48 protein-coding genes (1 of these 48 only partly in view) are annotated in these 57,671 nt (G+C 72.7%); 27 read left to right on the forward strand and 21 right to left on the reverse strand.

From position 1 onward, the window contains the following. A protein-coding gene (locus ACZ4Z2_RS20585; RefSeq protein ID WP_468077973.1) for a peroxidase family protein crosses the window boundary here: on the forward strand, positions 1–624 show its final stretch. 1,071 nt of this gene lie to the left of the window's left edge; 624 of the gene's 1,695 nt are visible here — the last part of the coding sequence; its start codon lies beyond the left edge, outside the window; its stop codon occupies positions 622–624. A 79-nt stretch (positions 625–703) separates the two neighbouring features. On the opposite strand, the gene ACZ4Z2_RS20590 is transcribed toward ACZ4Z2_RS20585, so the two are convergent. The 5 genes from ACZ4Z2_RS20590 to ACZ4Z2_RS20610 form a co-directional block, all read right to left on the reverse strand. Then, positions 704–1,126 (reverse strand): acyl-CoA thioesterase, encoded by a 423-nt coding sequence (locus ACZ4Z2_RS20590; protein ID WP_468077975.1) that lies wholly within the window; start codon positions 1,124–1,126, stop codon positions 704–706. 72 nt (positions 1,127–1,198) lie between these two features. Further along, positions 1,199–1,864 (reverse strand): hypothetical protein, encoded by a 666-nt coding sequence (locus ACZ4Z2_RS20595; RefSeq protein ID WP_468077976.1) that lies wholly within the window; start codon positions 1,862–1,864, stop codon positions 1,199–1,201. Positions 1,865–1,937: 73 nt separating this feature from the next. After that, positions 1,938–2,537, reverse strand: coding sequence for a histidine phosphatase family protein (locus tag ACZ4Z2_RS20600; protein ID WP_468077978.1), 600 nt, complete (start codon positions 2,535–2,537; stop codon positions 1,938–1,940). A 3-nt stretch (positions 2,538–2,540) separates the two neighbouring features. Beyond that, the gene (locus ACZ4Z2_RS20605) at positions 2,541–3,074 is read right to left on the reverse strand and encodes an HAD domain-containing protein (RefSeq protein WP_468077980.1); all 534 of its coding nucleotides are present in this window, start codon (positions 3,072–3,074) and stop codon (positions 2,541–2,543) included. A 21-nt stretch (positions 3,075–3,095) separates the two neighbouring features. Beyond that, entirely contained in the window at positions 3,096–4,304 is a 1,209-nt protein-coding gene (locus ACZ4Z2_RS20610) for a pyridoxal phosphate-dependent aminotransferase (protein ID WP_468077981.1), read from the reverse strand. Positions 4,305–4,390: 86 nt separating this feature from the next. On the opposite strand from ACZ4Z2_RS20610, the gene ACZ4Z2_RS20615 reads away from it, so the two are divergent. Continuing rightward, positions 4,391–5,023 carry a winged helix-turn-helix transcriptional regulator gene (locus ACZ4Z2_RS20615; RefSeq protein WP_468077983.1) on the forward strand — a complete coding sequence of 211 codons (633 nt, stop codon included), beginning with the start codon at positions 4,391–4,393 and terminating at the stop codon, positions 5,021–5,023. Positions 5,024–5,088: 65 nt separating this feature from the next. Here the strand turns inward: ACZ4Z2_RS20615 and ACZ4Z2_RS20620 are convergent, their stop codons facing one another. The 3 genes from ACZ4Z2_RS20620 to ACZ4Z2_RS20630 form a co-directional block, all read right to left on the reverse strand. Beyond that, positions 5,089–5,898, reverse strand: a complete 810-nt coding sequence (locus ACZ4Z2_RS20620) for a hypothetical protein (protein ID WP_468077985.1) — start codon at positions 5,896–5,898, stop codon at positions 5,089–5,091. Then, positions 5,898–7,166 carry a VWA domain-containing protein gene (locus tag ACZ4Z2_RS20625; protein WP_468077987.1) on the reverse strand — a complete coding sequence of 423 codons (1,269 nt, stop codon included), beginning with the start codon at positions 7,164–7,166 and terminating at the stop codon, positions 5,898–5,900. The genes ACZ4Z2_RS20620 and ACZ4Z2_RS20625 overlap by 1 nt, the downstream gene beginning before the upstream one ends. Before the next feature lie 126 nt (positions 7,167–7,292). Next, a complete protein-coding gene (locus ACZ4Z2_RS20630; RefSeq protein WP_468077989.1) occupies positions 7,293–8,780 on the reverse strand; it encodes an IucA/IucC family protein in 1,488 nt (495 codons plus the stop codon). Positions 8,781–8,969: 189 nt separating this feature from the next. Here ACZ4Z2_RS20630 and ACZ4Z2_RS20635 point away from each other — a divergent pair, with 189 nt between their 5' ends. Together ACZ4Z2_RS20635 and ACZ4Z2_RS20640 are read left to right on the forward strand one after the other, a co-directional pair. Next, entirely contained in the window at positions 8,970–10,508 is a 1,539-nt protein-coding gene (locus tag ACZ4Z2_RS20635) for an IucA/IucC family protein (protein WP_468077991.1), read from the forward strand. Positions 10,509–10,623: 115 nt separating this feature from the next. Then, positions 10,624–12,744, forward strand: coding sequence for a SpoIIE family protein phosphatase (locus ACZ4Z2_RS20640; protein ID WP_468077993.1), 2,121 nt, complete (start codon positions 10,624–10,626; stop codon positions 12,742–12,744). 76 nt (positions 12,745–12,820) lie between these two features. Here ACZ4Z2_RS20640 and ACZ4Z2_RS20645 read toward each other — a convergent pair whose 3' ends face one another. The 7 genes from ACZ4Z2_RS20645 to ACZ4Z2_RS20675 all read right to left on the reverse strand — a co-directional run bounded on the left by ACZ4Z2_RS20645 (position 12,821) and on the right by ACZ4Z2_RS20675 (position 21,895). Continuing rightward, positions 12,821–13,102 (reverse strand): hypothetical protein, encoded by a 282-nt coding sequence (locus tag ACZ4Z2_RS20645; RefSeq protein WP_468077995.1) that lies wholly within the window; start codon positions 13,100–13,102, stop codon positions 12,821–12,823. A 121-nt stretch (positions 13,103–13,223) separates the two neighbouring features. Continuing rightward, a complete protein-coding gene (locus ACZ4Z2_RS20650; protein ID WP_468077997.1) occupies positions 13,224–15,587 on the reverse strand; it encodes a S9 family peptidase in 2,364 nt (787 codons plus the stop codon). Next, entirely contained in the window at positions 15,560–17,344 is a 1,785-nt protein-coding gene (locus ACZ4Z2_RS20655) for an N-acetylglutaminylglutamine amidotransferase (RefSeq protein WP_468077999.1), read from the reverse strand. Before ACZ4Z2_RS20655 ends, ACZ4Z2_RS20650 begins: the two co-directional genes overlap by 28 nt. Before the next feature lie 226 nt (positions 17,345–17,570). Continuing rightward, positions 17,571–18,761, reverse strand: coding sequence for a carboxylate-amine ligase (locus tag ACZ4Z2_RS20660; protein ID WP_468078001.1), 1,191 nt, complete (start codon positions 18,759–18,761; stop codon positions 17,571–17,573). 199 nt (positions 18,762–18,960) lie between these two features. Continuing rightward, entirely contained in the window at positions 18,961–19,374 is a 414-nt protein-coding gene (locus ACZ4Z2_RS20665) for a hypothetical protein (protein ID WP_468078003.1), read from the reverse strand. Then, positions 19,371–21,086: an aa3-type cytochrome oxidase subunit I gene (ctaD, locus tag ACZ4Z2_RS20670; protein ID WP_468078005.1), complete on the reverse strand. Its 1,716-nt coding sequence runs from the start codon at positions 21,084–21,086 to the stop codon at positions 19,371–19,373. Before ctaD ends, ACZ4Z2_RS20665 begins: the two co-directional genes overlap by 4 nt. Before the next feature lie 335 nt (positions 21,087–21,421). Continuing rightward, a complete protein-coding gene (locus ACZ4Z2_RS20675) occupies positions 21,422–21,895 on the reverse strand; it encodes an SPW repeat domain-containing protein (RefSeq protein ID WP_468078007.1) in 474 nt (157 codons plus the stop codon). Between the two features lie 135 nt (positions 21,896–22,030). On the opposite strand from ACZ4Z2_RS20675, the gene ACZ4Z2_RS20680 reads away from it, so the two are divergent. Continuing rightward, the gene (locus ACZ4Z2_RS20680) at positions 22,031–22,678 is read left to right on the forward strand and encodes a hypothetical protein (RefSeq protein ID WP_468078009.1); all 648 of its coding nucleotides are present in this window, start codon (positions 22,031–22,033) and stop codon (positions 22,676–22,678) included. A 131-nt stretch (positions 22,679–22,809) separates the two neighbouring features. Then, positions 22,810–23,412 carry a helix-turn-helix domain-containing protein gene (locus ACZ4Z2_RS20685; protein WP_468078011.1) on the forward strand — a complete coding sequence of 201 codons (603 nt, stop codon included), beginning with the start codon at positions 22,810–22,812 and terminating at the stop codon, positions 23,410–23,412. 15 nt (positions 23,413–23,427) lie between these two features. Here the strand turns inward: ACZ4Z2_RS20685 and ACZ4Z2_RS20690 are convergent, their stop codons facing one another. Next, positions 23,428–24,264: an IclR family transcriptional regulator gene (locus ACZ4Z2_RS20690; RefSeq protein WP_468078013.1), complete on the reverse strand. Its 837-nt coding sequence runs from the start codon at positions 24,262–24,264 to the stop codon at positions 23,428–23,430. Positions 24,265–24,668: 404 nt separating this feature from the next. On the opposite strand from ACZ4Z2_RS20690, the gene ACZ4Z2_RS20695 reads away from it, so the two are divergent. The 16 genes from ACZ4Z2_RS20695 (at position 24,669) to ACZ4Z2_RS20770 (ending at position 40,414) form a co-directional block, all read left to right on the forward strand. Beyond that, on the forward strand, positions 24,669–26,060 hold the full coding sequence (locus ACZ4Z2_RS20695; protein WP_468078015.1) for an aromatic ring-hydroxylating dioxygenase subunit alpha: 1,392 nt from the start codon (positions 24,669–24,671) through the stop codon (positions 26,058–26,060). After that, positions 26,057–26,404, forward strand: a complete 348-nt coding sequence (locus tag ACZ4Z2_RS20700) for a bifunctional 3-phenylpropionate/cinnamic acid dioxygenase ferredoxin subunit (protein ID WP_468078017.1) — start codon at positions 26,057–26,059, stop codon at positions 26,402–26,404. The genes ACZ4Z2_RS20695 and ACZ4Z2_RS20700 overlap by 4 nt, the downstream gene beginning before the upstream one ends. Continuing rightward, the gene (locus ACZ4Z2_RS20705; RefSeq protein ID WP_468078019.1) at positions 26,401–27,615 is read left to right on the forward strand and encodes an NAD(P)/FAD-dependent oxidoreductase; all 1,215 of its coding nucleotides are present in this window, start codon (positions 26,401–26,403) and stop codon (positions 27,613–27,615) included. Before ACZ4Z2_RS20700 ends, ACZ4Z2_RS20705 begins: the two co-directional genes overlap by 4 nt. 185 nt (positions 27,616–27,800) lie before the next feature. Further along, complete coding sequence (locus tag ACZ4Z2_RS20710; protein ID WP_468078021.1) at positions 27,801–28,361, forward strand: 3-phenylpropionate/cinnamic acid dioxygenase subunit beta; 561 nt, start codon at positions 27,801–27,803, stop codon at positions 28,359–28,361. Between the two features lie 14 nt (positions 28,362–28,375). Continuing rightward, positions 28,376–29,242: an alpha/beta fold hydrolase gene (locus tag ACZ4Z2_RS20715; protein WP_468078023.1), complete on the forward strand. Its 867-nt coding sequence runs from the start codon at positions 28,376–28,378 to the stop codon at positions 29,240–29,242. Between the two features lie 2 nt (positions 29,243–29,244). Next, positions 29,245–30,102: an SDR family NAD(P)-dependent oxidoreductase gene (locus tag ACZ4Z2_RS20720; RefSeq protein WP_468078024.1), complete on the forward strand. Its 858-nt coding sequence runs from the start codon at positions 29,245–29,247 to the stop codon at positions 30,100–30,102. A gap of 49 nt (positions 30,103–30,151) precedes the next feature. Further along, positions 30,152–31,729 carry an acyl-CoA synthetase gene (locus ACZ4Z2_RS20725; protein ID WP_468078026.1) on the forward strand — a complete coding sequence of 526 codons (1,578 nt, stop codon included), beginning with the start codon at positions 30,152–30,154 and terminating at the stop codon, positions 31,727–31,729. 63 nt (positions 31,730–31,792) lie between these two features. Then, positions 31,793–32,284 carry a GNAT family N-acetyltransferase gene (locus ACZ4Z2_RS20730; RefSeq protein ID WP_468078028.1) on the forward strand — a complete coding sequence of 164 codons (492 nt, stop codon included), beginning with the start codon at positions 31,793–31,795 and terminating at the stop codon, positions 32,282–32,284. 141 nt (positions 32,285–32,425) lie between these two features. Continuing rightward, on the forward strand, positions 32,426–33,427 hold the full coding sequence (locus ACZ4Z2_RS20735) for a zinc-binding dehydrogenase (RefSeq protein WP_468078030.1): 1,002 nt from the start codon (positions 32,426–32,428) through the stop codon (positions 33,425–33,427). 9 nt (positions 33,428–33,436) lie between these two features. Then, positions 33,437–34,375, forward strand: coding sequence for a 3-carboxyethylcatechol 2,3-dioxygenase (locus ACZ4Z2_RS20740; protein ID WP_468078032.1), 939 nt, complete (start codon positions 33,437–33,439; stop codon positions 34,373–34,375). A gap of 4 nt (positions 34,376–34,379) precedes the next feature. Then, entirely contained in the window at positions 34,380–35,192 is an 813-nt protein-coding gene (locus ACZ4Z2_RS20745) for a 2-keto-4-pentenoate hydratase (protein ID WP_468078034.1), read from the forward strand. Beyond that, positions 35,189–36,139, forward strand: a complete 951-nt coding sequence (locus tag ACZ4Z2_RS20750) for an acetaldehyde dehydrogenase (acetylating) (RefSeq protein WP_468078036.1) — start codon at positions 35,189–35,191, stop codon at positions 36,137–36,139. Before ACZ4Z2_RS20745 ends, ACZ4Z2_RS20750 begins: the two co-directional genes overlap by 4 nt. Then, a complete protein-coding gene (gene dmpG, locus ACZ4Z2_RS20755) occupies positions 36,136–37,152 on the forward strand; it encodes a 4-hydroxy-2-oxovalerate aldolase (protein ID WP_468078038.1) in 1,017 nt (338 codons plus the stop codon). Before ACZ4Z2_RS20750 ends, dmpG begins: the two co-directional genes overlap by 4 nt. 233 nt (positions 37,153–37,385) lie before the next feature. Further along, entirely contained in the window at positions 37,386–38,726 is a 1,341-nt protein-coding gene (locus ACZ4Z2_RS20760) for an MFS transporter (protein ID WP_468078040.1), read from the forward strand. A 489-nt stretch (positions 38,727–39,215) separates the two neighbouring features. Next, the gene (locus tag ACZ4Z2_RS20765) at positions 39,216–39,356 is read left to right on the forward strand and encodes a hypothetical protein (RefSeq protein ID WP_468078042.1); all 141 of its coding nucleotides are present in this window, start codon (positions 39,216–39,218) and stop codon (positions 39,354–39,356) included. Next, complete coding sequence (locus ACZ4Z2_RS20770) at positions 39,356–40,414, forward strand: pyridoxal phosphate-dependent aminotransferase (RefSeq protein WP_468078043.1); 1,059 nt, start codon at positions 39,356–39,358, stop codon at positions 40,412–40,414. The genes ACZ4Z2_RS20765 and ACZ4Z2_RS20770 overlap by 1 nt, the downstream gene beginning before the upstream one ends. A gap of 1,353 nt (positions 40,415–41,767) precedes the next feature. Here the strand turns inward: ACZ4Z2_RS20770 and ACZ4Z2_RS20775 are convergent. Continuing rightward, the gene (locus ACZ4Z2_RS20775) at positions 41,768–42,427 is read right to left on the reverse strand and encodes an O-methyltransferase (RefSeq protein WP_468078044.1); all 660 of its coding nucleotides are present in this window, start codon (positions 42,425–42,427) and stop codon (positions 41,768–41,770) included. 534 nt (positions 42,428–42,961) lie between these two features. Between ACZ4Z2_RS20775 and ACZ4Z2_RS20780 the strand changes: the two genes are divergently transcribed. The 4 genes from ACZ4Z2_RS20780 to ACZ4Z2_RS20795 all read left to right on the forward strand — a co-directional run bounded on the left by ACZ4Z2_RS20780 (position 42,962) and on the right by ACZ4Z2_RS20795 (position 52,551). Next, the gene (locus tag ACZ4Z2_RS20780; protein ID WP_468078046.1) at positions 42,962–50,311 is read left to right on the forward strand and encodes an SDR family NAD(P)-dependent oxidoreductase; all 7,350 of its coding nucleotides are present in this window, start codon (positions 42,962–42,964) and stop codon (positions 50,309–50,311) included. A 108-nt stretch (positions 50,312–50,419) separates the two neighbouring features. Beyond that, positions 50,420–51,229, forward strand: coding sequence for an SDR family oxidoreductase (locus tag ACZ4Z2_RS20785; RefSeq protein WP_468078048.1), 810 nt, complete (start codon positions 50,420–50,422; stop codon positions 51,227–51,229). 66 nt (positions 51,230–51,295) lie between these two features. Continuing rightward, positions 51,296–52,261 (forward strand): HipA family kinase, encoded by a 966-nt coding sequence (locus ACZ4Z2_RS20790; RefSeq protein ID WP_468078050.1) that lies wholly within the window; start codon positions 51,296–51,298, stop codon positions 52,259–52,261. Further along, positions 52,258–52,551 carry an Rdx family protein gene (locus ACZ4Z2_RS20795; protein WP_468078052.1) on the forward strand — a complete coding sequence of 98 codons (294 nt, stop codon included), beginning with the start codon at positions 52,258–52,260 and terminating at the stop codon, positions 52,549–52,551. The genes ACZ4Z2_RS20790 and ACZ4Z2_RS20795 overlap by 4 nt, the downstream gene beginning before the upstream one ends. Here ACZ4Z2_RS20795 and aceB read toward each other — a convergent pair. Both aceB and ACZ4Z2_RS20805 read right to left on the reverse strand, forming a co-directional pair. Further along, a complete protein-coding gene (gene aceB, locus ACZ4Z2_RS20800) occupies positions 52,541–54,175 on the reverse strand; it encodes a malate synthase A (RefSeq protein ID WP_468078054.1) in 1,635 nt (544 codons plus the stop codon). The genes ACZ4Z2_RS20795 and aceB overlap by 11 nt on opposite strands. Before the next feature lie 200 nt (positions 54,176–54,375). Continuing rightward, positions 54,376–55,020, reverse strand: coding sequence for a nucleotidyltransferase family protein (locus ACZ4Z2_RS20805; RefSeq protein WP_468078055.1), 645 nt, complete (start codon positions 55,018–55,020; stop codon positions 54,376–54,378). A gap of 265 nt (positions 55,021–55,285) precedes the next feature. On the opposite strand from ACZ4Z2_RS20805, the gene ACZ4Z2_RS20810 reads away from it, so the two are divergent. Further along, complete coding sequence (locus ACZ4Z2_RS20810) at positions 55,286–55,573, forward strand: DUF5955 family protein (RefSeq protein WP_468078143.1); 288 nt, start codon at positions 55,286–55,288, stop codon at positions 55,571–55,573. Between the two features lie 49 nt (positions 55,574–55,622). On the opposite strand, the gene ACZ4Z2_RS20815 is transcribed toward ACZ4Z2_RS20810, so the two are convergent. Together ACZ4Z2_RS20815 and ACZ4Z2_RS20820 are read right to left on the reverse strand one after the other, a co-directional pair. Beyond that, positions 55,623–56,405 carry a maleylpyruvate isomerase family mycothiol-dependent enzyme gene (locus ACZ4Z2_RS20815; RefSeq protein ID WP_468078144.1) on the reverse strand — a complete coding sequence of 261 codons (783 nt, stop codon included), beginning with the start codon at positions 56,403–56,405 and terminating at the stop codon, positions 55,623–55,625. A gap of 215 nt (positions 56,406–56,620) precedes the next feature. Continuing rightward, positions 56,621–57,436 (reverse strand): IclR family transcriptional regulator, encoded by an 816-nt coding sequence (locus ACZ4Z2_RS20820; protein ID WP_468078057.1) that lies wholly within the window; start codon positions 57,434–57,436, stop codon positions 56,621–56,623. Positions 57,437–57,671 lie beyond the last annotated feature (235 nt).

The following is a 57,671-nucleotide window of genomic DNA, read 5'->3' on the forward strand; positions in this document are numbered from 1 at the left end:
CGGCTGCCGAGCAACTGGATCGTCGACTTCCGCAGGCTCTTCGACTTCGGTGAGGCCGGCCGGGACGATCTGGTGGTGCCCAAGGGCGAGTTCAACGTCGCCAAGCGTCTGGACACCCTGCTCGTCGACCCGTTGGCCACCCTGCCCACCGGCACCTTCGACGGCCGGGGCCGCCCGGCGCCGCCGTCGATCCAGCGCAACCTCGCGTTCCGCAACCTCACGCGGGCCGCGATGGTCGAGCTGGCCACCGGGCCGCAGCTGGCCGCGCAGATGGGCATCAAGGGGCTGACCGAGGACCAGATCCTGCGGGGCGCCGGCGGAGCCGTCCTGGACGGCCTCACCGACGCCGAGCGCGCCCGGGTCGTGGAGCACACCCCGCTGTGGTTCTACGTGCTGCGCGAGGCCGAGGTGAACGAACGCCACCCCGGCCGTCTCACCGGAGTCGGCGGCACACTCGTCGCCGAGGTCTTCCACCGGGCGATGGAGGGCAGCCGTGTCTCGATCGTGAAGCACCCGGGCTGGCGCCCGAGCCTCCCGTCCCACCGCAAGGGCCGCTTCACGATGACGGACCTGCTGCTGTTCGCCTTCGAGAACGACCCCAAGCTGCTCAACCCGCTGGGCTGAGCGGCGGGACGACCGCCAACCGCTGTTCGGGCCGTGGGCCGCGCTGACGGCCCGAACAGCTTCGGGCCGTCGGCCGCGCTCACAGCCCGAACAGCTTCGGGTCGTCCGCCAGGTCCCTGAAGTACGCGCGGGGGTCCGCGACGAGCCGGCGTGCCTTGAGATCCATCAGCCCGCCCACACCGGTGATCTCGGCGGCCACCGTGCCGTCCGTCCGGCGGATCGTCTGCTCGATCCGGAAGGTCTTGCCCTCGCCCCAGACGAACCCGCACGTCACCTCGACCTCGTCGCCGGCGAGCAGTTCGCGCCGGTAACTGATCGTCGTCTCCAGGGCGACGGGGCCGACCCCCCGCGCCATCAGGTCGGCCTGGCGGATCCCGGCCGCCTGGAGCAGCGACCAGCGCGCGTGCTCCCCGTACTGGAGGTACACGCTCTGGTTGAGGTGTCCCTGTACGTCGGTCTCGTACCCCCGGACGGTCACCGGGACGGAAAACGGCTCGGACACGACTACCCCTCGACTACCTCGGCGGCGAACAGGACGGACGCAAGCTTACTGAGCGCTTGCTCACGTGGCCCGTCACGCCCTCCGGGGCGACGCCAGCAGATACCGTTCCCGCGAACGCGGGTCGGTGTGCTCGCTCGTGTGCCAGCCGGCCTGCGCCAGGGTCCCGGCGCAGGCGCGCAGCGCCTCCGTCTCCGGCTCGTGCACGGCGACGGCCTCCGGCTGCGGGGTGGCCCGCACCCGGTAGCCGCCGGCTTCCGCCTCCGCGCCCGCCGGTCGGTGCCCCGCCGCTTCGAGGGCGAGGGCGGCGGCCCGTACGAGATGTGCGCGCTCCCAGGCGCAGGGGCGGTCGACGACGCCGCCCGGGTTGGTCATCCGCCGCAGTTCGAGCAGCCCCTGCCAGGCGCTGTGGACCTCACGGGCGCGCGCGGGACCGTCCCCGGCGGGCTCCTCGCCGCCCACCCGGGCCGCGAACACGCCCGACTCGGTCGGGCCGGACGAAGCCGCGGGCGCGGCCGACGAGGGTCCGCCGGGACCGGCGGCCTCGTGAGGCGGCCTCTCCTCGCGTAGCCGGTGGCCGGCCGGAGTGAGGAAGTGGTCGTGCGGCGGGCGCGGGTGGCGGAACGCCAGGCCCCGCCGCACGAGCGCCGCCAGCTGGGCCTCGGTGCCCGTGAGCCGTCCGGTCACGGGCTCGGCGGCGTCGATGATCCGGCGCTGGACGGCGGTCGGCGGTCGGGTCACGAGGATCTCCTTTCGCCACGGAGCGCTGTCGGACGGGGACGGCGTCGACCCACTCGAAGACTGTGAGGGCAGACTACGAGGAGGGTCTGACATTCCACGCCGCGAGCACCGGACGGCCGTGTTCCGTACCGAGCCGGCAGACCGTGCCCGTGGCGAGCTGGAACAGTGCCCCGGCTGACGGGGGCAGCCCGAGGTAGCGCGCGGTGAGGACGCGCAGGAAATGGCCGTGCGCCACCAGCACCACGCAGCCCTCCGTGTTCCCCAGCGCCGCGTGGGCCTTCGCCAGTACCCGGTCGGCACGCGCCCCGACGTCCTCGGGGCCCTCTCCGGGGTGCTCGGGCGGCCCGGGCGCCACCCCGTCGGTGAACAGGAACCAGTCGGGCCGTGTCCGGTGGATCTCCTGGGTCGTCACCCCCTCGTACGCCCCGTAGTCCCACTCGGACAGATCCGCGTCCACCCGCGCCCCGGCCAGTCCGGCCAGCTCGGCGGTCTGGCGGGCCCGCTTCATGGGACTGACGAACACCGCCCCGATCCGGTGGGAGTTCAGCAACGGCGCGAGCCCGCGCGCCTGTTCCCGCCCCCGGTCGGTCAGCGGGAGGTCCGTCCAGCTGGTGTGCTGCCCGGACAGCGACCACTCGGTCTCCCCGTGCCGCACAAGAAAAAGATCACCCATGCCTCACAGGCTACGAGCCCACCGCTCCAGTTCCTCGAACTCCGGCTCGCGCAGCCCCCGGCGGGGGTCGATCCGCAGGAGCAGGGCCGGGGTGTCGTGGTGCCGGGCGACGTGGCGGACGTCGAGGTCGGTGATCATGTCGTCCACCCAGACGAAGGGCCGGCCGGACGCCCACTCCAGAACCCGTCGGGTCTTCCAGTAGAGGCCGTCGGGGTCGCGCGCGAACAGGTCGGTGAACTCGATGACCGGCAGATCGGCGGGGAGGCCGATCGCGGGGCCGATCATCTCGTTCGCGTCGTGCATCCAGGTCGTGGCCCAGGCCAGGTCGTACGGCAGGGCGAGCAGGCGCTGCCCGTGCGTGGGGTCGAGGCGGATCCGCAGGCCCCGGCGGAGCCTGCGGGAGCCGGGTTTCTGGCGGGCGGACCAGACGGTGGGGCGTACCCGGTGGGTGACATAGCCGCGCGGTCGCCACAGGCGGGCGCCGAAGGGGTTGAGGGGGCCGTCGACATCCAGCAGGAGCAGCGGTCGGTCAGTCATGGGGAGGGTCTACCCATGCGGCTACTGCCGGTAGCCGCTCAGGAACCGTCCGATCCGGCTGATCGCCGCGTCGAGGTCGTCCGCGTGCGGCAGCGTGAGGATGCGGAAGTGGTCGGGGGCGGGCCAGTTGAAGCCCGTGCCCTGGACGACCTGGATCTTCTCGCGCAGCAGCAGGTCGAGGACGAACTTCTCGTCGTCGTGGATCTTGTGGACCTTGGGGTCGAGGCGAGGGAAGGCGTACAGCGCGCCCTTGGGCTTCACGCACGACACGCCGGGGATCTCGTTGAGCTTCTCCCAGGCCACGTTCCGCTGCTCGTGCAGACGTCCGCCCGGCGTGGTCAGGTCCCGGATGGACTGGCGCCCGCCGAGCGCGGCCTGGATGGCGTACTGGGCGGGGGCGTTGGCGCACAGCCGCATGGAGGCCAGCATCGTCAGGCCCTCCAGGTAGTCGCGGGCGTGCTGCTTGGGGCCGGTGACGACCAGCCAGCCGGAGCGGAAGCCCGCCACGCGGTACGTCTTGGACAGGCCGCAGAAGGTCAGGACGACCAGGTCGGGGGCGAGCGCGGCGGCCGAGTGGTGCACGGCGTCGTCGTACAGGATCTGGTCGTAGATCTCGTCGGCGAAGACCATCAGGCCGTGCCGGCGGGCGAGGTCGAGGATGCCCTCGACGACCTCCTTGGGGTAGACCGCGCCGGTGGGGTTGTTGGGGTTGATGATGACGACGGCCCTGGTGCGGTCGGTGATCTTCGACGCCATGTCGTCGAGGTCCGGGTACCAGTCGGCCTGCTCGTCGCACAGGTAGTGGACCGCCTTGCCGCCGGCGAGGGTCGTCACGGCGGTCCAGAGCGGGAAGTCGGGCGCGGGGATGAGGATCTCGTCGCCGTCCTCGATCAGTGCCTGCACGGCCATCGAGACCAGCTCGGAGACGCCGTTGCCGAGGAAGACGTCGTCGACGTCGACCTCCAGGCCGAGGGTCTGGTAGCGCTGGGCGACCGCGCGGCGGGCGGAGAGGACGCCGCGCGAGTCCGTGTAGCCGTGGGCCCGCGGGAGCATCCGGATCATGTCCTGGAGGATCTCCTCGGGCGCCTCGAAACCGAAGAGCGCGGGGTTGCCGGTGTTCAGGCGCAGCACGCTGTGGCCCGCCTCCTCCAGCGCGTTCGCGTGCTCGATCACGGGGCCGCGGATCTCGTAACAGACCTCGCTGAGCTTGCTCGACTGCCGGAACTCCATGCGCTCTCGCCCTCCGGTTCGGTGTGGTGCTTGGTTTTACCAAGTAGACGCTTGGAAAGTCCAACGACTTGTCTAGACTGCGTCGCATGTCACCTCGCCGAAGCTACGACCAGTACTGCTCCGCCGCCCGGGCACTCGACCTCGTCGGTGACCGCTGGACCCTGCTGATCGTGCGCGAACTGCTCGCCGGGCCGCGCCGCTACACGGATCTGCACGCGGACCTGCCGGGCGTCAGCACGGACGTCCTCGCCTCACGGCTGAAGGACATGGAGCGTGACGGTCTGTCGACCCGGCGTCGGCTGCCGCCGCCGGGCGCCGCGTACGTGTACGAACTCACCGGCCGCGGACGGGAGCTGCTCCCGGTGCTCCAGGCGCTGGGGGAGTGGGGCGAGGCCGCGCTGGGCGAGCGCCGGCCGACGGACGCCGTACGGGCGCACTGGTCCGCCCTGCCGCTGCTCCGCGACCTCGACGGCCGCGCCGCCGGGCTCGTCGAAGTGCGGCTGGAGGAAGGGACGTTCCACCTCTGGGCGGGCGCAGACGAGGGCCCGGTGTACGGCGACGGCCCCGCCCCGGTCGAGCCGGACGCCCGGCTGACCCTCGACGAGGAGACCTGGGAGGCGGTGCGCAGGGGCGAACTGACCCTGGAGGACGCCGTACGGGCGGGCCGGGTCGAGGTGAAGGGGGAGGGCGCCCTGGCGAAGGAGCTGCGCGAGGGATGAGTCCGAGTTCCGCTATGGCGAAGGCCCGCCGACCCGGGCCGGGTCGGCGGGCCTTCGACGGGGTGTCAGGCGCCCGGTGGCGGTACCCGTGCCGGGCGGCCCGCGCCGCGGGTGAGGCAGTAGCCGCCGATGCCCGCGAGGGCTGCCAGCACCGCGCCGAGCGCGGTCCAGACCCAGCGGTCGCTCCACCAGCCCGAGGCCCAGCCGTCGTCGGGTTCGAGGGAGGACAGGACGGCCTCGGTCGAGGAGTCCTCCTCGTCCTGCCCCGTGGTCACCGCGATGCCCGGCACGAGCGGCCGCGCCAGCGAGCCGTCGACCGCCGCCGCACCGCCGATGTCCTTGGACTCGGCCCGGACCTCGACACCCACCGGCGAACCGAGGTCGCCCGTGGCCAGCCGGGTCGTCGTCAGCCGGACGTAGTAGGTGCCCGGCAGCGGGTCGTCGGACCACTGCTCCGACCAGGCGCGGACCGTGCGCAGCGTGCAGGACAGCTCCACGGAGGCGGCCCCCGCGTCGGCCGTGCGCGTCTGCGCCCCGTACTGGCACGCCTGGCGGCGCCGCAGCCCGTCGTACACGTCGAGCTGCCACGTCGAGGAGGACTCGGCCGCCTCCGGCAGCTTCACCGTCGCCTTGACAGTGGGGCGTTGAGCGGCGTCCGCCGGGAACGACCAGTACAGGTAGTCGCCGGTCGAGGCGCTCGCCGTCGCGGTCTCCCCCTGCTCGAACTCCGCCGCCGTACGGAAGGAGGTGCCCGCCTCGGTGGGCGCGTCACCGTCGGCCGACGGGCGCGCGGAGGGGGTGGAGTCCGCGGCCGCCGGGGAGACGGCCAGGGTCAGCATCAGCAGGGCGGCGCCCCACACACGTGTGATCCGCATCAGTTGGTCCTCCAGACCGCGACCCGCCAGCGCGACAGCCAGCCCCACAGCACACCCGCCAGGAACCCGACGAGCACCAGCACACCGAGCAGCCACCAGCCGCGGCCGAGACCGAAGGAGGCCACGTCCTTCGCCTGGTCGGGTCCCTCCACGACATCCACGGTGATCTCCAGCGGCAGACCGGGCGTGGTCTTCACCCCGCCGGCCGGCGCGTACGAGTGGGTCACCTGGAGGCACACGGTCTCGGCGACGTCCTCGTCCTCCTCGTCCTCGGCCTCCGCCTTCGCATAGCGCAGCCCCGTCGAGATGACGTCCGTACGGCCGTTGCCGGCCGCCTCGCCGCGTACGATCTCGCGGTTCCTGACGGTGACCGCGCGCAGCAGCACCCCGTAGTTCGGGTTGACGTCGCGGTCCGCCGCGACGCTCACCGAGGCCCGTAGCTCCTGGCCCGGCTTCACGTCCACCCGGTACCAGCGCTGCTGGTTGAACTCCTCGCGGTCCGTGAACAGTCCCGAGGTGAGCGCGGGCGCCCCGGCGCACGCGTCGGTGCCCTCGACGGCCTTCGGCACGACCACCGGGTCGGCCGCGCGGTCCACCAACTGGTTGACGCGGTCGGTGAGTTCGTCGCGGTGCTCGATCGAGGTGTAGGTACCGCCCGTCGCCTCGGCGATACAGCTGAGCTGGACGCGCAGCTTGGCGTTCGGCACCAGGCCGAGCGTGTCGATCGTCAGGCCGATGCCCTTGGCGGCGATCTCGCGGGCCACCTCGCACGGGTCGAGGGGGGCGCAGGTGTCCTCGCCGTCGCTGATCAGGACGATCCGCTTGGTGCCCTCGCCGCCCTCCAGGTCGTCGGCCGCCTTCAGCAGCGCGGGGCCGATCGGGGTCCAGCCGGTCGGGGTGAGCGTGGCGACGGCCGTCTTCGCCTCGGTGCGGTCCAGCGGGCCCACCGGGTACAGCTGCGCGGTGTCCTTGCAGCCCGTCTTGCGGTCGTCTCCGGGGTAGTTGGCGCCCAGTGTGCGGATGCCGAGCCGGACCTCCTCGGGCGTGGCGTCCAGGACCTCGTTGAACGCCTGCTTCGCCGCGGCCATCCGGGACTGCCCGTCGATGTCCTTCGCCCGCATCGAACCGCTGACGTCCAGCAGGAGGTTGACCTTGGGCGCGGTGGCCGTGGTCTCGTCGGCGACGGCCGTCGACGGGACGGCGATCCCGGCCGTCAGGGCGGCGAGCAGGACGAACACCCCTGCTGCCAGCCGTTGTCTTGTGATCATCGGCGGATCCTATTGATCAGGAGGCCCGCGCTTCAAAACGAGACCGCCCGTTCACCGGCCGGACAACGGCACCCGCCGCGCGCCCGAAGGGCAGGGCGCGCGGCGGACGTTCACCCCGGCCGTGCCTCACCGCAGCGGAGTCGGCAGCTCCGCCCAGATGTCGCCCGGCCGCTCCGGCGAAAGACGCATCAGCGTCAACGCCTTCGTCGGTACGGGCCCCTCCAGCAACGTGGCCAGATCGGCGGTCCGCGGCACGTCCCGCACGGCGGCGGAGAGCGCCTCGCGCAGCACGGGCGTGGAACCGGCTGTCGCCCCGAGCGTGCCCGTGATCAGCGCGCCGAACAGCTTGCGGCGCAGGGTGGTCTCGTCGTCGGTGATGACGCGACCGGTCATCGCGGGCGCCGTGACGCCGTGCCGGGCCAGCCGGGCCGGGCTCACCCTGATGTCCGCGAGGTCGCGGTAGACGAGCCGCAGGGGGGCACCCGACGGCGAGAGCACCACCAGGAGGTTCTGGCCGTGCGCCTCCAGGGCCACCCCCAGGTCGAGCAGCCGGAGGCAGACCGTCAGCGCGAGTCGGCTGAAATCCGCCAGCCACGACGGCGAGCCGGGCAGACCCGTCGCCGCCAGCGCGCCCACCGGGACGACCCGCTCACCGGCGGCCGTGTCCGCGTACCTGTCCGGCGACTCCCGCAGCACCGCCGCCAGATCCGGGGAGCCGGCGGTGACCGCGCCGAGCGTACGGGTCACGTGCAGCAGACCGTCCGTGCGGGAGGCGACCTCGGTCATGAAGTCCGACACGATCGCCGAGGTCTCGATCGAGTAGACCGAGATGTCCCGCACCGAGGACGTCAGCCGGGCACTCAGCGCGGTCTTCACATGCGCTCCGCCGTCCGCGAGGGCCAGGGTGCGCAACGACATCAGCGGATGCGCCTCCACCACCTCGCCGGGCGAGGACTTGAGCACATGCGCCGCCTGCCACGGATGGACCGGCACCAGCACCCGTCCGCCGTCCCGGAACCGCTCCGGCCACTCCCCGACGACCAGCGCCTCGTCCACCGGGGCCAGCCCCAGCGGGACGACCTGCCGGTGCTCGGGCCCGTAGGCGAGCTGGTCGGCGGCGGAGAGTCCGGGGCGCGAGCGGCAGTTGGGGTGGAACGGGTGCCCGTCCACGACCGACTGCTCCCACTCCCAGCCGGCCACCGGAGCCCCCGCCTCCGTCGGCTGCCCGGCCCGCGACAGGGCCAACGAGGCCGCGCTGTGGTCGAGTTCGGCGGCGAAGCCGGCGCTGTGCGGGACCGCCAGGGCGCTCATCAGCCGCGCCGGACGGTCGTACGGCCGCCCGTCCAGCCATACCTGCTCGACCGGCGCGTCCGTGGCGTACGCGTCCACCGGCGGGCCGTGCAGCCGCCGGCCGTCCGCCAGGAGCAGCGTCACACCGTCGCCCCCGGCCGCCTCCCGGCGTACCACCCAGGGCAGCGGTTCGTGCACGAGGCCCCGCCACAGCCGCGCCAGCACGGCCGCCCGGGCGCCGGGGAGCGCGGACGTGTAGGGCAGCGTCAGATCGGGGCGTACGGCGCCCAGCTCGGCGCCGAGCGCCGCCTCGGCATCGGACATCGGATGACGGTCCACGGGCGGGCTCCTGTTCGGGGACGGGCTGCGGCAACGGCGACGGGCGGACACGGGCACCGCGTCGACAACGGCGTACCACCACTGCCCGCCCGCCTCCACCGCGACCCCTCACAGCGTCGGGACGGGCCACGACGGGCAGACATACTGATCACACATGCACCGTATGTGGAACGAATGGACTCCGTGGACGCCAACCCGCCCCGCGACGACGCCGGCACCGCCGCCGACGCCCACGCCGCCGCCCCCCTGCTGAACTGCCTTCTGAGGGAGGTGGGGGAGCCCGTCGGACCCGGGGTGCACCGCCTCCCGGCCGGCGGCCGCCTCCTGCGGGTCCGCGGCACCCGGCGCCCCACCCACCCCGAGGTGCTCACGGACGGCACCTGGCGCCGGCTGACCCACGCCGAACTGGTGGCGATCACCGCCGACGAACTGCGCCTGCGCACCGGCCTGACCAACCCCGACCTGCCCGCCGAGATGCTCGACAGCCGGGCGGCCGTGGCCGCCGTCCTCACGGCACGCGCCCACGCGACGGTGCCCGGGGATCCGTACCGGCGCTCCGAACAGTCGCTGATCACCGGGCACCCGTACCACCCCGCCCCCAAGGCGCGCGGCGGTGGCCCGGTCGCCGCCTGGCTGCCCTACGCGCCGGAGGCGTACGCCGGTTTCCCGCTGACGCTGCTCGGGATCCGCGAGGACGCGCTCGTCGAGGAGGGCGACACCACCGCCCTCGACACCCTGGGCACGGCCCCGCCCGGCTACCGGCTGCTGCCCGCCCACCCCTGGCAACTGGACCTGGTGGGCGAGGAATTGGCCGAAGCCTTCGCCGACGGCCGGCTGATACGCCTGGGACACACGGCGGGGGAGGTGTGGCCGACGGCCGCGATCCGCACGGTGCACGTCCCCGGGGAGCTGCGGGGCGGCCCCGGCGCCGACCTCTTCCTCAAGTTCAGTCTGGACGTGCGCATCACCAACGACGTGCGCCGCCTGTGGCGCCACGACCTGGCCAAGCTGCGCCGCACCGACGCGGCGGCCGTCGCGGCCTTCGCCGCGCTGCCGGACGGCGCCTGGCTGAGCGACCGCGGCCACCGCACCGCCGCCTTCGCGTTCGAGGAACTCGCGGTGGTGGTCCGCGACGGACTGGCCGGGCACCTGGCCCCCGGCACCACCGCCGTCCTCGGCGCCGCCCTCACCGAGGACACCACGGCGTTCCCGGACAACCCGCTGGTCCGCACCCCCGACCCCGAGGCATGGTGGGCGGCGTACCTGCGCGCGGTCGTGCCCCCGGCCCTCGGCGCGTTCCACCACCACGGCGTCGTCCTGGAGGCCCACCTCCAGAACACCCTCGTCGCCTGCGACGCCTCCGGCACCCCCGTGCAGGCCCTCTACCGCGACGCCGAGGGCGTGAAGCTCCTGCCGGACGTGACCCGCGACGCGGGCTGGGAGCGGCTGGTGTACTGCCTGCTCGTCAACAACGTCCTGGAGGTCGCGGCGGCCGTCGCCGAACACCATCCTCAGGTCGACGTCCGGGCGGCCGTACGCGGGGAACTGGCACGCCACCGCGAGGTGCCCGGCGTCGAGGACCTCCTTCGCTCGCCGACGCTGCCGGGCAAGACGAACCTGCTGCTGCGCTGGACGAAGGCCGACGGCGCGGACGCCCGCTACCTCCCGCTGCCCAACCCGTTCCGGCATGCCGACGCCTCCGGGGCGGCGTAACGTCTCGCGTGCGGGCAACTCGGGTACGTCCGGCCTGCCCGTACCGCACCCGAGGGGAGCCGGCGGCCGTCCACGGCCGTCGGGCCGTGGCTCCCCGCGACGCTGGAGGTGCCTCGTGACCGGCACGAGTGATCCGGCCACCGACGCCGACGCGCTGGACGTCGCGTTCGCGGAGACCGTGCGGGGAATCGGCGCGTCCATCGGCGCCCTCTATCTGCTCACGCCGGACGAGGACGTGCTGCGCCTGCATCTGCTGTGCGGATCACCGGCCGAGTTCGCCGCCCCCTGGGCGCGTGTTCCGCTCGCCGCCCCGGCCCCCGTGGCCGTCGCCGCCCGTGAGGGCCGCCTGGTGTGGGTGGGCAGCCAGGAGGAGATGGCCCGCTCCTTCCCGCGCACCGCGATGGTGCTCCCCTACCCGCTGGCCCTGGCGGCCGCCCCGGTCACCGGCGGCCGACGCTGGGGGACGCTGCTGCTGATGTGGCCGACCGGCCGCCCCCCGTACATGACGGCTCGCGAGCGGGGCCACATCGAGTCCCGGTGCCGGCGCCTGGCCCGGCTGCTGGACGAGGCGGAGGAGCACGACGCCGTGCCGGTGCCCGCCGACCTGCCCCGGGTCGTCCCCGCCGGGACCGGCCGCCCGTCGATGAGCGAGGAGATGGCCCTCGCGGACTTCGTGGAGCGGCTGCCCGGCGGCAGCTGCGCCCTGGACCTGGAGGGACGCTTCACCTATGTCAGCCGGGGCGCCGGGGAGCTGTTCGGCCGGGAGCCCGGACAGCTGCTGGGCACTCTGCCGTGGCAGTCCCTGCGCTGGCTCGACGAACCCCTCCACGAGGATCGCTACCGCGCCGCGGTGATCAGCCGGGAGCCCGTCTCCTTCACCGCGTGCCGACCGCCCGGGCAGTGGCTCGACATCCACCTCTACCCCGACACCAGCGGCATCAGCGTCCGCATCGTGCCCAGCGGCACCGCACCGCCGCCCGCACCGGCGCGGCCCCGGCCGACGAGCACCGCCACCTCGTCCCGCGCGGGCCGGCTGTACCAGCTCACCCATCTGGCCGCCGCCCTCACCGAGGTCGTCAGTGTGCAGGACGTCGTCGACGTCGTCGCCGACCAGATCATGCCGGCCTTCGGCGCCCACGGGCTCGTCCTGTCCTCCGCAGAGGCGGGGAAGCTGCGCATCACCGGCTACCGGGGCTATCCCCCCGACGTCATCGCCCGTCTCGACGGCCTGCCCCTCGACACCGCGTTCACCCCGGCCGGGCGTGCCCTGAGCAGCGGGGTCCCCTCGTTCTTCAGCGAACCCGAGGAAATGAGCCGCCTCCACCCCGAGGCGCCCGTGGTGAGCGGAAAGCAGGCATGGGCCTTCCTGCCGCTGAACATCACCGGCCGGGTGGTCGGCATCTGCGTGCTGTCCTACGACCGCCCCCATGAGTTCCAGGCCGAGGAGCGGGCCGTCATGACATCGCTCGCCGGGCTCATCGCCCAGGCCCTCGACCGTGCCCGTCTCTACGACACCAAGCACGCGCTCGCCCACGGCCTCCAGCAGGCGCTGCTCCCGCGCACCCTGCCCACGGTCCCCGGACTGCGCAACGCCGCCCGCTATCTGCCCGCCACCCGGGGCATGGAGATCGGAGGGGACTTCTACGACCTGATCCGGCTCGGCGACACCGCCGTCGCGGCCGTCATCGGCGACGTCCAGGGCCACAACGTCGCCGCCGCCGCCCTCATGGGCCAGGTCCGCACCGGGGTCTACGCCCACGCCACACTCGGCACACCCCCGGGCGAGGTGCTCGCCCGGACCAACCGGCTCCTCACCGACCTCGGCCCCGACCTGTTCACCAGCTGCCTCTACGCGCATCTCGACCTGGACGGCGGCAGGTTGACCCTCGCCAGTGCCGGACACCCGCCGCCCCTCCTGCGCCTGCCCGACGGCGGCACCGGGCCCCTCGCGGTCCCGCCCGGACCCCTGCTGGGCATCGACCCGGACGCCGTCTACCCCGTGACCGAGGTCCCGTTCACCCCGGGGATGATGCTTGCCCTCTACACCGACGGTCTCGTGGAGGCACCCGGCGTCGACCTGGACGACTCCATCGCCGACCTGGCACGGCACCTGGCGCGCGCCGACGACCGGGACCTCGACGTGCTCATCGACGAGTTGGTGCGCCAGGCCGGTTCCGCCGGCCGGCGCACCGACGACGTCGCGCTGCTGCTGCTCCACCACGGAACCGGCGGATGACACCACGGCAGCGCCGACACCACGACAGCGGTTGCCGCCCGGGTCCCGTCGGGAGGCCCCCGCCGGCCCCGCGCGGTCAGCCGACCTTCTGCGCGCGCTGGTCCCGCAGTTCGTGGACGGTGGCGGTCAGCGTGCCGTCCTGCTGCTCGTAGTGCGACAGGGCCAGACCGAGGCCGAAGAAGGTGGGCGCCCACTCACCGACGAACAGGCCCCAGCGGTCGGCCCGGGCCAGCCCGGTGCCGGGCTCCATCTTGAGGGACCCGACCCAGGCGGCGACGGTCAGACCGATGGAGGCCATGGCGGCCATGTAGGCGTGCTCGCTGCGGATGCCCATCTCGTGCATCTTCTTGATGACCATGATCGACTCCTCGGTTCGGGTGATGTCCGCTCGGCGGGCGAGTGCCCAGCGGGCCGCACACCCATGCGTCGATTCGTCCGAAATGCCCGTTTTGGGAGGTGTCTGGCGGGGCGGCTCCGGGTCACCGCGCGATGTGGCGCTCGATCCAGTCGGCCGCGGTACGGCGGAAGATCCGCCTGCTGTCGGCGCGCAGGAAGTCATGGCCCTCGTTGCGCAGCAACAGCAGCTCGGCCTCCAGACCCCGCTCGCGGGCCGCGCGCACGAACTGCTCGGACTCGCCGACCGGCACGTTCGTGTCGTGCTCGCCGTGGACGGCGAGGAGCGGCACCCGCAGCGCGTCGATCCGGGTCATCGGGGACAGCGCGTGCAGCAGCTCCCGGTCGTGTTCCGGATGGCCGTACTTGTGCGCGGCCGACTCCGCGATCCACGGCTCGGTACCGGCGTAGAACGTCGCGAAGTCCGACATGCCGCACGCCGCGACACCCGTGCGGAACAGCTCCGGATGCCACACGAGCGAGGCCATCACCAGATAGCCGCCGTACGAGCGGCCCATGACGGCCAGCCGCCGCGGATCGGCGAGCCCGGCCTCCACGATGTGCGCCGCGCAGTCGGCGACGTCCTCGATCGCGGCGAACCGTCCCGTGCCGAGGTCGGCGTCGACGTACGACCGGCCGTGCCCGGAGGAGCCGCGCACGTCCGGGGCGAAGATGTCGAGCCCCCGGCCCGACAGCTCGTGGTACAGCGGGTTGAACACGGGCCGTTCCTGCTCCTCGGGACCGCCGTGCAGATGGATCACACAGGGCGCCGGCTGCCCGGGCGCCCGGCCCGGCGCCCGGTAGTACCAGCCGCTCAGCGGCAGCCCGTCGCGCGCGACCGGCCGCAGCGGCACGGGACGCACCGGCGCACGGCCGGGCGGCACCGCGTCCTCGTCGCGCGACGACCACTCGGTGCGCCGCGCGGCGCCCTCGGAGAGCCACCACACACCGGGCCGCCGCTGCGACCCGGACAGCGCCAGCACCAGTTCCGAGCCCCCGCCGGCCCGCGCCATCCGGGTCACGACCTCGTGCGGCAGCGACACCGAGCGGCGCACCCCCACCGCCGCGTCGCCCCCGGCCGCCGTGACGGCGGTGACCTCCAGCTCGGTGGCCCCCCGCACGTTCCAGGCCAGGGCCGCGGTGGACCCGTCGTGGCCGAACGTCAGCAGTTCCAGGCCGCATCCCTCGCGCTCCGCGGTGACGGTGATCCCCTCCTGCTCGCCGCCGGGCGCCAGCCGCACGGCGAGCAGCGCGGCGAACTCCCGGGCCGCGTCGCTGCGCAGCCACAGCGTCGTGGCGTCGGGGGAGAAACGGCCGATCCACGGATCTCCGTCCGCGACCGGCAGCGCGAACGTGGTCCGCAGGTCGGAGGTGCGCACGACGAGGGCTTCGCGGCGGCCGCGCGGACCCCGGCGCACCAGGGCCAGCCGGCCGTCCTGGCTGAGGTCGCACACCCGCAGCGTGGCGGCACCGCGTTCCACCGCCAGCAGCACGGGCGCCGCCGCGCCCGTGGGGTCGACGAGGTAGGCGGCGAGACCGCCGGGGGCCGCCCCGTCCTGGTCGGTCCCCCGGTCGTGCTCACGGGCGGTCCCGCCCTCGCGCTCGGCGAGATGGGCGGCGGGCCCGGCGCCGCCGTAGTGCGGGCCGCCCAGCAGCACGGCCCGGCCGTCCCGCACGGCCCAGCCGGGCGGACGGGCCTGCGTGTACGAGAGTGGATCGGCGAGGCCCGGTTCCGCGCGGGCGGCCGACTCCTCCGTGTCGGCCCCGCCCGGCAGGAGGACCGGCTCTGCGACGGTGACGGCCACCGCCGACCCGTCGTGCTGCCAGCAGCCCAGGTACGCGGAGCTGCCGGGTTCGGCGCCGGCGAGGACGCGCCGCCCGGTGCCGTCGGGTCGTACACACAGCACCCGGGTGTGTTCCCCGCCGCCGGGGGCGGTGGTGTAGGCGATCCAGCGGCCGTCCGGGGACCAGGCCACCTCCTTGACCGGGTGGGGGTCGGAGTCCAGCAGGTGGACCTCGTGTCCGTCGACCGGACCGGTCCACAGCTGCGGCACCCCGCCCCGGTCGCAGATGAACGCGACGTGTTGGCCGGTGGGGTCCACCGAGGGGTACCAGCAGCCGTGGGACCGCAGCGGCTGCGGGGTGTCCCGCGTCCCGGCGGTCTCCGGCAGCGGCACCGGCACGGGGGCCGTCGACGCCGGGGGCGCGAGGGCGAACGCCCCGGCCCGCCCGGCGGCGGCCGGGGTCACCGCGGCGACGGCCGGCGTCACGGTGGCGGGGGGCGCGGCACCGTGGTCCAGGGGCAGCCACGGCACCCCGTCGAGGACGTCCTCACCGGCGCGGACGCCGAAGGGGGGCGCCGCGGGCGGGTCCGACGGGGCTGCCGTGGTCGGGCGCGGGGGTGTGCTCCCCGACGCCCCGGTCAGCTGATTCCGTGCGTTTGCAGCCATATCTCCAGCAAAGCTACCTGCCACAGGGCGTTCGCCCCACGCCTGGTGCGGTGCTCGTCGGGCGCCGACAGCAGCTTGGCCACGTACGCCTCCTCGAAAACACCGCGCGAGGTGGCCTCGGGGGCCGACAGGGCCTCGGTCACCCGGTCGAGTACCGGACCCGCCATGTGCATGATCGCCGGGACGGGGAAGTAGCCCTTGGGCCGGTCGACGACCTCCCTGGGCAGTACCTTCCGGCCCGCGGCCTTGAGGACTCCCTTGCCCCCGTCCGCGAGCTTCAGCTCCGGCGGGCACAGGGCGGCCAGCTCCACGAGCTCGTGGTCGAGGAACGGCACCCGGGCCTCCAGACCCCAGTCCATGGTCATGTTGTCGACCCGCTTGACCGGGTCGTCGACCAGCATCACCTCGGCGTCGAGCCGCAGCGCCGCGTCCAGGGCCGTCTCGGCGCCCGGCCGCGCCATGTGCTCCCGCACGAAGCGGCCGGACACATCGTGGTCGGGCAGCATGTGCGGCTGGACGATCCCGGTGAGATCGCCGTGCGAGCGGTCGAAGTACGTGTCGACGTACGCTTCGTGGGCCCGCTCTCTGGGGACGGCGGCCATGTCCGGGTACCAGTGGTAGCCGGCGAAGACCTCGTCGGCGCCCTGCCCGCTCTGGACGACCTTGACCTCCTTGGCCACCTGCTCGGACAGCAGATGGAAGGCGACCACGTCATGGCTGATCATCGGCTCGCTCATCGCCTCGACCGCCGCGTCCAGCGCCGTCGACACCCGGTCCGAGGGCACCATCAGCTGATGGTGGTCCGTGCCGAAGCGCCGGGCGACCAGATCGGAGTAGTGGAACTCGTCGCCCTCGACCCCGCCCTCGGACTCGAACCCCACGCTGAACGTGGAGAGGTCCGTCTGCCCCTCGTCCGCCAGCAGCGCCACGATCAGGCTGGAGTCCAGGCCGCCCGACAGCAGGACGCCCACGGGCACGTCGGCGACCATGCGGCGGCGGACGGCGGTGCGCAGCGCGTCGAGCACCGCGTCGCGCCAGTCGTCCGCGCCGAGCCGCGCGTGCTCGGGGTCACGGCTGTACGACGGCTGCCAGTACCGGATGTCCCGCTCGCTGCCGTCGGGCTCGACGACCCGCACGGTGGCCGCGGGCAACTTCCGCACCCCGTTGAGGACGGTGCGGGGCGCGGCCACCGTGGCGTGCCAGCTCATGTACTGGTGCAGCGCCACGGGGTCGAGGGAGGTGTCGACGCCGCCGCCCGCCAGCAGGGCCGGCAGCGAGGAGGCGAAGCGCAGCCGCCCCGCCGACCGGGCCAGGTACAGCGGCTTGATGCCGAGGCGGTCCCGGCCGAGGACGACCCGCCCGGTGTCCTGGTCGACGATGACGAAGGCGAACATGCCGTAGAAGCGGTCGACGCAGTCGGTGCCCCACTGCTGGTACGCCTTGAGCACGACCTCGGTGTCGGAGTCGGAGAAGAAGCGGTGGCCGAGTCCGCGCAGTTCCTCGCGGAGTTCCTTGTAGTTGTAGACACAGCCGTTGAAGACACCGGTGATCCGGCCGGCGGAGTCGGCCATCGGCTGGGCCCCGCACTCGGACAGGTCGATGATCTTCAGTCGGCGGTGCCCCAGGGCGACGGCGCCCTGCGACCAGACGCCCCTGCCGTCCGGTCCACGGGCGGCCAGCCGGTCGGTCATGCGCTCCACGGCCGCCAGGTCCGGCCGTCCGCCGTCGAAACGGATCTCTCCGCTGAGACCGCACATCAGGCCGCACCCCCTCGCGGAGTGACGCCGGTCGTGCCCGGCGACGAGTGCGCGCCGGTACAGCGCCACCCGGTCTGATCGGTATCGGTCTTGCTGGTGGGCATGTCGAACTCTCCTTGATCGCAGGCGGCCCCGGCGCCCGGGAGCGGACCACGACCGCTCCGGGGGGAGGCGCCCCCGTGACGGGGCGCGGGCCGGGGACTGCCTTTCCGCATGGCTGCGCGGTTCAGCCCCCGATGGCTTCCACTGGGCCCGGCGCCAGGGGCTCCCGCACCGTCGTCGTACCGGCCGCCGCGACGGGCCGCCCCACCGGGGCGGGCGCGGGGCGCGCGCCCCGGTCGCCGCGGGTCTCCGCGACCACCGTCTCCACGGCGGCGCGCAGACCGTGGACCTCCGCGACCCGGCGCAGCCGGTGGGCGGCGCTGCCCCGGGCGAGGGTCTCCGTCATGAGCAGGCGCACGGTCTCCCAGTCGCCGCCGGCCTCCAGGGCCGGGCGCAGCCGACGGAGCATGCCGCGCAGGACGACGGGGGCGGGCGCGGCGAGCCGGGTGTCCGGATCGACCAGAGGGCCTTCCAGCCCCGTCCGGGCCGCCCGCCAGACCGCCGCCCGGAGCCATTCGTGCCGGCCGTCGCAGACCTGGTCGCCCCGTTCCAGGCGGGCCCGCGCGTCCTCGACGAGCGCCCGGAACAGGCCGGCGATGAGCACGACCGTCTCGGTACGCGGACAGGCGTCGCAGATCCGCAGCTCCAGGGTCCGCTGGTGGTCCGAGGGCCGCAGGTCGTAGTAGACCATCCCCGGGTCGCTGATCACCCCGCCCCGCATCAGGTCCGCGACGGCGGCGTCGTAGTCGGCGGCCGACGCGAAGCAGCCGACCGGCCCGGCGGTGGGCCAGCGCTGCCACAGCATGGTGCGCCAGCTGGCGTACCCGGTGTCGGCGCCCAGCCAGAAGGGTGAGCTGGCGGAGAGCGCCAGCAGCGGGGGCAGCCAGGGCGAGACGGCGCACATGATCCGGACGGCCGTGTCGCGGTCGGGCACGTCGACGTGCACCTGCGCGCTGCACACGAGGTGCTCGTCGGAGACCCGCCGGTACGCGTCGGCCATGGTCCGGTACCGCGGATCCGGGGTGGCGTCACCCGGCGTCATCCGCGCGAACGGCACGGTCCCGGCGGCGGCGACGGCCAGCCCGAGGGGGCCGGCCACCGCGTCGAGCTGCCGCCTGGCCCCGGCCAGGTCGGCGCCCAGAGCCTCCAGCGAGGTGTGCACTCCGCTGTTCCACTCGACGGCCGACCGCTGGAGCTCCGGCTTGAAGCCCGGTCTGCGCAGACGACCGAGGAGCGCGTCCGCGCCCGGGACGAGCCGTCCGCTCTCCAGGTCCAGGACATGGAACTCTTCCTCAACGCCAACCCGAACGGCCACGATCTCTCCCTTTTCCGTTCCCGAGATCGCCCGCCGGGCAGGAGACCCGCGGCGACCGTTGCGCCACACGGGTTCCCGGCAAATGTGCTAATAAGCCTCAAGATCTTGCACGTCTGTTGTGCATGCGGCGCATATGAGCGGGTACGGCCGGGCTTCGTGGCGCCCGAAACCGGCTCCGTCGGCGAAGGAGTACCGCCTTTCAGCGGAAGAAAGCCGGCGCGAGCGCCCCCAGTCCGGCGGCGCAGGCGAGGAGGGCGCAGGCGCAGGCGGCGTGGCGTCTCAGCAGGGAGCGCCTGAGCACGGCGTACCGGGCCTCGTACTCCTCCCGGAGCTGCCCGGCGCGCTCCACGGTGGTCAGCAGCATCTGGCAGGTGAGGTCCATACGGCGGCTGAGGTAGTGGGCGGTGACGTCCTCCGCCTGGGCGGTGGTCAGCCACGGCATCCGGGCGCACAGGTCCTCCGCCTCGCGCCGGGCCTGCTCACGGTGCGTATGGGCGAGGAGGTACCCCTCGACCGTCGAGGCCGACCCGCTGTCGTACCCCCTGGCGTACCCCCCGTCGTGCCGCCCGCTCCCGGATCCGCCGTGCGGCGGCGTCCGCCGGTCGTGTCTCACCGCGGCTCGCCCTTGTGGCTCTCGGCGTCCACGGCGTCCCGCCGCCCCTCGTTCGCCTGCTGTTCGATCTGCGCGAGCCTCGGGTGGTGGAGGTCGAAGGCGGGGGACTCGGAGCGGATCCGGGGCAGGGTGACGAAGTTGTGCCGCGGGGGCGGGCAGGAGGTCGCCCATTCCAGGGAGCGGCCGTAGCCCCAGGGGTCGTCGACCTCGATCCTCTTGCCGATCTTGGCGGTCTTCCAGACGTTGTAGAGGAACGGCAGGGTCGACAGGCCCAGCAGGAAGGAGCCGATGGAGGAGACGGTGTTGAGGGCGGTGAAGCCGTCGGCGGCGAGGTAGTCGGCGTACCGGCGGGGCATGCCCTCGGCGCCCAGCCAGTGCTGGACGAGGAAGGTGGTGTGGAAGCCGACGAAGAGCGTCCAGAAGTGGATCTTCTCCAGCCGGTGGTCGAGCATGGTGCCGGTCATCTTCGGCCACCAGAAACTGAAGCCGCCGAACATCGCGAAGACGATCGTGCCGAAGAGCACGTAGTGGAAGTGCGCCACGACGAAGTAGCTGTCGGTGACGTGGAAGTCCAGCGGGGGCGAGCCGAGGATCACGCCGGTCAGACCGCCGAAGAGGAACGTGACCAGGAATCCCGCCGCCCACAGCATCGGTGGTTCGAACGACAGCGAGCCCTTCCACATGGTGCCGATCCAGTTGAAGAACTTCACTCCCGTGGGAACCGCGATCAGATACGTCATGAAGGCGAAGAACGGCAGCAGCACCGCCCCCGTCGCGAACATGTGGTGCGCCCACACGGTCACGGACAGGCCGGTGATCGCGATGGTGGCGCCGACCAGGCCCATGTACCCGAAAATCGGCTTGCGGGCGAAGACCGGGATGATCTCGGTGATCACGCCGAAGAACGGCAGCGCCAGGATGTAGACCTCCGGATGGCCGAAGAACCAGAACAGGTGCTGCCAGAGGAGCGCCCCGCCGTTCTCCGGGTCGAACACCTGGGCGCCGAACTTGCGGTCCGCCTCCAGTACCAGCAGGGCGGCGGCCAGCACCGGGAAGGCCAGCAGCACCAGGACCGACGTCAGCAGGACGTTCCAGGTGAAGACCGGCATCCGGAACATCGTCATGCCGGGGGCGCGCATGCAGATGATGGTGGTGATGAAGTTGACCGCGCCCAGGATGGTGCCGAAGCCGCCCAGCGCCAGCCCCATGACCCACATGTCCCCGCCGACGTACGGGGTGCGCTCGCCGCCGCTGAGCGGGGTGTAGGCGGTCCAGCCGAAGTCGGCGGCGCCGTTGGTCGTGAAGACACTGCTGACCACGATCAGGCCGCCGAGGAGGAACAGCCAGTACGAGAGCATGTTCAGTCGGGGGAACGCCACGTCGGGCGCGCCGATCTGGAGCGGCATCACCGCGTTGGCGAACCCGGCGAACGTCGGCGTCGCGAACAGCAGCAGCATCACCGTGCCGTGCAGGGTGAACGCCTGGTTGTACTGCTCCTGTGAGAGGACCTGCATCCCCGGCCGGGCCAGTTCCGCGCGGATGGCCATCGCGAGCAGCCCGCCGATCAGGAAGAACCCGAACGACGTGATCAGGTACAGGTGCCCGATCTTCTTGTGGTCGGTCGTGGTCAGCCAGGAGACGACCACCTGTCCCTTGGTGCGGCGCTCCACCGCGGGGACCGGCGATACCGGTTCGGTGGTGTGTGTGGCCATCGGAACCCTCAATCGGCAGACGGGAGTGCGGGCGGTTGCGGCGGCGCGGCCCGACCGGGACGGGCCCCTCGCGGAGCCGGTCGTGTCGTCACGCCGCGTGTGACCAGCCCAGCGGAAAGTAGTCGTGCCGTTCCACACGCGCGCCCCGAAAGCCCCGGTTTCCGAGCCGAATGGCCGAATGATCCATCTCTTCGGGCGGATCCCGCCCCACGGGGTTCATGCCTGGCGACCGGCGTGCCTGGCGACCGTGGGGCCCGCGCCCGCCCACCGGATGCGCGTCGGGGAAGACCCCGGCACAGCCGGGTCCCCGGGCGGGAACGCCGGCCGTCGTCCGCTCATCGCCGAGGGGGCGTCCCGGGAGCGGACCGGTCCCGCTCCCGGCCGTCCAGCCGCCGCGACAGCGCCAGCAGCAGCAACGACACGGCCGCCGAGCCCACCAGCACGACACCCACGACGACATCGGTCACCTGCGTGCCGTCGAACACCTCGGTCTGCTGGGTGTCGAGCACCCAGGGCGAGGCGATCATCCAGGCGCCCGCCGCGAGCACGGCCAGATCGGGCCACTTGCCGGGGTACTTGAGGAACCGGGTCATCGCGATGAGCAGCACGATGATCCCGACCGCCAGCTCGTTGCGGTGCGCGTCCTTGGCCGTCTCGGGATAGCCGGAGATCCACGGGGCGACGAAGAGCACCAGCGCGCTGAGGACCAGCAGAAGTCCGATGATCTGTTGCCGCTGTGCCCGTATGAGCCTCAGCCGTGGACTGTCCTGCCTCGTCCGGGCGGTGTCGGGTGCGTGTGTGGTTGCCATCGGGGGCCTCCCTCCACCGGACTGCGCGAGTACCCCGATCGAGGCCGACGACGACTCCGTCCTGGCCGGTCGCGGAGCGGCCGGGCCGTGAGAGCCTGGTCCCGATCAAGATCGGTTCGACCCCGGGGGCACGCCATGACCATCAACCGGCCGGGACTGCCCGGCGACCTCCCGCCGGCCGAGGTGCTGTGGGCGCGCTGGTCGCTCGTGGCCGTGCTGGAGGCCACCACGGCGGACGAGCGGGAGGGCCATCACCGCACCGGGACCTGGGTGGACGACGAGGGACTCCACCTGGACGACTCCGGCTGCACCTGGTGGACCTTCGCACAGCGCGGCGCGGGGCGGTACGTGCTCTACGGCGAGGACGAGTCGAGCGGGACCAAGTGGCACGAACCGCCGGTCGACATGCTCGCCGGCGCCCCCGACTGGCTCCCGCACGAGTCGCTGCAGGACCTGCTGAAGGGCTGGCAGCTGGGCTGCGTCTACTGGTATGAGAACGGCGCCTGGGCACGGGCCCCGTACCCGGCGACCCTCCATGACGACGGACTCGACTGCGGCATGAGCCGTTTCGTGGACCGGAAGGACGTGCTGAGGACGATCGGCGACGAGGACCACGGCGCCCTGCCGGCCGATGACGCCGAGACCCTGCTGACGCACGCCGAGAACCACCGGCTCCCGCCCGACCTGCTGATGTCCCTCGTCAACGAACCCGACTGGCGTGAGCTGGATCGGCCCGCCATGACCAGGGCACTGGAACGCGCGGGCCTGGACCGGACACCGTAGCCGGCCGCGCCGGCGCCTTCCTTCCGCTGCTCGGGCCGCCCGCGCCCCCGACTTGAGCGGCACCGTCGACCGAGACGGTGGTGCCGCCGGACCGGTGTCCGAGCGGCGACTCGCCCGCTTAAAGTGGTGTCGTGTCCTCAGGAAACTATGTGGTCGCGCGGAATGTGCGGCTTCTCAGAGAACAGCGGGGCCTGTCCCTGGCCGAGCTGGCCCGGCAGGCCGGGCTCGCCAAGCAGACGTTGTCCAAGCTGGAGCAGGGCGCGGGCAATCCCACGGTGGACACGTTGTTCTCGATCTCCACGGCGCTGGGGGTGCCCGTGACCAGGCTGGTGGCCGAGCGGGAGCAGGTGATGGCGGTCCAGCGCGGTGCCGACGTCGTCTGGAACGAACACGACGGGTACGCGTCCCGGGCCCTCGACCACGTCTACGGTTCGGGCGTCATCGAGAACTACCTGGTGCGCGTCAAGGAACGGGGCGGTGCGACCCGGCTGGCCGAGTCCCACCCGGTCGGCACGCTGGAGCACCTCTACGTCATCAGCGGCCGCGTGCGGGTGGGACCGGCGGACAGCCCGGTGGAGCTGTCCGCCGGTGACTTCGTGCGCTATCCGGCCGACCGCCCCCACACCTACGAGTCCCTGGAGGGCGAGAGCCTGGTGCACATCGTCGTCAGTGTGCCGCGCGTACAGCCCGGGACGTCGACCTCCGTGCGCACCCACGGAGACGCCCCGCGCTGACCGGCGCCGCCCCGGTCAGACCAGGGCCGTGCCCCGCTGCGCCTTGGTGAACGCCGCGACGGCCCGCGTCGCCTCGTAGGCGACCCTGCGCAGCGCCGGCGCGAAGCGGGCCCGGTCGAAGCGGTGCTCGGCGCCCGCGACGGAGAACGCGGCAACCGGTCTGCCGACGGGCCCCATGATCGGTACGGCGACGCAGGTGAGGCCGTAGGCGGCTTCCTGACGGTCGTACGCGATGCCGGTGCGCCGGATGTGGCCCAGTTCGGCGTGAAAGGCCGCGGGGTCGGTGATGGTGTACTCGGTCAGCTGCGGCAGCCCCGCCGACACCGCGGCCTCCGCGGCATCGTGGTCGAAGGCCAGCAGGGCCTTGCCGACGGCGGTGCAGTACGCGGGCAGCCGGGCGCCGATGCGGGAGGGCGAGCGGGTCGCGCGGTGTCCGTGGATCTTGTTGACGTACACGATGTCCGTGTTGTGCAGCACCGCGAGGTGCACGGTCTCGTGCGTCAGCACGTACAGGTCCGCGAGGTGCGGCAGCAGCCGTTCCCGCAACTGCAGCGAGGTCTGCCCGTACACACGGGTGCCGATGTCGAAGAGCTGGGTGCCCAGCCGGTAGTCGCTGCCGACGCGTTCGACCATGTCGTTGCGCTGGAGTATGCCGAGCAGCCGGAAGGCCGTCGACTTGGTGAGGCCGCTGCGGCGGGCCAGCTCGCTCACCCCGATCTCCCCGTCCTGTTCGGCGAGCGACTTGAGCAGGACGAGCGCCTTGTCGACCGCGGTCTGCTGATCCGACAGGGCCCGGGTCGCGCTGGGGGGCAGGGCGTCGGTGCGCTCGGGCGCGGGGGAGTGAACTGGCATGGGGGGCTCCCGGAACAGTGGCAGATGGTGCCATCAAAGTGGACGCACGTCCAACATAGAAGACCGTTTCGGGCTTGTAAACGGGCCGGACGGCGCACCGACCGGGACATCTCGGCGTGCCGTATCCCGGCACGCCGACTGGGCCGAACCTCCCCGTCCGGCGTCTCCTTGGACCCGTGCCGCGACATCACCGCAGCCAACGACCCACGGGACGACGGGATTTCGGCCGACACGGGGGTGCCCCCGGCCCCGGCCGCCCCCCGGATGTCCGTGCCGTCACGCGCCACACCCCCTGAGCCGGCCCGACGCCCCCCCGACCACGAACCGACAGAACGGACAGCCGCCGTGCGACCGAGCCCATCGCTCCGCCGCCTCGACCCGAACCACGCCGAGGAGGTCCACCGATGACATCCCCGCCCGAGCGGCCGATGGATCGTCTCGCCCGCATCCCGCGCCCGTCCGTCGACGTGAGCGCGTACTTCGACCTGGACAACGGGCTCGTCGACCGCACCATCTTCGGCGACCAGGCCCTGTACCAGCAGGAACTGCGCCGCGTCTTCGCACCGAGCTGGCTGTTCCTCGCCCATGAGAGCCAGTTCCGGAAACCCGGCGACTTCTTCACGACGTACATGGGCGAGGACCCGGTCATCGTCTCCCTGGGCCGCGACCGCAGGATCCGTGCCTTCCTCAACGCCTGCCGCCACCGCGGCATGCGGGTCTGCCGCGCCGACGCGGGCGCCACCAAGGCGTTCACCTGCAGCTACCACGGCTGGTCGTACGACACCTCGGGCAAGCTGGTCAACGTTCCCAACCGGGACGACTATCCGGACCACTTCGAGCAGGACCGCTGGGGTCTGGTCGAGGTCGCGCAGCTCGACACCTACAAGGGCCTGATCTTCGCCACCTGGAACCCCGAGGCGCCCCCGCTCGTCGAGGCGCTCGGCGGCATGACCTGGTACATGGACGCCATGCTCGACCGCGACCCGGAGGGCACCGAGGTCGTCGGCGGTGTCCACAAGTGGGTCCTGGAGGGCAACTGGAAGCTCGCCGCCGAGCAGTTCGCCTCCGACTGGTACCACGTCAACATCTCGCATGCCTCCGCGCTCATGGTCATGTCCCCGAACGGCAGGGGCCCCAAGACGGAGATCGTGCAGACCCCGGGCCGGCAGTACACCGACCCGCTCGGTCACGGTCACGGCTTCCCGGTCCATCCCAAGAGCCGCTTCGACGACCGGGTCGTACACGACTGGTACGACTACGACGCGCTGCGCGAACGGCTCGGCGACAGCCGGGTCGAGGGGCCGATGACCACCGGCCACGCCACCGTCTTCCCCAACTTCTCCTACCTCCCGGTCAACGGCTCCATCCGGGTCTGGCACCCCAAGGGGCCCGACCGGATGGAGGTCTGGGCCTGGACCCTCGTCGACAAGTCGATGCCCGACGAGGTCAAGGACGCCCAACGGCTGTACAACCTGCGGACGTTCGGACCCACGGGCATCTTCGAGCAGGACGACGGCGAGAACTGGTCGGAGTGCCAGGCCACCGCCCACGGCTTCATGTCCGGCTCCATCACCCTCAACTACCAGATGGGACTGGGGCTCCAGGAGCAGGACGGGGTCCACCCCGGCACCACCGGGCGCCTCTACTCCGACGGTGCCGCCCGGGGCTTCTACACCCGCTGGCGGGACCTGATGAACACCCCCGCCTGGCACGAGACGCCCGAGAAACGCGAGACGCCCGAGAAACGCGAGACCCCCGGGACACCCGAGACGCCCGAGAAGGACACCACCTCATGAGCGACACCACCACCGGCATCCAGGTCGCCGCCGTCGGAGACATCGAGGACGGTGAGGGGCTGAAGGTGCCCGCCGAGGCCACCGGACACCGCGCCGACATCGCCGTCTTCCACGACGGCGGCGCCTACTACGCCCTCGACGACACCTGCTCCCACGGCCAGGCGTCACTGGCGGAGGGCTGGGTGGAGAACGGCGAGGTCGAATGCCCGCTGCACGCCGCCCGCTTCTGCCTGAAGTCCGGCGAGCCGCAGTGCATGCCCGCCACCCTCCCCGTCGCCGTCCACCGCGTCGAGGTCCGCGACGACGCGATCTGGGTGTACCCCGGTACGGGAGCCACCGGATGAGGGCGCCCCAGCGGATCGCCGTCGTCGGCGCCGGACTCGCCGCCGTCTCCGCCTGCGACACCCTGCGTGCCCATGGCTACGACGGTGACCTGGTGCTGTACTCGGCCGAGCAGGGCCTGCCGTACGATCGCCCCCCGCTCAGCAAGGACGTCCTGCTCGGCAAGGACCGCCGCGAGGACGTGCTGCTGCGCCCCGAGCAGTGGTACGACGACCAGCGCGTCCGGCTCCGAGAAGGCACCGTCGTGCGGGCGATCCGCCCCCGGTCGGGCGGCGTCGAACTGGCCGGCGGCGCGGTGGAGACGGCCGACCGGATCGTGCTGGCCACCGGCGGCACGCCCCGCGCGCTGCCCGTACCCGGCGGCGACGACCCCGAGATCCGCCTGCTGCGCACCTGGGAGGACTCCCTGCGGCTGCGCGAACGGCTGCTGCCCGGGGCCCGGGTGGCCGTCGTCGGCGCCGGGCTGATCGGCGCCGAGACCGCCGCCGTGGCCATGACCCTCGGCTGCCGGGTCACCCTCGTCGATCCGGTCCGGGTGCCGCTCGCAGCGGCCGTCGGCGACGACATCGCGACGGTGCTGCACGACCGCCACCGCGCCGAGGGCATCGACGTGATCACCGCGGGCGTCGAACGCGTCGAGCGCCGAGGGGGGCGGTTCGTGCTCGGCCTGTCCGGGTACGGCGGAACGGTGGCCGTCGACACGATCGTGGTCGGCATCGGCATCCGCCCCGCCACGCAACTGGCCCAGGCGGCCGGACTGCGGGTCGACGACGGCGTCCTCGTCGACATCAACCGGCGCACCTCGCACCCCGCCGTCTACGCCATCGGTGATGTCGCCCGCGGAGTCGGCCGGCGGACACGGCACGAACACTGGGAGGCCGCCCAGCGCGACGGCGAGGCCGCAGGGCGCGGCATCCTCGGGCTGCCCGGTACCGACGCGGGCGCGCCCTGGTTCTGGTCCGACCGGTACGGCACCCGCCTGGAGGCGATCGGCACCATGGCGGACGCCGAGCGGACCGTGCTGCGCGGAACCGTCGAAAGCGGCGCCTTCCTCACCTTCGGCCTGCGCGACGAACGAGTGGTGGCCGCCGCGGCGATCGACCGCACCCGCGACATCAAGGTGGTCCGCAGGATCGTCGACCGGGGCATCCCCGTCGACCCGGCCGAACTCGCCGACGAGAGCACCGATCTGCGGAGTCTGCTCAAGCGCTGACAACCCGTCGGCGCCGGGGCCCGGCTCCGACCGGGCCCGCTCCGGCCGGGGCGTGCGCGCCGGGTCGAGCGGGGCCCGCGGCCGCCGGACCCCGCCGTGCCGTCCACCGGCACACCCGCTCCCCGCACCCCGTACCCCGCGCTGGAATTGAGCTCATCCCGCGCGGCCCGCAGGAGGACCCATCGATGAGCACCCACACCCAGGAGCAGACAGCGGACGCGCCCGGTGCGTACGACGACGTCCGGCTCCACTTCGAAGCACAACGCCTTTACAGTCGCGAGGCGCAACTCCTCGACCAGCACCGCTACGCGGACTGGCTGGAGCTGTTCACCGACGACCTCCACTACTGGGCACCGGTGCGCACCAACCGGCTGCGCCGTCAGCAGGCCCTGGCCGACGGGGCGCCCGGCGAGGTGGCGATCTTCGACGAGACCAAGGCCAGCCTGGCCTGGCGGATACGCCGGTTCGACTCCGGTATGGCCTGGGCGGAGGACCCGCCGTCGCGGACCCGGCACCTGATCACCAACGTCATGATCCAGGCGTCCGGCGAACCGGGCGAGTACATCGCCGAGTCGTCCTTCCTCTGCTACCGCAACCGCCTGGAACGCGAGGTCGACCTCTACGCGGGCGGTCGCACCGACCTGCTGCGCCGCGCCCCGGACGACGGACGCCTGCTGATCGCACGCCGCACGATCCTGCTCGACCAGAACGTCCTGCTCGCCAAGAACATCAGCACCTTCCTGTGAACCGGAGAACCCACGTGTCCCCTACCGAGACCGAAGAGCCCAAGCTGGTCGAGCACCAGGTGCACACCCCGCTCGGGGACATCGCGGTCAGCGAGAGCGGCGCCGGCCCGGCGCTCGTCATGCTGCACGGCGGCGGCCCCGGCGCGAGCGCGGTCGCCAACTACCACCAGAACCTGCCCGCGCTCACCCGGCACTTCCGGGTGATCCTCCCCGACCAGCCCGGCTTCGGCGGGAGTTATCGGCCCACGGAGGAGGAACTGGACGCCCGCAGCATCACCGAGATCACCGTGGACGCGCTGGTGCGGACCCTGGACGCGCTCGGCATCGACCGCTTCCACCTGCTGGGCAACAGCCTCGGCGGCGCCGCGGCCATCGCCACCGCACTCGCGATCCCGGACCGGGTGGAGAAGCTGGTCCTCATGGCACCGGGCGGCGGCTGGCTCCCCTTCGGCCCCACCCCCACCGAGGGCCAGAAGGCGATGTTCCGCTACTACAACGGCGAGGGGCCGACGCTGAAGAAGATGCGGGACTTCATCGGCGTCATGACCGCCGAGCCGCGCCGCTGGGCGGACACCGCCCAGGCCCGCTACGAGGCGTCCCTCGACGAATCCCACATCGCCTTCTACCACCGCTACAACGCGGCCTTCGCGAAACGGCACGGGATGGACCCGCTCTGGCAGCAGGTCCACCGGATCAAGGCGCCGACCCTCTTGCTCTGGGGGCGCGATGACCGGACGATCACTCTGGACGGAGCACAGGTGATGCTCAAGCAGATCCGGGACGTCCAACTGCATGTGTTCGGCGGCTGCGGCCACTGGGTGCAGCTGGAACGGCAGGCCGAGTTCGAGCGTCTGGTCACCGACTTCCTCAAGGAGCACTGATCGTGGGCAGGGGCTGGCTGGAGGGCGACGTAGCCCTCGTCACGGGGGGAGGCTCGGGCATCGGCCGGGCCGTCGCCCTGCGCTACCTGGCCGAAGGCGCCCGCGTCGCCGTCCTGGGCCGGGGCGCCGCGCAGGTGGAGGAGGTGGTGCGCGCCGCCGGCGCACTCGGTGACCGTGTGCTGCCGCTCACCGGCGACGTCCGCAGCCCGGAGGACATGCACCGGGCGGTCGACGCCACGGTGGAACACTTCGGCAAGCTGGACGTGCTGGTGCCGAACGCGGGCATCTGGGACTACCACCGCAGCGTCACCCGCTTGAACGGCAAGGAGTTGGCCGAAGCGTTCGACGAGCTCTTCGCCATCAACGTCAAGGGCTACGTGCTGGCCGTCGAGGCCGCCTGGCGCGAGCTGGTCGCCACCCGCGGAAACATCGTGATGACCCTGTCCAACGCCTCCTTCCACACCGACGGCGGCGGCTCCCTCTACACCGCGAGCAAACACGCCTGCCTGGGGCTGCTGCGCCAGTTCGCCTTCGAACTCGCACCGAAGGTCCGGGTGAACGGGGTGGCCGTCGGCGGGATGCGCACCCAGCTGCGCGGCCCCGCGAGCCTCGGCCTGGAGGGCCGTACCCTCGCCTCGTCCTTCGCGAAGAACGAGGCGGCCGAGGCCGCCGCGGGCGAGAAGGCACCGCCGCTGATCCCGCTGTACGACTCCAGCGTCGAGCCGGAGGACTTCACCGGCCCCTACGTCCTGCTCGCCTCCCGCACCGACAGCTCCACCGTCACCGGAGCCGTGATCCCCGCCGACGGCGGTATCGCCGTGCGCGGTTTCCGTTCGCCCGCCGGCGGTTCGGGTCTGTGACCCGGCACCGGTGAACCCCCACCCGTAGTCCTCGTAAGGAGCCGACGCCATGGCCGCCGTCGACATCAGTCCCGCCGCCGCGCTCTACCGAAGAGCCCTGTACCCCGGTCCCGCCGCCGTGATCTACGAGGGTCACGAGGTCTCCGCGGCCGAACTCTGCCGCAGGGTGCGGGAGTTCGCCGCCGGGCTGTCCGAGCGCGGGCTGCGGCGCGGAGACCGGATCGCGTACCTCGGCCTCAACAGCACGACCTTCCTGGAGACCCTGTTCGCCGCGGCCCATCTGGGCGCGGTCTTCGTCCCGGTCAACTTCCGGCTGGCCGCCGACGAGGTCCAGCACATCCTGAACGACTGCGGGGCCCACACCCTGGTCGTCGAGGAGGGGCACCGCGAACTCGTCGCGTCCGTACGGGCGGACATCCCCGCCCGCAGCCTGCTGCTCGTCGACACCGACCCCGAGTGCCCCGCCGCGCGGGAAGCGGGCCCCGAGTGGACGCCGCTGTCCGCGCTGCGGGGCGCGCACCGCCCCGTACGCGAACCCGTCGCCCTGCACGACGGCGACCTCGCGGCTCTGATGTACACCTCGGGAACCACCGGGCGGCCCAAGGGCGTCATGCTCACCCACGGCAACCTGTGGTGGAACGCGGTCAACGTCGACGCCGTCGTGGACACCCGCGCCGACGACGTGAACCTGGCCGTCGCCCCGCTGTTCCACATCGGCGGCCTCAACGCCCTGACCCTGCGCACCCTGGTGCGCGGCGGCACCGTGATCCTGCGCCGGGCCTTCGACCCCGCCCGCTGTCTGGAGGACCTCGTCCGGCACCGGGTGAACACCTTCTTCGCCGTTCCTGCCATGTACACGGCACTCGCGCGGACGGCCGGGTTCGCCGAGGCCGACCTGAGCGCCCTGCGCTCCGCGATCGTCGCCGGCGCCCCGGTGCCACCCCAGCTGATCCGGGACTACGGCGCGATGGGCGTGCCGCTCCAGCAGGCGTGGGGGCTGACCGAGACGGCTCCCTTCGCGACCTATCTGCCGGCCAGGCTGACGTCGGAGAGGACCGGTTCCGCCGGGCTCCCGATGCCGTACACCGAGATCCGGCTGATCCACCCGGCCACCGGCGCCGAGATCGACCAACCCGACACCCAGGGCGAGATCTGCGTCCGCGGTCCCAACGTGGCCGCCGGCTACTGGGACAACCCGGACGCCACCCGGGCGGCGTTCGACGACCGGGGCTGGTTCCGCACCGGCGACATCGCCTACCGGGACGAGGACGGCTTCTACTACATCGTCGACCGGCTCAAGGACATGATCATCAGCGGTGGTGAGAACGTCTACCCCGCGGAGGTCGAACGGGTCCTCGTGGAGCACCCGGACGTCGTGGAGGCCGCCGTCGTCGGCGTACCGGACCCGAAGTGGGGCGAGACCGTCCTGGCCGTTCTGACCTGCGCGCCCGGCGCGGAGCCCACGGTCGAGGAGATACGCGAGTTCACCGGCCGCCACCTGGCCCGCTACAAGCTGCCCACCCGAGTGCGGGTCGTCGAACGGCTGCCGCGCAACGGCAGCGGCAAGCTGGACAAGCCCGAACTGCGCCGCTGGGTGACCGCACAGCTGACCGTCCCCACCGCCTGACACCACAGCCCCGGCACACCGGTGCCGGGGCTTTCTCCGACCCACATCCTCAGGAGCGGCGCCGTGGCCCCTCTCTCCGATACCGCTCTCTCCGACACCGCGCCCATGCCGCCGGTGCCCGCCCTCGACGGCGGCTGGGTCCTGAAGCGGACCGGCGCACCGTCCGGCCCGGCCGCGCACAGGTACCTGGCCTCCCGTGGTGACGTGCCGGAGGAATTCCCCGTGCACGTCCAGCGCGTCTGGCAGCACCCGCTGCGGGCCGCGTACCCCATGGGCGCTCACGACGTCGTCGTAGGGCTCGACGGGTCCGCGCCGGACTCCGCCGCCGGACTGCTGCGTGCGCTCACCCCGGCCCTGTTCGCCGTCGACCCGCGCTGCCGCCGTGTCGTCGCCGCGCCCGACGAGGGTGACCTGCGCACGCAGCGAGTCCTGGAGGACGGCGGCTTCCGTCGGATCGCCGAGGCGGACCTGCCCGGGGGCGCGGTGGTGCTGTTCGCGGCCGAACCCCCGGGCATCGCCGGGCTGTCCACGGCGCTGGACGACATGCCCCACTGAGACGAGCCCTCTGCCGCAGCGGGCCGGAAGCCGTGACCACCTCGCTTCCGGCCCGCTGCCGTGCGCGGCGTGGAGACCCTTCGTGCTGCCCAGCGGCACACCCGCTAGGGGCAGATCGGCAGACCGGGCGACGGTTGACGTGTGCTTGCTGCAACCGCCATTTCCCAGAGCGCCACCGACCCGCTGTCGGGTCTGGTGCTGCGCGACAATCCCGAACCGGCCCCGCGGCCCGGCTGGTCACGCGTCCGCGTCGTGGCCTCGTCGCTGAACATGCACGACCTGTGGACGCTGAGAGGGGTGGGACACCCCCCGGACCGGCTGCCGATCGTCCTCGGCTGCGACGCGGCCGGCTATGACGAGGACGGCAACGAGGTCATCGTCCACCCCGTGATCGGCGACCCCGACGCGGGCGGCGGCGACGAGACACTCGACCCGGACCGCGCGCTGCTGTCCGAGCGGCACGACGGGGCGTTCGCGGAGTACCTGATCGTCCCCACCCGCAACCTGGTGCCCAAGCCGGCCTGGCTCTCCTTCGACGAGGCCGCGTGCCTGCCGGTCGCCTGGACCACCGCCTACCGCATGCTGTTCACCCAGGCCCGCATCACCCCCGGCGACCGGGTGCTCGTGCAGGGCGCGGGCGGCGGTGTGGCCTCCGCCGCGATCCGGCTCGCGGTGGCCGCCGGCGCCGTCGTCTACGCCACCAGCCGCAGCGCCGACAAGCGCGCGGAGGCCGTCTCCTGGGGCGCCCGCGCCGCCGTGGCCCCCGGTGAGCGGCTGCCCGAACGAGTGGACGTGGTCATCGAGACGGTCGGTGAGGCGACCTGGGCGCACTCGCTGAAGGCGCTGCGCCCCGGCGGCACCGTCGTCATCGCGGGTGCGACCAGCGGCGCGAACCCGCCGGCCGACCTCGGCCGGATCTTCTACCTCCAGCAGCGCATCCTCGGCTCGACGGGCGCCACCCGCCCCGAACTGGTCGCGTTGCTGCGCCTGATGGACGCCACGGGTGTCCGCCCGGTCATCGACCGCACGCTTCCGCTCACCGAGATCCACAAGGGCTTCCAGCTCATGCTCGACGGCGGTCTCACCGGGAAGCTCGTCATCCACCCGCCGGGCCCGGCCCGCCCGGAAGCCCGCCAGAAGTAGGGAACGACCATGACCGCAGCAGCCGTTGGGCTGTCCCACTCACCCCTCATCGGCAGGAACGACCCCGCCCCCGACGTCCTGGCCCGCGTCGACGAAGCGGTGGAGGGCGCCCGGGAGTTCATCCGTGCCTACGACCCGGAGCTGGTCGTCCTCTACGCCCCCGACCACTACAACGGCTTCTTCTACAAGGAGATGCCGCCGTTCTGCCTGGCCACCGAGGCCCACGCGGTAGGTGACTTCGGCACCTCGGCGGGCCCGCTCTCGGTCGACACCGCCGCCGCGAAGGCGCTGGCCCAGGGCACCCTCGACCGGGGGATCGACCTGACGGTCTCGGCCCGGATGACCGTCGACCACGGCTTCGCCCAGCCTCTGGAAGTGCTCTTCGGCGGGATCGACCGGGTGCCGGTGGTGCCCGTCTTCGTCAACGGTGTGGCCACGCCCCTCGGCCCCGTCGCCCGTGTCCGGGCGCTCGGCCGAGCGCTCGGCGAGGCCGCCGCCGAACTCGACCGCAGGACACTGTTCCTGGCCTCCGGCGGGCTCTCCCACGACCCGCCCGTACCGGTCCTGGACGGTGCGCCCCCGAGGGTCGCCGACGCGCTGATCGAAGGTCACCCGCCGACCCCCGAGCAGCGCGCCAAGGGCGAGCAGCGGGTGGTCCGGGCCGGACAGGAGTACGCCGCCGGCACCACCTCGATGATTCCGATCAACCCCGCCTGGGACAACCGGCTCCTCGACCACCTGGAGAAGGGCGAACTCGCGGAGTTCGACTCCTGGACCGTGGCGGCGATGGCCGAGGAGGGCGGCGGCTCCGCCCACGAGGTCCGCGCCTGGATCGCCGCCTTCGCCTCGCTCGCGGCCACCGGGCCGTACGAGATGACCTCCCGCTTCTACGAGCCGATCCCCGCGTGGATCGCCGGATTCGCCGTGGCCACGGCGCAGGGGAGGTGACCGCATGACAGCCGACCGGAAGACGGTCGCCCAGGCGGCAGCCCGGCTGATCGCCGCGTCGGAGGAGGGCCGTCCCGTCGCCCCGGTCCGCGACCTGCTGGGCGAGCGGGACATCGACGCCGCCTACGCCGTCCAGCAGGAGCTGACCCGCCACAGGCTGGCCGCCGGCGCGGTCGTCGTCGGCCGCAAGATCGGCCTCACCTCGCCCGCCGTGCAGCGCCAACTCGGTGTGGACCAGCCGGACTTCGGCGTCCTCTTCGCCGACATGGACGTCTCGGCCGAGACGGAGGTCCCCTCCGAGCGGCTGCTCCAGCCGAAGGCCGAGGCCGAGATCGCCTTCGTGCTGGGGGACGACCTGGCCGACGGTGTACTCGACGCCGCCCGTGTCCGCGCCGCCGTGGAGTACGCCGTCGCGGCCCTGGAGATCGTGGACAGCCGGGTCTCCGACTGGGACATCCGGCTCACCGACACCATCGCGGACAACGCCTCCAGCGGCCTGTACGTCCTGGCCGACCGCCGCCTCACCCTCGACGCGTTCGAGCCGCGCGAGGTCACCATGCGGATGTACGCCGAGGGCGAGCCGGTCTCCGAGGGCGCGGGCTCCGCCTGCCTCGGCGACCCGCTCAACGCCCTGGCCTGGCTCGCCCGCACGGCCCAGGCGTACGGCGACCCGCTGCGGGCCGGGCAGGTCGTCCTGTCGGGGGCGCTGGGCCCCATGGTCCCGGCACCGCCCGGCAGCCGTATCCACGCCGAGATCGGACCGCTGGGCACGGTCGCCGCCGCATTCTCCGAGAAGTTCGAGAAGAGGGACGTGTGAAGAGAACCAAGGCCGCCGTCATCGGGTCGGGCAACATCGGCACCGACCTGATGATCAAGATCCTGCGCCTGTCGGACACCCTGGAGATGGGTGCCATGGTCGGCATCGACCCGGCGTCCGACGGGCTCGCCCGTGCCGCCCGGCTGGGGGTCCCCACCACCCACGAGGGTGTCGACGGCCTCATCGCACTGCCCGGATTCGCCGACATCGACATCGTCTTCGACGCCACCTCCGCCAAGGCACACCTCGCCAACGCCGCCAGGCTCACCCCGTACGGCAAGCGGCTCATCGACCTGACCCCTGCCGCGATCGGCCCGTTCGTCGTGCCGCCGGTCAACGGGGACGCCCACCTCGACGCCCCGAACGTGAACATGGTGACGTGCGGCGGCCAGGCCACCATCCCCATGGTGGCGGCCGTGTCGGCGGTGACCCCGGTCCACTACGCGGAGATCGTGGCCTCCATCGCCTCCCGGTCGGCCGGCCCCGGTACCCGGGCCAATATCGACGAGTTCACCGAGACCACCTCCCACGCCATCGAGACCGTGGGCGGCGCGGCCCGCGGCAAGGCGATCATCGTCCTCAACCCGGCGGAGCCGCCGCTCATCATGCGGGACACGGTCTTCTGCCTCATCGGGGAGGCCGACCACGACGCCGTCCGCGAGTCGATCGCGGCCATGGCGGAGCGCGTCGCCGGCTACGTTCCCGGCTACCGGCTCAAGCAGGAGGTGCAGTTCACCCCCGTGGATCCCACCGAACCGGTGCACACGCTGCTGCCGCCGGACGCCGGCCCCGCCGTCACCCGGGTCTCGGTGTTCCTCGAAGTCGAGGGCGCCGCCCACTACCTGCCCGCGTACGCCGGAAACCTCGACATCATGACGTCCGCCGCCCTCCAGGTCGCCGAGTCCATCGCCCGGCGCGACGCAGCCCTCGCGGAGGCCCGCCCATGACCCGCAAGCTGTACATCCAGGACGTCACCCTGCGCGACGGCATGCACGCCATCCGGCACCGCATCGACCCGGCGGACGTCGGCCGCATCGCCGCCGCCCTCGACGCCGCCGGGGTCGACGCGATCGAGGTCGCCCACGGCGACGGCCTGGCCGGCGGCTCCGTCACCTACGGGCCGGGCAGCCACACCGACTGGGAGTGGATCGAGGCCGCCGCCGCACACCTCACCCGCGCCACCCTCACCACCCTGCTCCTGCCCGGCATCGGCACCATCGCCGAACTGGAGCGCGCGTACGCCCTCGGCGTCCGCTCGGTGCGCGTCGCCACCCACTGCACCGAGGCCGACATCTCCGCGCAGCACATCGCCAAGGCCCGCGACCTCGGCATGGACGTCTCCGGCTTCCTGATGATGAGCCACATGGCTCCGGCCGCCGAACTCGCCGCACAGGCCCGGCTGATGGAGTCCTACGGCGCCCACTGCGTGTACGTCACGGACTCCGGAGGTCGACTCACCCTGGACGGTGTGCGCGAGCGGGTCCGCGCCTACCGCGATGTCCTGGACCCCACCACCGAGGTCGGCATCCACGCGCACGAAAACCTCTCCCTCTCCGTCGCCAACAGCGTGATCGCCGTACAGGAGGGCGTCACCCGGGTCGACGCCTCCCTGGCGGGCCAGGGCGCCGGCGCGGGCAACTGCCCCATCGAGGCGTTCGTCGCGGTCGCCAACCTCCAGGGCTGGAAACACGGCTGCGACCTGTTCGCCCTCCAGGACGCCGCCGACGACCTCGTACGGCCGCTACGGGACCGGCCCGTCCAGGTCGACCGGGAGACGCTCACCCTCGGCTACGCGGGCGCGTACTCGTCGTTCCTGCGCCACGCCGAGGCCGCCGCCGAGCGGTACGGGGTCGACGTCCGCACGCTGCTCCTGGAGGTCGGCCGGCGAGGGCTCGTCGGCGGCCAGGAGGACATGATCGTCGACATCGCGCTCGACCTGGTGGCCGGGGAGCGCGGCTGACCGACCCTTCCGCGTACCTCGTCCGTCCCGCTCGCCCGCGGGGCGGATGAAGTACGCCGATTTGCCTGTGCATTACAGGCTTTCATGTCAGCGCATCGCGGGTGCCCGGCCTCCGTGCCACGAGGCGGCACGACTCTGAGCCGACCGGTTTCCGGCCACCTACAGTCCTCCGCACAGACCCCACTGTGGTCCGGATCACGCATGATCCGGGTCGACCGGAGGTGAGCCGCTCCATGACCGAGACCAGCCGCGACGAAACAGCCGTCGGCACCGTCCCCGCACCCGCACCACCGCCCCAGGCCAGGAAGAACGTCTCCCGCATCGCCGCCGCGAGCCTCATCGGCACCACCATCGAGTACTACGACTTCGCCGTGTACGGCACGGCCGCGGCGCTCGTCCTGGGCCCGGCCTTCTTCCCGTCCGGTAACCCCACCATGTCGACGCTGGCGGCCTTCCTCACCTTCGCCGCCGCCTTCCTCGCCCGGCCCGTCGGCGTCGCACTGTTCGGGACGATCGGCGACCGGCTCGGCCGCAAACGGGCCCTGGTGCTCTCCCTGATCCTCATGGGTGTGGCCACCGTCGGCGTCGGGCTGCTCCCGACCTACGGCACGGTGGGCGTCCTCGCCCCGGTGCTCCTGGTCGCGCTCCGTCTCCTCCAGGGCGTGAGCATGGGCGGCGAGTGGGGCGGCGCCGTGCTCCTCGCCGCCGAGCACGCCCCACCGGGACGCAGAGCGGTGTACGCGTCCATACCCCAGATGGGCCCGCTGCTGGGCTTCCTGCTCTCCAGCGCCGTCATCCTGCCCACGATGGGGATCTTCGGCCGGGAAGCCTTCGCCGACTGGGCCTGGCGGGTGCCGTTCCTCCTCAGCACGCTGCTCATCGCCGTCGGATTCTGGGTGCGCACCCGCGTCGAGGAGTCCCCGGTGTTCGACAAGCCGGTCACGGCCCGGCCGTCCGCCCCGCGCTTTCCGCTGGGCGCCCTGGTCAGGGAGTACCCGGGGCGGCTGCTGCTCGGCGTCGGTGCGGCGGTGGGCGGCTCGGCCGTCTACTACCTGGTGATCGTCTACAGCCTGTCGTACGGCCCGAAGGCGCTCGGTATCCCCCAGGGCACGATGCTGGCCGCCGCCAGCGTGGCCGCCGCCGCGGCCGCGGCTGTGACGATCCCGGTCGCCCGGCTGGCCGACCGGGTGGGACGACGGCCCGTGATCCTCGCCGGGGCCGCCGGTTCCGTGCTGTGGGTGCTGCCCATGTTCGGCTCCCTGAGCACCGGTGACGGGCTCCTCATCGGCGGGGCCTTCACGGTCGGACTGCTCCTGCTGATCCTGATGTTCGGTCCGATGGCGGCCTTCCTGCCCGAACTGTTCCCGGCCCGGCTGCGCTACACGGGAGCCTCGGCGACCTTCATCCTCGCCAACACCCTCGGCGGCGGCTTCGCCCCCCTGGTGGCGACCTGGCTGAACTCCCACTGGCAGTCACCGCTCGTCCTCGGCGCCTACGCGGGCACCCTCTGCCTGATCAGCCTGGCCTGCGTACTCGCCCTGCCCGAGACCCGCGACAAGGAGTTCGGCCTCTGACGCCCCCGCCGGAAGACCTCGCACCGCCCGCCGTGCCGTCGCGGCACGGCAGGCGGGCCCGATCAGCCGCTTCGCGTTCCTGGGCCGAGGCGTCCGGCCCCGCTGCGGGCCGCTCGCAGAGCATCCCGGCCGGCTGTCCCACCACGCCGGCCGCCCGCCTCTTGCCCCTGTCGTGCCGCTGTGCGGAACGGGGGGACGACATGTGAACACGCGAGGTCATCTCCTTGGAGCAGCCCGGTGGCAGGTTCTCCGTCCCCAGACGGCAGGAGACTGATGCGGTATGAGATGTGCGCCTGTCTTCGCGCGTCGGCCAGGGACGGAAACCGGTCCATCGACCCAGGGAAGCAGGGGACGCGACCGGCGGCCTGCCCCGCCCGACGCGGCGCCGCACCGCGTCTCCCCACTCCGCACGTTCCTCAGCCGGCCGGGACGGCCGGACGCATCAGTGACGGGAGCTCACTCATGACCGAATCGCGAGAAGGGGTAGGCATGTCCGCGACACACCGGACCGACCTGGTCCGATCGCTGCCCGAGCTGCTGGGCGCGCCCACGGCGCAGCGCGGGCCGGCGAACCCCTTCGTCATGGTCGTGCCGGCCCAGCCGGTGGCCCCGCGTGAGAGGGGCTGCTGATGCGCACCAGGACACCGACCGCCCACCTTCTCGCCGAGGACGCTCCCGCCGCCCCGCTCCTGCTGCACCGGAGCGAGAACCCCTGGGGTGCCAGCCCCAAGGCGGTGGAAGCGGCACGCGCTGAGCTGTTGCGCGTTCACCGCTACCCCGACCCGCGGCACACCGCGCTCATCGACGCCCTGTCCGCTCACCACCGCGTCACCACCGACAGGGTCGCCGTCGGCAACGGGGTGGACGAGATCATCATGCTGCTCGCCCTCGCGCTGCGTGACACCGGCCGCGCGGTGGTCAACGACGCCACCTACCAGGGTTACCTGAAGTGCCTGGCGGCCGTGGGCCTGCGGGTCGTACAGGTCCCCCTCGAACACCACCGCGTGGGCCCCGCGGCGCTGATGGAGGAGATGGCCAAGGGCGCGGCCCTCGTCTTCGTCTGCAACCCGCACAACCCCACCGGGTCCGTCCTGGACGCCGGCGCCGTGCGGAGTCTGTGTGAGACGGCTCGCGCCACCGGGTCGCACATCGTCTTCGACGAGGCATACGCGGAGTTCGCCGACGACTCCTTCACCTCGGCGCTGCCGTGGGCACGGGAAGGCGGCGGCGTCAGTGTGCTGCGGACGTTCTCCAAGGCGTACGGACTCGCCTCGTTGCGCGTGGGTGCGCTGATCGGCTGCCCCGACGTCGTCTCCCGCATGGAGACCGTGCAGGACGCCATGCCGTACCACGTGAACCGGCTCGCGCAGGCGGCGGCCCGTGCGGCTCTTCAGGACCAGGCGTTCCTGGAGCAGACGAGGGTCCGCATCGCCACGGCGCGCCTGGCGCTGTGCAGTTGCCTGGACCGGCTGGGCATCACCTACCTGCCCTCGCAGACCAACTTCGTCACCGTGCACCTTCCCGGGAGCGCGTCCGAGGTCACCCGGCGGCTGCTCGCGGATCAGGTTCACGTGCGTGACGCGACCGACATGGGCATGCCCGGCTGGATACGGATCTCCGTCGGCACCCCCTCCGACGTCCTCACCCTGGTGGGCCGTCTCGAAGCCGCCCTGGCCCCACACCGCTGACCAGGGGTCACCAGGCAGCCGCCACGCACGAACCGGCGCTCCGCTCGGCATGCGCAGGGCGCCCGACGGCACCGTGCCCTGCCTCCGCCGTGACCGGGCTGCGGCGCTCGGCCTGGGCGACGAGCTCCGGGAGGCACCTACCTGCTCCACCGAAACCTGGGACAGCAGGGACGCCTTCGTCCGGCTCGTCCGGGTACAGCGCCATGTGCCGAGGCCGACGCGCCGGCGCACTCGGGCCGGACGGAGGCATGCGGCTGCGGCACCGGGCGCCCATCGCAAGGGCTCCCGGTCGTCCGCCGTACGCCGCGCCGGGCGGAACCGCGCGAGCCCCGTCGTGTCGCCGAGCCCGAAGGCGACGGCGAACGCCCGTGCCGTCACGGCGTCCAGCGGGTCCCGGCTCTCGTAGCGCACCGGGGACAGCGGCAGCAGCACCGCGTCCGGGTCCGGCGCCGGCCGACGCGGCGATCGGCTCGGCGAGACGGGCGTCTTCCATCGGAGAGGAGGTCTTCGACGGGGCCCTGCCCAGCTGCGGGCCGTCTTCGACAAGTGCAAGGCCGAGTTCGCACCGTCGTGGTGCGGAGCAGGTGCTGGTGGTGTCGGAGAGGACGACGTCGACTGCCAGGCAGAGCAGGCAGAGCAGGCAGAGCAGGCAGAGCAGGCAGAGCAGGCAGAGCAGGCAGAGCAGGCAGAGCAGGCAGAGCAGGCAGGCAGCGGGGGAAGCACACCCTTTCGGGTGCTCCCGGCCTGAGCGTCGGGCTGGCAGGCGGGCCGGCCCGAGCGAGTCCATGGCGCGGCCGGCGTGCGGCGGCGGGATGGCCGGGGCCGGCGATCAATGCAGGGATCGCCACGTCGCAGCCGGCCCACGCCGCCGCGGCTCGTGTGCGTCGGGCGCGATGGCCCGGTCGGCGACCGGCGCGGAGCGCGCTCGACGTGCGAAAAGCGCCGGGCATCGGGCACCTTGGCCTGCGCCGCGTCGATGCCCGGCGCCTTCCCCGGTCGTCCAGAAGCCAGTTCGCTCCGACCACGCGGAGCCGGCCCCGCATCCTGCCGGTCTCAGCGGCCCAGGTGCACGACACCTCGCTCCTGGGGGTGCCGACGGCGCGACAGCCGGTCTGGGCCCGTCACGACCCGCTCGACAGCGGAGATGCCCGAGCGGACCCGAACGTGTGCCCGTCCGCTGCACGAGCCTGCGGCCCCAAGCCTGGGCGTCCTCCCTGACGCTGTGCCGGCTTCCCTTCCCGCCCTGTACTTCGGTGCCGGGCAGCGGGGCGCCACCCCCATGGGGTGACGCCCTCCGCAACCTCGTCCCTCCGGACCGTACGGTCCGCTCGCTCTCCGCCTTCTGCGCCGGGCCTACTTCTTGCGGGCCAGGTTCACGCCGTCTCCGATCGGAATGAGCACCTGCTCCACCCGGTCGTCATCGCGGACACGGGCGTTGAACGCGCGGATCCCCTGCACGTTGGTGGCGTTGGCCGCGGGGTCGACAACCTGCCCGTGGTGAAGGGTGTTGTCGGCGAGCAGCAGACCGCCGGGACGCATCCGCGGGACCAACTCCTCCCAGTAGTCGACGTAGTCCTCCTTTTCGGCGTCGATGAAAGCGAGGTCGAACTGCGGCTCCGCCGGCAGCGCCCGCAGGGTGTCCAGCGCCGGTCCGAGTCGGAGTGTGATCGTGTCCTCCAGTCCGGCACGCTTCCAGTACCGCTGGGCGACCGAGGTCCACTCCTCGCTGATGTCACACGCCAGCAGCGTGCCGCCGGGCTGTAGACCGCGGGCCAGGCAGATGGCCGAGTAGCCGGTGAAGCTGCCGATCTCCACCGCCTGCTTCGCCCCTGCGATCTGGGCGATGAGAGTCATGAACGCCCCCTGCTCGGGGCCGATCTGCATGAAATTGTCCTCGGGAAAGAGTTGCTCGGTCTCGGCAGCGAGGTCGCGAAGGACCTCGTCCGGCGCGGTGCTGTGCGCCGCCACGTACTCCTGGAGCTTCGGGATCAGGGCTTCTGTTGTCCGCGTCATACGCTCCAGCCTCATGGATGCGTGGTCCTGCGGAAAAACACCTGTGCCGCTGTGCGGCACGTACGACGGGCACACCCGAACGGGCCGGGGCGCTCTGCCGTGCCGCCCTACGGCACGGCGGGATGACATGTGAACGCGCCAGGCCATCTCCTGTCAGGACTCTGGTGACCACTCTCCATCCAAGGACGGCAAGAGATCTGATGCTGCAGGACGTTGCCTCCCTTCGCGCACACGACGAGGACAGCAGCCGGTCCATCCGCACACGCGGCAGGGGGACGTCGCTTCGGCCCCGTCGGCCGGGAGCGGTCTCCGGTCGGTTCCCGCGCCGCTGGACCAGAGCAAGAGCGAGAGGCTGAGCGAGAACTCGTGCGCGCGAGACCGCGGAGCGGCTCGCCGTCATGCTGCCGCCCGAGAGCTCATGCTGCCGCCCGAGAACCACACCACTGTCGAGTCCGTCGGCTCAGGCGCCGTTCTCGCCGCGGCCGAGTCCGTGAGAGGAGCCCTCTCATCACCGCATCGAGAGAAGAGACAGGCATGTCCGCGACACCTCGTGCCGATCTGATCCGTCCGTTGCCCGAACTGCTGCGCGCGCATGCCGCGCTGCGCGGGACCAAGGTGGCGTACTCCGACGAGCGGCGGGCCGTGACGTACGGGGAACTGGAACGGCGTACGGCCTGGCTCGGCGGCCACCTGGTCGCACTCGGCCTGCCCCGGGGCGCGCGGGTGGTGCTCCTGCTGGGCAACCGCGTGGAGATGGTGGAGAGCTACCTCGGCGTCAACCGCGCCGGATGCGTCGGCGTGCCGGTCAACCCGCACTCCTCCGACGCGGAACTCCTGCACGTGCTCACCGACAGTGACGCCCACGCGGTGATCACCGACACCGCGCACGCCGACCAGGTCCGCGCGCTGCTGCCGGCCGGACCACGGCACCTCGTCGTGGTCGGCGACCACCCGGACGCGGTGTCGTACGAGGACCTTGTCACCCGGGAACCGGCCGTCCCGGCCCGCGACGACCTCGGACTGGACGAACCGGCCTACCTGCTCTACACGTCGGGAACCACGGGCCGCCCCAAGGGCGTGCTGGTCGCGCTGCGCGCCGTGTTGTGGAACGCCGCCAACTGCTACGCCCCGATCATCGGTCTGTCCGAGGCGGACACCCTGCTGTGGCCGCTCCCGCTGTTCCACACCTTCGGCTACAACCTGTGCGTGATGGCCGTGACCGCGGTCGGCGCCTCGGCGCATCTGGTCCCGGGCTTCTCCGCCGCCGAGGTGCTCCGCGAACTGAACTCCCGGCCCTACACCTTCCTGGTCGGCGTGCCGACGGTGTACCACAACCTGGTCCAGGCCGCCGAAGCGGAACAACTCACGCTGCCCGCGCTGCGCGTGTGCATCATCGCCGGTGCGGTCACCTCGGCCGCGTTCGCCGAGTCGTTCGAGGCCGCCTTCGGTATCCGGCTCACCGACAACTACGGCTGCACCGAGATGAGCGGGCCGATGGCCACCATGTGGCCGGGCGGTGAGCGGGTGCCCGGTTCGTGCGGGCTGCCGGTGCCCGGACTGAGCCTGCGGGTGGTGGACCCGGACACCGGCGTCGACGTGCCGACCGGCGAGGTCGGCGAGATCTGGGTCAGCGGCCCGAGCGTCATGCTGGGCTACCACAACCAGCCGGAGGCCACCGCGAAGGCCATCCACGACGGCTGGTACCGCACCGGCGACCTCGCCCACCGCAACGACGCCGGATACCTCTTCATCACCGGCCGGCGCAACGACGTGATCATCCGGGGCGGGGAGAACGTCCATCCCAGCGAGATCGAGGCCGTGCTCGCCGGGGTGCCCGGTGTGCGCGACGCCGCTGTGACGGGACGGGACGACGAGGAGCTCGGCCAGGTCCCGGTGGCGATGGTGGTGCCCGGCCCCGACGGTGTCGACTGCGCGGAACTGTTCGCTCGGTGCCGCCGGGAACTCGCCTACTTCAAGGTGCCGGTGGAGGTCCGCGCCGTGGCCGCGCTGCCGAGGACGGCCACCGGCAAGGTCGCGCGCGAGCCGCTGGCCGAGCTGCCCGGCCGGCTGCTCGCGGTCACCGGCCACCACGACGGCCTGCACCTGATAGGGGCCGACGGTGAGCCGACCCCGCTCCCGGGCACCGCACTGCCCGCGGTCAGTCCCCTCGCCGGCCGCGAGGTGGCGCTGGCGGGAGAGGCCGGGGAACTCGCGGACCGGATCGCCCAGCACCTCGTGGCCGGTCACGGAGCCCGGCGTGCGGGGCCGGACGGCACGGAGCACGGCGTCACGGTCACCGTCACCGGCTCCACCGTGACGATCGCCGTCGACGAGTCCGCCCCCACCACCCTGGTGCTGGCGGAAGGGCTGACCGACCACCGGATCCGCAACGCCGTGGACGTCGCGCTGAGCCGGCCGGGCAGCACACTGGTAGCGGCCGCGCGGTCGGTGTCGGCCGCCGTGACCGACCGGCTGCCGGCCAGGGCGGACCTGTCCGGACTCACCGGGACCGACCTCGACAGGGCCCTCGTCGACCTCGTCGTGGGCGAGATCACCGAGGTGCTGGGCAACACCGGTGGTATCGAGCCGGACCGGGCCCTGCGTGAGTACGGGCTCACCTCGGTGGGCGCCGTCCGGTTGCGGGACCGGATCGCCGCCGCCACGGGGCTGCGCCTGCCCACGACGCTCGCCTTCGACCATCCCTCGGTACGGGCGATCGCCGGGTATCTGCACGGCGAGCTCACCGGCGCACCCGAGTTCACCGGCTCGGCGGAGCCACAGGCCACGGCCGCCGCGGCCACCGGATCCGACGACGATCCCGTCGTACTCGTCGGCATCGGCTGCCGCTACCCCGGCGGGGTCACTTCCCCCGACGAGCTGTGGCAGCTGGTGGCCGACGGGGTCCACGCCTCCTCCGAGTTTCCCGACGACCGGGGCTGGGACCTCGACCGGTTGTCCGATCCCGACCCCGGCCGCGGCGGAACCTCGCACACCCGGCGGGGCGGGTTCCTCCGTGAGGTGGCCGACTTCGATCCCGAGTTCTTCGGGATCTCGCCGCGTGAGGCGCTGGCGATGGATCCGCAGCACCGGCTGCTGCTGGAGACCTCCTGGGAAGCACTGGAACGCACCGGCATCGACCCGACGTCCCTGCGCGGTGCGCGGGTCGGGGTGTACGCCGGGATGATGCACCAGGACTACGTCACCGATCCGGACCGGGTGCCCCGCGAACTGGAGGGATACGTCAGCACGGCCACGGCCGGCAGCGTCGCCTCCGGGCGGATCGCCTATGTGCTGGGGCTGCGTGGTCCCGCGCTCACCATCGACACCGCATGCTCCTCGTCACTGGTGGCCATCCACCTCGCCGCGCAGTCGATCCGGCGGGGCGAGTGCGAGCTCGCGCTGGCCGGTGGTGTGACCGTCATGGCGACGCCGCGGTCGTTCGTGGAGTTCAGCAGGCAGGGCGCGCTGGCCGAGGACGGCCGGTGCAAGGCGTTCGCCGCGGCGGCGGACGGCACCGGCTGGGCAGAGGGCGTCGGGATGGTGGTCCTCGAACGACTGTCCAGCGCCCGCCGCGCCGGGCACCCGGTGCTGGCCGTGCTCCGGGGTTCGGCGGTGAACCAGGACGGAGCGTCCAACGGCCTGACCGCGCCGAGCGGAACGGCACAGCAGGAGGTGATACGGCTCGCCCTGCGGGACGCCGGTCTGACTCCGGCGGACGTGGACGTGGTCGAGGCCCACGGCACCGGCACCCGGCTCGGCGACCCGATCGAGGCCGGTGCGCTGCTGGCCACCTACGGGCAGGACCGCGACACCCCGCTCTGGCTGGGCTCGCTGAAGTCCAACATCGGGCACGCCCAGGCCGCCGCCGGGGTCGGCGGCGTGATCAAGGTCGTACAGGCCATGCGGCACCGCACCCTGCCGAAGACCCTGCACGTGGACGAGCCGTCGCCGCACGTCGACTGGGCGTCGGGAGACGTCCGGCTGCTCACCGAGAGCATGCCGTGGCCCGAGCGGGACCGGCCGGCGCGCGCGGCCGTCTCCTCCTTCGGGGTCAGCGGCACCAACGCGCACCTGATCCTGGAGGCGCCACCGAGGACACCCGCGCCCACGCCCGCGGATCAGCCGCCCGCCGATGAGCCGCCCGCCGTCGCGTGGACGTTGTCCGGCAGGACTCCCGAGCGTCTGCGGGACTGGGCGGCCCGACTGCTCCCCGTGGCCGGGGACATCGCGCCGGTGGACCTCGCGCACTCGCTCGCGGTGTCCCGCGGCCACTTCACCCACCGCGCCGTCGTGGTCGGCGGCGACCACGACGAACTGCTGGCCGGGGTGCGGGCCGTCGCCGAGGGGAAGCCGGCGCGGAACGTGGTCCTCGGCACGGCCGACGTGGAGGGCAGGACGGCGTTCGTCTTCCCGGGACAGGGCACCCAGTGGGCGGGCATGGCAACCGGCCTGATGGGCGAACCGGTGTTCGCCGAATCCATCTCCGCCTGTGAACGGGCGCTCGACCCCCACGTGGACTGGTCGCTCACCGAAGTGCTGGCCGGTGGCGCCGACCGGCTGGAACGGGTGGACGTCGTACAGCCCGCGCTGTTCGCGGTGATGGTGTCGCTGGCCGCCCTGTGGCGCTCCCGTGGCGTCGAACCGGACGCGGTGCTCGGTCACTCCCAGGGCGAGATCGCCGCGGCGTGCGTCGCGGGCGCGCTGCCGCTGGAAGAGGCCGCCCGCATCGTCGCGGTGCGCAGCCAGGTCATCGCCGAGCTCGGTGTCGGCGCCGGCATGGCGTCGGTGACCGCGCCGCGCGCACAGCTGGAGTGGCTGCTGGAGCGCTGGCCGGACCAGCTCTGGATCGCCGCGTTCAACGGCCCGTCCACCACCGTGGTCGCCGGTGACGACCTGGCGATCGACGGGCTGCTCGCCGAGTGCGCCCTGGACGGCGTGCACGCCCGCCGCATCCGTGTCGGTTACGCCTCGCACTGCCCGAGGGTGGAGGCGCTGCACGAGAAGCTGACGGCCAGGCTGGGGGAGGTGCGCACCACCGAGCCGTCGGTGCCCATGTACTCCACGGTGGACCTGGACTGGGTCGGCGACTCCACGCTGACCGGCGCGTACTGGTATCGCAACCTCCGGCAGCCCGTGCGGTTCCACCCGGCCGTCGAGGAACTCGTCGGCCAGGGGTTCCGGGTCTTCGTGGAGTCCAGCTCGCACCCGGTGCTGACCTCCGAGCTGGAACAGACGCTGGAGGACCGCGGCACCACCGGAGTGGTCACCGGAACCCTGCGCCGCGACGACGGTGGCCCCGCACGGTTCCTGGCCTCCGCCGCACGGCTGTACACGCGGGGCAGGGACGGGGTACGCCTCACCACCGGCGCCGGGCGGCCGACACCCCTGCCGACCACACCGTTCCAGCGGCGGCGGTTCTGGCTCAGCACGACCGCCTCGGCCAGGACGGGCACCGGCCATCCGCTGCTCGGCACGTTCGTCGAGTCCGCCCGCAGTGGTGAGCTCGTGGCCACCGGCCGTCTCGCACCGACCGAGCAGCCGTGGCTGGCCGACCACGCGGTGAACGGCACCTGCGTCATGGCCGGCACCGCCCTGCTCGACCTCGCCCTGCGCGCCGCACACGGCACCTGGTGGTCCCCCCGCGCGAACGAAGCGGGAGGCACCGGCATCGGCGAACTGGTCATCGAGGCGCCCCTGGCACTGGCCCAGGAGGGCACGGCGGAGCTCCAGGTCGTCGCGGACCCGGCCCGGCGCACGATCGAGGTGTTCAGCAGGACCGAGCAGCCCGGCAGCCAGTGGCGACGCCACGCCCGGGGCACCGTCCAGGACGCCGCGTCCGCCCGGCCGACGCTCCCGACCGGGGTGCTCGCCGAAGCACCGACCGAGGCCGGGGCGTTCACCGCCCCACTGCCTCCGCCCGACGCCGAGGAGATCCCCTTCGACTACACCTCGCTGGCCGAACGCGGCTACGAGTTCGGTCCCGCGTTCAGGGCCGTGCACCGGCTGTGGCGGCGCGGCGGAGAACTGTTCGCCGAGCTACGGCTGCCCGAGGAGGCACCCGGCGGCTTCGCCGGCCCCGGACTCCACCCCGTCCTCGCCGACGCCGCCCTGCACGCCCTCGCCCTCACCGAGAAGCGCCCCGACGGTCACGTCGGGCTGCCCTTCGTCTGGCAGGACGTGTGGGCCGGCGACCGCCACGTCCCCCACGCCTACGCCCACCTGGCACCGGGCGGTCAGGACGAGTTCACCGTCACCCTCGCCACCACCGACGGCGAACCGTTCTTCCATGGAACCCTCGGCATCCGTACGGTGGCCCTGCGCGAGCTGACGGGCGCGGTGCCGACGAATTCGGCGTACCGGACACGGTGGACCGAACTCCCCGACCCGGCGCGGGCACCCGCGCCGACATGGGCCCTGCTGGGGACCGACCACCTCGGTGTGCCCCTCGACCCGGTGGAACTCGCCGACGCCGACGCGGTCCTGTGCACCCCGGCACGCGACGACGTACGGGCGGCGACACTCGACACGCTGTCCCACCTCCAGCACTGGCTGGCGGCCGACCTCCCGGCCGAGGTCCCGCTCGTGGTGCTGACCCGTGGTGACGACCTGGCCCACGCGGCGGCGCGCGGCCTGGTCAGGTCGGCGCAGTCCGAGCACCCCGGACGGTTCCTGCTGGTCGAGACGGACGGGGACCCCCGCTCCACGGCACGACTGGCCGACGTGGTCGCGGCCGGACGGCCCCATGTCCGCATCAGCGAGGGACGGCTCCAGGCACCGGAACTGGCCCGGGTCACCCCGGGGCGGAACGCCCGACCGGACCTCACCGGCGGCACCGTACTGATCACCGGAGGCACCGGCACCCTCGGATCGCTGCTCGCACGGCACCTGGTGACCGAGTACGGCGTCCGCAGCCTTCTGCTCACCAGCCGCAGGGGAGCACAGGACGCCGGCCCTCTGGTCACGGAACTGACCGGGTTGGGCGCCGAGGTCACCGTCGCCGCCTGCGATGTCGCCGACCGGGACGGCCTCGCCGCCGCCCTCGACCAGGTGCCCGCCCGGCATCCGCTGGTCGGGGTCGTGCATGCCGCCGGGGTGCTCGCGGACGGCGTGGTGACCGGGCTGACCGCCGACCGGATCGAGCGGGTGCTGCGCCCCAAGGTCGACGGCGCGCTCAACCTGCACGAGCTGACCAAGGGCACCGACCTGGCCGCCTTCGTGCTGTTCTCCTCCGTGGCCGGGGTGCTCGGCAGCGCGGGGCAGGGCAACTACGCCGCCGCCAACGCGTTCCTGGACGCTTTTGCCGAGCGCCGCAGGGCCGACGGGCTGCCCGCGCAGTCCCAGGCGTGGAGCATGTGGGAGGAGATCTCCGGTATGACCGAGGTGCTGCGGGAGACCGTCCGGGACGGCGGCTCTCCCGACGACACCCTGCCCATGCCCACCGAGTTCGCGCTGGCCCTCTTCGACGAGGCGCTGCGACAGGACGACGCGGCCCTGACCCTCGCCAGATTCGACATCGCCAAGCTGCGTACCCGCGGGGCGCCCCCGCTGCTGCGTGGTCTCGTACCCGCCGGGCCGGTCCCCGCCACCCACGCCGTACAGCTGCGCGACCTGGCCCCGGCCGAGCGGGCCGCACGGCTGCTGGCCGAGGTGCGCGCGCTCGCCGCCGAGCTGCTCGGCCATGGGGACGCCGAGGCCCTGCCCCCGGACCGGAGCCTGCTCGAAGCCGGCCTGGACTCGCTCACCGCGGTGGAACTGCGCAACCGGTTGAGCGCCCTGACCGGGCTGCGGCTGCCGGCCAGGCTCCTGTTCGACCACCCTGTGCCGCAGGCCCTGGCCGATCACCTCCTCCGGGCGCTGGCCGCCCCGGCGGAGGCGAGCGCCTGAGGGCAGGGGTGGGTCGGTGCGGCCCCCATCGGCGGGGCGCACCAGCCACCCCGCGGTCCTGCCGGCGACGCCTCGGCGGAACCCCACGAATTCTCCATGGAGGTTGTGATGTCTCAAGACACGACGGACCTGACCGGCCTGCGGGTCCTGGTGACCGGGGCGGCCGGCGGCCTCGGCCGGGCCCTTGCCGAGTCCCTGCACGCGGCGGGCGCGCACCTGGTGCTCACCACGCGGACCGCCGACTCCCTGCCCGGCGCCGCCGCCGGGCTCGACGGGGCCCCCGAGGTCGTCACGGCCGTCGCCGACGTCACCAACGACGCCGAACTGGCCGCGGCCGTCAAGCTGGCCACCGAACGGCTCGGCGGGATCGACGTGCTGGTCAACAACGCCGGTGTGCCCGGACCGGTCGGGCCGGCCTGGGAGAACGACCCGGCCGAGTGGCGGCACACCCTGGCGGTCAATCTGGAGGGCCCGCTGGCCGCCTGCCGGGCGGTGCTGCCCGGCATGATCGAGCGCGGCCACGGGCGGATCGTCACGATCTCCAGCCACGCGGGGCACACCCGCTGGCCGCACGTCAGCGCCTACTCCGTCTCCAAGGCGGCGGTGAACAAGCTGACCGAGAACCTCGCCATCGAACTGCTGCCGCACGGGATCACCGCGTTCAGCTACCACCCGGGCATCGTCGACGTCGGCCTGGGAGCCGCCGCACCCGAGACCCGGGACAGTGACAACCCCTGGCAGCGCCGCCTCGAATCCTGGATGGACGCACAGCGCAAGGCCGGGCGCTACACCCCGCTCGACGAGGCCGTCGCCAACCTGCTGCGCCTGATCCGGGGCGACGCCGACCCGCTCACCGGCCGCTACCTCACCCACGAGGACGACATCCCGGCCCTCGCCGCGGCCACCGGCCAGATCTGAGGTGACTGCGGGCCGTGGCTCGGGTGCTCCTCCCCGGCCGGCGCGCCTGGTTACTATGCTCACTTCATGCCAGAGGCCGGAAGCAAGGGGCGCACCACCATCGAGGGGCCCTTGAGAGCGCTGAGAGAGGTCACAGCGACCCGCTATGTCACCCCCCTGCGGTCCGGCGGCTCCGTGCCCGGTGTCGTCGAGGCCGACGACCTGGGCACCTACGTCGTCAAGTTCACCGGCTCCGCGCAGGGCCGCAAGGCGCTGGTCGCCGAGGTGATCGTGGGGGAGCTGGCGCGAGCGCTCGGGCTGCGCTTCCCGGAACTGGTCCTCGTCCACTTCGACCCGGCGATCGCCGACGACGAGCCCCACCAGGAGGTACGGGAGCTGCACGGGGCGAGCGCGGGCCTCAACCTGGGGATGGACTTCCTGCCGGGCGCGAAGGACTTCACCCCCGAGGTCGCCCGGGCGTTCCCCGTGGATCCGGCCGAGGCGGGCCGGATCGTCTGGCTCGACGCGCTCACCGTCAACGTCGACCGTACGGTCCACAGCTCGAACCTGATGGTGTGGCCCACCCTGGGGACCGTCCCCCCGCGCCTGTGGCTCATCGACCACGGGGCGGCCCTCGTCTTCCACCACCGCTGGGACGCCTCGGACCCCGCGAAGGCGTACGACTTCCGGCACCACGCCCTCGGCCACTACGCGCCCGACGTCCGCGCGGCCGACGCCGAACTCGCGCCGAAGGTCACCGAGGAACTGCTGCGGCGGATCGTGGCGGAGGTCCCGGACGCCTGGCTGGCCGCCGAGGACGGGTTCGCGACGCCCTCCGCGGCGCGCGCGGCGTACGTGGACTACCTCCACGCGCGCGTGCGGGCCTCCGCCTCCTGGCTCCCCACCGACTTCCCCTCCCGGGAGGAACTCGCCGCCGAGGAGGCGCTTCGCGCGGCGAGGACGCAGCGAGGCCGCCCGGACTGGCTCAAGCGGGTCCCCGACCTGCACGGCAAACCGGCGGCGGAACAGGATTGGTCGGTGCACCTCGGATGAGCGGCCGCGTCGAGATCGAGTACTGCACGCAGTGCCGCTGGCTGCCGCGTGCCGCCTGGCTGGCCCAGGAACTGCTGACCACCTTCGAGGCGGAGCTGACGGAGCTGGCGCTGAAGCCCGGCAAGGGCGGGGTCTTCGTCGTCCGGGTCGACGACGAGGTCGTCTGGGACCGGCGTGAACAGGGCTTCCCGGAGCCCACGGCGGTCAAGCGGGCCGTACGCGACCGAGTGGCCCCGGGGAAGTCCCTGGGCCACTCGGACGGAACCGGTCAGGCGGACGTCAGCCCTTGAGCCGCTCGTACGCCGGCAGCGTCAGGAAGTCCGCGTAGTCCTCGTCGAGGGCGACCTGGAGGAGCAGGTCGTGGGCCTGCTGCCAGTGGCCGGCGGCGAAGGCGTCCTCGCCGATCTCCGCGCGGACGGCGGCCAGTTCCTCGGCGGCGACCTCGCGGGCCAGCTCGGGTGTGGCCTTCACGGATTCCCCCGCGTGCTCGAACTCGACGCCCGCGTTGATCCACTGCCAGATCTGGGAGCGGGAGATCTCGGCGGTGGCCGCGTCCTCCATGAGGTTGAAGATCGCCACCGCGCCGAGGCCGCGCAGCCACGCCTCGATGTAGCGGATGCCGACCTGGACGGCGTTGACCAGCCCCTCGTACGTGGGCTTCGCGTCGAGCGAGTCGACCGCGATCAGGTCGGCCGCCTCGACGTGGACGTCCTCGCGCAGCCGGTCCTTCTGGTTCGGCTTGTCGCCGAGGACCTTGTCGAAGGACTCCATGGCGATCGGCACGAGGTCGGGGTGGGCCACCCAGGAGCCGTCGAAGCCGTCGTTCGCCTCCCGGTCCTTGTCGGCGCGGACCTTCTCGAACGCGACCTTGTTGACCTCGGGGTCCCTGCGGGACGGGATGAACGCCGCCATGCCGCCGATCGCGTGCGCGCCGCGCTTGTGGCAGGTGCGGACGAGGAGTTCGGTGTACGCGCGCATGAAGGGGGCCGTCATCGTGACCGCGTTGCGGTCCGGGAGGACGAACCGGGGGCCGCCGTCACGGAAGTTCTTCACGATGGAGAACAGGTAGTCCCAGCGGCCCGCGTTCAACCCGGAGGCGTGGTCGCGGAGTTCGTAGAGGATCTCCTCCATCTCGTACGCGGCCGTGATCGTCTCGATGAGCACGGTGGCGCGGATGGTGCCCTGCGGGATGCCGACGTAGTCCTGCGCGAGGACGAACACGTCGTTCCAGAGGCGGGCCTCCAGGTGCGACTCCGTCTTCGGGAGGTAGAAGTAGGGGCCCTTGCCGAGGTCGAGCAGCCGCTGGGCGTTGTGGAAGAAGTACAGGCCGAAGTCGACGAGCGCGCCGGGCACGGGGGTGCCGTCGGCGTCGACGAGGTGACGCTCGTTCAGATGCCAGCCGCGCGGCCGCATGACGACCGTCGCCAGCTCCTCGTTCGGGCGCAGCGCGTACGACTTGCCGGTGCGCTCGTCGGTGAAGTCGATGTTCCGCGTGAACGCGTCGGCCATGTTCACCTGGCCGAGGACGACGTTCTCCCAGGTGGGGGCGGAGGCGTCCTCGAAGTCCGCGAGCCATACGCGGGCGCCCGAGTTGAGCGCGTTGATGGTCATCTTGCGGTCGGTGGGGCCGGTGATCTCGACCCGGCGGTCCTCCAGGGCGGCGGGCGACGGGGCCACCTTCCAGGAGTCGTCGGCGCGGATCGCGGCCGTCTCCGGGAGGAAGTCGAGCGTGGAGGTGCGGGCGATCTCCGCGCGGCGCTCGGCACGGCGGGCGAGCAACTCGTCACGCCGGGGCGTGAACTGCCGGTGCAGCTCGGCCACGAAGGCGAGGGCCGCGTCGGTGAGGATCTCGTCCTGGCGGGGCAGGGGCTCGGCGTCGACGATGGCCAGCGGGGACGGCGCTGGTGCGGACATGAGCTGTCACTTCCTTCAGCGGGCGTGGCACCGGGTGTCGGTCGACCCGGGTAGGGCGGGGAGCGCCCTCGGGTTCGCAGGAGCGCTTCTGATCAGTGGATAGTAGTTTCCTCATGGTGGAAGTTCAATGTTTTGTTGATGTCGAGATTCTCCGGGGTCGAGGCACCCTGGCGCCGGGCGCCACTCCGCTCAGGCGCCGGTCATTCGAGGTGGGTGAGGTCGGCCTCGGTGTCGATGTCGTACGGTCGCGCCACGTCCCCGCACTCCACGAGCGTGATCTCCTCCGTGTGTGCCTTCAGGTAGGCGCGTGCCCCCTGGTCGCCGGTGGCGGTCGCGGCGATGCCCGCCCAGTGCGCGGCGCCGAACAGGACGGGGTGGCCGCGCTCCCCGGCGTAGGCGGCGGCCGCGAGCGCCTTGTCCGCGCCGGCCGGCTCGTACGCGGCGAGCACCCGGGCCACCGCCTCCGGTCCGATGCCCGGCTGGTCCACGAGCGACACCAGCGCCGCCTCCGCGCCCGTCCCGGCCAGCGACTCCAGTCCGGCCCGCAGCGACGAACCCATGCCGTCGGCCCAGTGCGGGTTGTCCACCAGGACGCAGCCGGGCAGTTCGGCCCGGGCGCGTACGGTCGCCGCCTCCGCCCCGAGCACCACATGGATCCGTGAGCAGCCGGCCGCCCGCAGCACCGCGACGGCGTGCTCGACCAGGGGGCGCCCGCGGTGGGGGAGCAGCGCCTTGGGGCGACCGCCGAGCCGCCGCCCCCCGCCCGCGGCGAGCAGCAGCGCGGCGACGCGAGGGGCGGGCCCACCCCGGCCAGCGGCCTCCCGGTCGTCCTGGTCGTGTGTCATGTGCCCTGCATACCCGAACCGGTGGGCAACCGCCTGTGAACGGGCGCCCTCGGGGGGCATCTGTCGGACGGGGAATCCTTGGGGCTGAATTTCGGTCCCCGGTGTGGCGCTCCCCACACCGTTGGCGTTTACTGGCCCGCGCCACCCCCGGCGGACGACCTGCGCCAGGGGCGGCCGGTCGTGCGACGGGGCGCGACCGGGGCTCGCGCACGACCACGTGCGTGAGAGGGGGAGAGCTGGGTTGCGGAGCTTGGGGCAGAGGCCAGTGACCGGCGGTGGCGAGGACGTGAGGGTGGCGGGGCTGCGGACCGCCGTGTCCCGGTTGCGTCGTGAACTCGCCGCGCATCCCGCCGAGTTCCCGGACCGGGGGATAGCGGAGGACGAGTTGGCCGCGCTGGCGGCGATGGTCGTGAGCGGTGTCCCCGAGGTCCCGCGCCTGCGCCGGTCCCTGCTGTTGATCGCGGGGGCGATCGGCTCCGTCAGCGCGCTCGCGAGGGGGCTGGCGGAGGTCCGGACGGCGGTCGACCTGTTCGGAGAACCGCCGGGCCGCTGACCGGGACCCTCGCGCCACGGCCCCGGCCCTCCCGCTCTCCCTGCTCTTCCTACTCCTCCGGCTCCCAGGCGCGGAGCAGGTCGAACAGCTCCGCGTCCCCGTCGATCCGTACGGACTCCGCTGGGATGCGGCCGTACATGAAGAGGACCAGCTCACTGGCGGTACCCCGGGCGGAGACACCGGCCGCGCCCGGGGCCTCGCCGGGGGCGGTGGGCAGACGGTCGGAGCGTGCGCCGTCCCCGTCGACCGTGAGGCGCCAGGAGGAGCCCTCGGCGGCGTGGAAGTCGAAGGCGGTCGGCTTGTGCGGCCAGGCGGCCGTCGTCGCGCAGCAGGTGGACAGGAACTCGTCGAGGCCGTCGAGCGCCACCGCGTCCGGCAGCGGTCGCGGAGTCCCCAGGGTGACCTGTACGTCGTAGGTGTGTACGGCGGTCTCCTGGACCCGGTGCCGGGCGACACCACCGGAGGTGGGCGGCGACTGCGACGCACTCCACCACGTCCAGCAACCGGCGTCCGGGCCGACCTCGCGCAGCGCCCTCAGCAGCAGCCCGGTCGACTCGGCCAGCCAGGCCGACAGCGCCTCGCGCTCCCTCGGCGGGGTCAGGGCGGCGCGCTCGGCGACGGCCTCGGCCAGCGGAGCGTCAGCGGGCCCCGCGGCGACGAGGGCGGCCCAGAAGCGGTCGCCTCCGCCCAGGTGCTGAGCCAGGTCGAACAGCGTCCACTCGGGACAGGTCGGCACCCGCGCGTCGAGGTCGGACGCCGCGGCGACCGCGCCCCGGAACGCGATCGACCGTTCGTCGATCAACCGCAGCAGGTCGGAGAACTCAAGTGTCATGGCCACATCGGGTGTCTACCACCGAACCCCGGCGCCCGGACAATGAATTTCGGCGCGGACGCAGCGCCACTCGACCCGCAGTCGGACGACCGATGAAGGCCGGGCCGCAGGCCCATGCCTTCAGGGGCGCGGGGCTGTGACACACGCGGCTCCGCCGCGTGGGCGCGAACAACCCCCGCCCACCCGCACCCGCCGACGAACCCGCACCCCCCGAGCTACAAGGCGCCCGGCCCTGAGCCTCCCGCGTTGGCGAGCGCCTGCGACAACTCCGCCGCCACCTGCCGCAGCACGGGCACGATCCGTTCCGTCGCCGCCTCGGTGACGCGGCCCGCGGGGCCGGAGATCGAGATGGCCGCGGCGGTGGGGGAGTCGGGGACGGAGACGGCGAGGCAGCGGACGCCGATCTCCTGTTCGTTGTCGTCGACGGCGTACCCCAGGTCGCGCACCTCGGCGAGGGCGGCGAGGAAACCGTCGGGCGTCGTGATCGTCCTGTCCGTGGCGGCCGGCATCCCCGTACGGGACAGCAGGGCCCGGACCTCGTCCGCCGGCAGGTCCGCGAGCAGGGCCTTGCCGACACCCGTGGAGTGCGGAAGCACGCGGCGGCCCACCTCCGTGAACATCCGCATGGAGTGCTTCGACGGCACCTGCGCCACGTACACGATTTCGTCGCCGTCGAGCAGCGCCATGTTCGCCGTCTCGCCGGTCTCCTCGACCAGCCGCGCCAGATAGGGGCGGGCCCAGGTGCCGAGCAGCCGACTCGCCGACTCGCCGAGGCGGATCAGGCGCGGGCCGAGGGCGTACCGCCGGTTGGGCTGCTGGCGCACGTAGCCGCAGACCACCAGGGTGCGCATCAGCCGGTGGATCGTGGGCAGCGGCAGCCCGCTGCTCGCGGACAGCTCGCTGAGGCCGACCTCGCCGCCGGCGTCCGCCATCCGCTCCAGCAGGTCGAAGGCGCGCTCGAGGGACTGGACGCCGCCGCTGGACGAGGACGACTTGGCGGAGTCGGTGGTGCTGGCGCTGGACGTCGGCACGGGCGCGGGTCCTTTCACGAAGGCAGGCGAGGTCGCAGCCTACCGGGCAGCTCGTCGACTGCTCGCTTGTGCGTCATTATGTTCTGCCTGATGGAATTTTCCTTCCGGTAAGTGAAAATATCCAGAGGGGTGCGGAGGCGAGGAGAGTGGAGGAGGGGGCCCTTGACGGGGCTCGGCCTGGAGTGAAGACTCCTTCAACAGAACGTTGAATTCCGTTACGTGGAAGTAAATCCCG

It is taken from the genome of Streptomyces sp. NPDC030183 (assembly GCF_055573455.1).

Coding starts and splice junctions, on each gene's coding strand:
- ACZ4Z2_RS20645 (WP_468077995.1), bottom strand. CDS start 13,102: ATGGTCATCAAGAAGATGCACGAGATGGGCATCCGCAGCGAGCACGCC.
- ACZ4Z2_RS20700 (WP_468078017.1), top strand. CDS start 26,057: ATGAGCGACACCACCACCGGCATCCAGGTCGCCGCCGTCGGAGACATC.
- ACZ4Z2_RS20785 (WP_468078048.1), top strand. CDS start 50,420: ATGTCTCAAGACACGACGGACCTGACCGGCCTGCGGGTCCTGGTGACC.
- ACZ4Z2_RS20650 (WP_468077997.1), bottom strand. CDS start 15,587: ATGGCTGCAAACGCACGGAATCAGCTGACCGGGGCGTCGGGGAGCACA.
- ACZ4Z2_RS20690 (WP_468078013.1), bottom strand. CDS start 24,264: ATGCCAGTTCACTCCCCCGCGCCCGAGCGCACCGACGCCCTGCCCCCC.
- ACZ4Z2_RS20770 (WP_468078043.1), top strand. CDS start 39,356: ATGCGCACCAGGACACCGACCGCCCACCTTCTCGCCGAGGACGCTCCC.
- ACZ4Z2_RS20710 (WP_468078021.1), top strand. CDS start 27,801: ATGAGCACCCACACCCAGGAGCAGACAGCGGACGCGCCCGGTGCGTAC.
- ACZ4Z2_RS20775 (WP_468078044.1), bottom strand. CDS start 42,427: ATGACGCGGACAACAGAAGCCCTGATCCCGAAGCTCCAGGAGTACGTG.
- aceB (WP_468078054.1), bottom strand. CDS start 54,175: ATGTCCGCACCAGCGCCGTCCCCGCTGGCCATCGTCGACGCCGAGCCC.
- ACZ4Z2_RS20680 (WP_468078009.1), top strand. CDS start 22,031: ATGACCATCAACCGGCCGGGACTGCCCGGCGACCTCCCGCCGGCCGAG.
- ACZ4Z2_RS20655 (WP_468077999.1), bottom strand. CDS start 17,344: ATGTGCGGTCTCAGCGGAGAGATCCGTTTCGACGGCGGACGGCCGGAC.
- ACZ4Z2_RS20600 (WP_468077978.1), bottom strand. CDS start 2,537: ATGGGTGATCTTTTTCTTGTGCGGCACGGGGAGACCGAGTGGTCGCTG.
- ACZ4Z2_RS20760 (WP_468078040.1), top strand. CDS start 37,386: ATGACCGAGACCAGCCGCGACGAAACAGCCGTCGGCACCGTCCCCGCA.
- ACZ4Z2_RS20740 (WP_468078032.1), top strand. CDS start 33,437: ATGACCGCAGCAGCCGTTGGGCTGTCCCACTCACCCCTCATCGGCAGG.
- ACZ4Z2_RS20695 (WP_468078015.1), top strand. CDS start 24,669: ATGACATCCCCGCCCGAGCGGCCGATGGATCGTCTCGCCCGCATCCCG.
- ACZ4Z2_RS20795 (WP_468078052.1), top strand. CDS start 52,258: ATGAGCGGCCGCGTCGAGATCGAGTACTGCACGCAGTGCCGCTGGCTG.
- ACZ4Z2_RS20625 (WP_468077987.1), bottom strand. CDS start 7,166: ATGATCACAAGACAACGGCTGGCAGCAGGGGTGTTCGTCCTGCTCGCC.
- ctaD (WP_468078005.1), bottom strand. CDS start 21,086: ATGGCCACACACACCACCGAACCGGTATCGCCGGTCCCCGCGGTGGAG.
- ACZ4Z2_RS20610 (WP_468077981.1), bottom strand. CDS start 4,304: ATGGAGTTCCGGCAGTCGAGCAAGCTCAGCGAGGTCTGTTACGAGATC.
- ACZ4Z2_RS20620 (WP_468077985.1), bottom strand. CDS start 5,898: ATGCGGATCACACGTGTGTGGGGCGCCGCCCTGCTGATGCTGACCCTG.
- ACZ4Z2_RS20815 (WP_468078144.1), bottom strand. CDS start 56,405: ATGACACTTGAGTTCTCCGACCTGCTGCGGTTGATCGACGAACGGTCG.
- ACZ4Z2_RS20780 (WP_468078046.1), top strand. CDS start 42,962: ATGTCCGCGACACCTCGTGCCGATCTGATCCGTCCGTTGCCCGAACTG.
- dmpG (WP_468078038.1), top strand. CDS start 36,136: ATGACCCGCAAGCTGTACATCCAGGACGTCACCCTGCGCGACGGCATG.
- ACZ4Z2_RS20765 (WP_468078042.1), top strand. CDS start 39,216: ATGTCCGCGACACACCGGACCGACCTGGTCCGATCGCTGCCCGAGCTG.
- ACZ4Z2_RS20705 (WP_468078019.1), top strand. CDS start 26,401: ATGAGGGCGCCCCAGCGGATCGCCGTCGTCGGCGCCGGACTCGCCGCC.
- ACZ4Z2_RS20675 (WP_468078007.1), bottom strand. CDS start 21,895: ATGGCAACCACACACGCACCCGACACCGCCCGGACGAGGCAGGACAGT.
- ACZ4Z2_RS20790 (WP_468078050.1), top strand. CDS start 51,296: ATGCCAGAGGCCGGAAGCAAGGGGCGCACCACCATCGAGGGGCCCTTG.
- ACZ4Z2_RS20725 (WP_468078026.1), top strand. CDS start 30,152: ATGGCCGCCGTCGACATCAGTCCCGCCGCCGCGCTCTACCGAAGAGCC.
- ACZ4Z2_RS20745 (WP_468078034.1), top strand. CDS start 34,380: ATGACAGCCGACCGGAAGACGGTCGCCCAGGCGGCAGCCCGGCTGATC.
- ACZ4Z2_RS20605 (WP_468077980.1), bottom strand. CDS start 3,074: ATGACTGACCGACCGCTGCTCCTGCTGGATGTCGACGGCCCCCTCAAC.
- ACZ4Z2_RS20630 (WP_468077989.1), bottom strand. CDS start 8,780: ATGTCCGATGCCGAGGCGGCGCTCGGCGCCGAGCTGGGCGCCGTACGC.
- ACZ4Z2_RS20615 (WP_468077983.1), top strand. CDS start 4,391: ATGTCACCTCGCCGAAGCTACGACCAGTACTGCTCCGCCGCCCGGGCA.
- ACZ4Z2_RS20805 (WP_468078055.1), bottom strand. CDS start 55,020: ATGACACACGACCAGGACGACCGGGAGGCCGCTGGCCGGGGTGGGCCC.
- ACZ4Z2_RS20635 (WP_468077991.1), top strand. CDS start 8,970: ATGGACTCCGTGGACGCCAACCCGCCCCGCGACGACGCCGGCACCGCC.